A 57,671-nucleotide genomic window follows, 5' to 3' on the forward strand; every position below is an offset into this window, starting at 1 on the left:
TCGACCAGTTCCAGAATCGGCAGACGATGCGTGGCCACCACCAGCGTTCGCCCGTCGCCGAGCCAGTTTTTGAGATGATGGATAAACTGCTTTTCGCTCACTTCATCAAGCCAGGCGGTCGGCTCATCGAGCAGCAGGATATTCGGTGCGGTCAATAATGCGCGCGTCAGCAACAGGGCCTGTCGCTGGCCGCCAGACAACCCGGCCCCGCCTTCGCTGATCACATAGTTCAGCCCCATTTTTTGCTTGCGAACAAACTCCAGCGCCCCGCTAACGGTTAATGCCTGATGAATCTCCTCGTCAGTCGCCAGCGGATTCCCCATCACAATGTTGTCGCGCACGGAGCCAAAAAACAGGCGTGCCTGCTGGCTGAGGAACTGCATATCGCGGCGCAGATCGGCCGTGTCGAGGTGATTCAGCGCCACATCATCGAGCAAAATGGTGCCCTGCTGCGGTTCCTGCATCCCCGCCAGAAGCTGTAACAGCGTGCTTTTACCGGAACCGTTACGCCCCAGAATCGCAATCCGCTCGCCCGCATTGATGGTCAAACGGGGGATGTTCAGAACGTTTTGCTTCTCTTCTTCGTCGTAATAAAAGCCGACCTCCTCCAGCACGTAGTGGCCGCGCAGATGGGCTTTATGCACCTTTTTACCCTGCAGGGGATCGTCAATCGGACGCTGCATCAGGTCGTCCAGCCCCTTGCGGGCCACTTTTGCCGACTGCCAGCGCGACAACACGCCGGAAATTTGCGACAGCGGCGCGATAGTGCGCGAGGCGAGAATCGATGTCCCCACCAGCGCACCGGTGGTCATGTCACCGCTGATCACCAGATAACAGCCAATCAGCAGGACCACAGCATAGACAATCGACTGAACTTCCTGCGTCCACGTCAGAAGCAGGCCGGTGAGCCAGCGCTGTTTCATCCCGACGCTCGCCGCCACGTCGTTCGAGTTGTTCCACTGGTTCTGAAAACGCTGCTCCGCGCGCATCAGTTTGATGTCTTCGATGCCCTGCACCGCCTCGACCAGCGTGGCGTTACGAATGGCCGATTCGCGCATCCCTTCCGTGGAGAGCTTTCCGAGCGGACGCTGGATCAACAGACCCGGAATCAGCAGCAGCGGCACCGCAAGCAGCACCACCAGCACCAGCGGGCCGCCGATCATCCACAGGATGAAAACGAACAGCAGGAAAAACGGCAGATCGGAAATCGCCGCAATCGTCGTGGAGGTGATCAGCTCGCGAACAGACTCCAGCTCGCGGATCTGAGCGATAAAGGAGCCGGTTGATTTTGAGCGGGCGCCGTTTTTAATGCGCAGGGCGTGGGCGAACACCCGCTCCGAAATGCGCAGATCGGCACGCTTCCCGATCACGTCTGAGATATGCACCCGCAGCATACGCATCACAAATTCGAAGGTGATGGCGAGCATCACGCCGCCAAACAGCACCCACAGAGTGGCCTCAGACTGGGAGGGCACCACGCGATCGTAAACCTGCATGGAAAACACCATTCCAGACAGGGCCAGCACGTTCGCCACCAGCGCCACCAGCATGATGTCGCTGTAGCGACGCCAGTCTTTCAGCGCCAGCTGCCAGAACCAGTTCTTTTCATAAGGTTTGATGTAGTCATCGACCCTCGCGTCGGGCGTCGATTCCAGCGGGCGCAGCACGATTAACCCCGTCAAACGGGTACCCAGCGCGTCGCGCGTCAGGCTCGTTTCCAGTCCACCGTCACCGCTGAACTGCAGGCTTACGTTGCCCTCTTTGTCCATCCGGTTGATGACCGCAACCTGCCCGCCATCAAACTCCGCTAACAGCGGCAGACGCCACGGATCAATCAGTGCCGCATCCGCCGGCACAACGCGCAGTCTAAGCCCAAGCTGGCGTGCCATATCGTTGAGCACCTGCTCTCGCGGAGAGTGGCTCTCGTGATGAATCGTGACCCGGACGTGTTCTTGCGAATAGTCCAGCCGGTAATGTTTTGCAACGAGCACCATGGCTTCAAGCCAGGGTTCGTACTGCGGGTGAGTCTTCATTTTGCAACGTCCTGTTCAGGGCGGTGATGTCGCTCTGAAATGATATCCCTGTGGAACGGCCAGAATGTAAACCCTTTCTGAACGTGTCGACAAAAATACCTTAATATTTATGTGGTTAGTCGTATTACTGTAAAGATACGAAAAATGCCGCGAGAATCACTTCTCGCGGCCTGAGGTTTACGCAACTAACAGCTGATGGTTTGCCAGCAAGGTGGCCAGATCCGTCTGTACCCCGTTCAGAGTGACCACCGTGGTCGGATCGAACTGGCTGCCCGTTCCGTCGCGGTCGATCTGAATTTCGGTGTTACTGCCGTTCTGCACCACGCGCAGGTAATCCGTAATATTCCCTGCACTGCTGTCCAGAGTGGCGACACCGTTGACATAGCTCGCCGAGGCGGTGCCGGTATATCCGCTGTCGGATAACAGCTCGCGCAGGTCGATACGGTCGGTATCCGCCGTCCCTTCCCAGGTCCCGACGGTAAAGCCGTTAACCTGATCGCTGCCGTTACCGCCCGTGGCGTCAGCGGCGTTGATGAGCTTGTACAACAGCGTGTCGTGCCCGCCGCTGCCAATATTGAAGGTGTCGTTCCCGCCACGGCCTTCGAACTGGTTATCCCCGCTGTTGCCGGTGATCACGTCGTCGAAGTCTGAGCCAGCAATCCCTTCAATATTCTTCAGGGTGGTGGTGTTAAACCCGGTGTCCTGGGCCGTCGTGACGCTCAGGTCCACCGTGATGCCCGCGCTCGCATTGCGGTAATCGACCACATCCATCCCGCCGGTGTTGCTCCAGGTATCGTGATCCGACGTGGTGCTCCAGCCGCCGGAACCGTTGTAGGTATAACTTCCTTCTTCGGCGATAAAGGTGTCGTTATAGCCGGTCCCGGTCAGCGTTCCGCTGTGACCCCCCGTCGCAGCATCGGCGGTTAGCACGTAGCCTTCTTTGCCGTTGCCTGCTTCCAGTCCGTCCCAGGTCACGTTGGCGGAAGCACCGTTAGTGAACTTCACAATCTCTGCGGAGTAGGTTTCATCCGGATTCAGGCCGTAGAAACTGACCAGCGCCGAGCTGTCATTCACCCCGAAACCGGACTGGGCGTTGATGATTTGCGACGCCACCAGCTCACCGCGCGCGTTGTACAGATTCACGGTGTTGCCGTAATAGCTGTTGATGCCTTCGCTATCGACAATACGCAGGTGCATGGCCGTGCCGTCTGCAATGGTCTGTTTGTTCTGCACATAGACCACTTTGCCGTTTTGCTGAGACACCAGCAGATCCTTCGCGCCATCCCAGTTGTAATCCACCGCCGCAATCCCGGTGACATTCACCAGGCCAGTTGCCAGCTGGCTTGACGTCCACGTCGTTCCGTTATTGTTGTTGGTGAACAACGTCGCGGTTTGCGATCCGCCGTAGGTGCTGAACTTGATCACGTCCATTTGGCCGTCACCGTTCCAGTCCACCGCCGCCGACAGATAACCCGCCGTAGCGTTTGAGGCTTCCACCGCACTCTTCGAGGCCGACAGCTGGCCGTTACCGTCGTTGTAATAGATCACACCGCCGGTATTGCCGTAGCTGCTGCCGAGATAGAGATCCATATACCCGTCGCCGTTGAAATCAGCCCAGGTCATCGACGCCGCCGTGGTGGTGTTTGCCGCGTTCACCACAAACACGTTGGTGATGTTTTGCCCGACAGTGAGCGTGCCATTCCCGCCGTTATTGATGACCGTCATCGAGTACGCACCGCTGCGGTTGGTGTGCTGGACGATATCCACGGTGCCGTCGTTGTTAATGTCCACCCCGGAGATTTCACGTCCTGAGTCAAACTGGCCGTAGAAACCGCCTTCCCCGCCGGTTCCATCCGGTGTCAGCGTCCCGTTGTTGTTGATCAGGTAGGTCAGGGAGTCCATCCCGGCATCGCCGTAGGCCATGTCCAGATAACCATCACCGGTCTTGTCGTAGGCAATCACGCCGCCGTACCAGATAGTGGTGCCCATCGCCAGCTGGCTGGCGGTGTAGCTGGTGCCGTTGTAGGTCCACATCACCTGCGTTGAACCGGCGTAGGTGGTCTCGGTGGCGAAAATATCCGCTGTACCGTTTCGGTCGAAATCTGCCGCCGTCTGGCTCACCACGTTATAGCCACGGGTGTTGGTCAGGGCGGTATTGCTGTAGGTCGACATATCGCTGCTGGAATACGAGCGTCCGTTGGCGATGATATTCCACAACCCGCTGCTGTTCATGCCGAGCGTCATGGTGGAGTTGTCGCTGCTGCCGGTGGTGCTGGCCCAGTCGGTATTCACCGAGTCGGTTCCGATGGTCAGGCTGCCGGTAGTGGTGCCTGTCGTGTTGCCGTTACCCGCGCTGCTCTTCACCTGCGCCGTCACGCTGTAGCTGCTGGCAGCCAGCGCATCACCGTCCGGTATCTGCACATACCAGGTGTTGTGATTCGGGTCGACCACCACCGCACCGCCGGTTTCGGAGGTGTAGGTTTTGCCGTTAACCGTGACCACCAGATACTCGCCGTTGGTCAGATCAGCGGACAAGGTCCCGCTCAGGATCGGCGTGGTGTCCGACGTGGTCTGCCCGGTGATCGCCGCCGTAGTGGTCGGAATGCTGGTATCGACGCGCAGCACGAAATCATCGGAATCCGTGGTGTTCCCCGCCGTGTCGGTGACACGCAGCACGTAGGTGTGGTTGCCGTCGATCAGACCGCTGTCCTGGAAGTACCAGCTGGTCGCCCCGTTCATCGTGACCTGACCCAGCTTCACGCCGTCGCGGTACAGTTCGGCAATTTCCCCCGCCGCCAGGGCCTGATTCAGCGTCCCGTTGATCTGTGGCGTGGTGTCATCGGTGGCGACAGACGACCCGAAATCGCTCTGGCGCTCGCCTTCGTTGTCCGTGTAGCTCACCACGGTACCCTGCGTGACAGGCGGTGTGGTATCAACCGTCACCACCTGCTGCGCGGTCGAGCCGACGTTGCCCGCCTCATCGATAATGCGCACCTGGTAGGTGTGGTCACCTTCCGGGAGCACGCGAGGATCGGTGTAGCTCCACTGCGTCTGCGTCACCGTGGCATCGGTCCAGGTGGCACCGCCATCCATACTAATCTGCACGCGCTCGTCGCTGGCAAGCGCTCTGCCAAGCGATCCGCTGACCGTCAGGGTGGTATCGTTGGTGATAAAATCACTCGCGGATTGCCCGGTGTCATCGCTGATGGCATCAACCGTAATGCCGTATTGCGGTGCCTGGGTATCGACAGTCACCACCTGCGAGGTGGTCGCGCCCACGTTGCCAGCCTGATCCACCACGCGAACCTGATAGCTATGGTCGCCATCGCCCAGCGTACGCGTGTCGGCATACTGCCATTGGGTGCCGTTGACCGTGGCATAGACCCAGGTCTGCCCACCGTCGAGACTCACCTGGACAAACTCATTCGCCCCGAGCGTTGCCCCCAGCGTGCCATGCAGCGTGTAAGAGGTTTCGCTGGTCAGGAAGTCATTGTTATCAAAGCCAGTATCGACGGTGATGTTATCCACCGTAACGGTAATCGCCGCATCAGGCGCAATCGTATCGACGGTCACCTGCTGATGAGCGGAATCCCCCACGTTACCCGCCGTATCAATGACGCGTACCCAGTAGTCATAAGTCTGGTTTTGCAGCGTGCGGCCGTCCGCGTAGTACCAGCTATTGCCTACCACGGTGACGTTCTGCCAGGTATTGCCGCCATCCAGGCTAATCTGCACGTATTCGCCGTCCGACAGCGTCGCGCCCAGCGAGCCGTGCAGGGTCAGGGAGGTATCCTGGGTGACAAAGTCACTGTTGCTCAGCCCGGTGTCGTCGCTGATGCTGTCGATGGTGACGGTTTTACTCGCGTCCGGCACCACCGTATCAATGGTCACCACCTGGCTGGTGGTGGCGCTGATGTTGCCTGCGTCGTCAATCACGCGCAGCTGATAGTTGTAATCGCCGTCGGCCAGCGTGCGGCCATCGACCCAGGTCCAGCCCAGGCCGCTCACGCTCACGTTGGTCCAGGTGACGCCACCATCAGTGCTGATTTGCGCGTGTTCGCCGTTGCCCAACGCCGCGCCCAGCGTCCCTTTCAGGGTGATCTGGTTATCGCTGGTAATAAAGTCGCTGCCGGACAGCCCCGTATCCTGGGTCACGGAATCCACGGTAATGGTGGTCGAGGCCGGTGCAGTGAGATCGACCACCACGTTCTGGCTGTCGGTCGCACCCACGTTACCCGCGTTATCCACCACCCGGACCTGATACGTGTAAGTCCCGTCCGTCAGCGTGCGGCCATCGGTATAGCGCCATTGCGTGCCGGTGACCGTCAGATCGCTCCAGGTCACGCCGCCATCAAGGCTGATCTGCGCCTTCTCGTTATTGCCGAGCTGTGCGGTCAAGGAGCCGTTGACGATAACCTGATTATCGTTAGTGATGAAATCGCTGCTACTCAGGCCGGTGTCGTTGTGCAGAGAATCAATGCTGATCCCCATCGACGGCGCGGTCAGATCCACCGTCACGTTATGGCTATCGCTGGCGCTGTTGCCGATGGTGTTGCTGACCTCGGCTTGAATGACATATGCGCCACCGTCGGCCAGAGCGGTCACATCCGCGCTGCCCAGGGTGTATTCCCAGCTGCCGTCGTTTTGAACGGTTGTGGTGTAAGTTTTGCCGTTCAGCGTGAGGGTGACCGTCCGGCCCGCAGGCGCGTCGGTGGTGCCGCTGATCACCAGCGGGGTGCCGTGCTCTGCGGCGTTGACAATGTCATCGTCGGCAAAGGTGTTGATGCTGATGGTCGGCACGTCACCGTTCAGGGTCACGTCATGCGTGGTGCTGCCAGGGTTTCCGGCTTTATCGCTGACGGAGGCGGTAATGGTGTAATCACCGTCGCTCAGGCCGAGGAAATCGCGCCCGGAGACAAACACCGACCATTTACCGTCAGCGTCAACCATCGCCTGATAGCTGTGGCCGTTGAAGGTTACCGTCACCCTCTGGCCCTGTTCGGCGGTCGTTGTGCCGCTGAGGGTTTGCCCCGCCAGCTGTTCGCTATTGTTCACGATATCGTCGCCCGCCACGGTATCAATAGTAATGACCGGCGCAACGGTATCCACCGTCAGGGTATGGGTGGTCTGCCCGCTGTTACCGGCTTTATCGCTTACCGACGCAGTGACGGTTAACGCCCCTTCGTTCAGCGCCGCGAGATCCGTTGCCGGAACATTCAGCGTCCAGGTTCCGTCGCTGGCGATCTGGGCGGTATAGGTCTTGCTGCCCAGCGTGACGGTGACCATTTGCCCCGCTTCCGCGCTGGACGAACCGTGGATCGTCAGCGGCTGCTGCTGTTCGACAGCATTCAGAACATCGTCGCCCGCGAGCGTGGCGACACTGACCACCGGCGGCGTGGTATCGACGCTCACCGTGTGGGTGGCTGACGCACTGTTACCCGCGCTGTCCTGGGCGGAGACGGAGACCTGATAGTGTGCGCCATCTGCCAGCCCCGCGACGTCTGCCGCAGGAACAGTGGTTGTCCAGGAGCCATCGCTCTGGATGTTCGCCGTATAGTTTTTACCATTCAGCGTAACGGTCACCTGCGTCCCGCTGGCGAACTGGGTGCTTGAGCCGCTGATGGTCAGCGCGCTGCCCGCTTCCGCCGCGTTAATCACATCATCGCCGCTGATGGTCGCCACCGTCAGCGAGACAGAAGCGGTGTTCACCACCACGTCGTGCGTCTGGGTGCTGCTGTTACCCGCGCTGTCCGTCACGGTGGCGCTGATGGTCACCGTACCGTCCTGCAACGCTGAAATCACGCTGGCTGGCACACCGACGCTCCACTTGCCGCTGGCATCCACCGTGGTGGTGTACTGCTGGCCGCCGATCGTGATAATGAGCTTATCGCCCACCGCCGCGCCCGTCGCCGTACCGCTGACAATCTGCGCCTGTCCGTGCTCAACGCTGTTGATGACGTTATCGCCAGCCACCGTATTGAAGCTGATAACGGGCGGCGTGGTATCGAGAGTGATCGCCTTGCTGGCGCTGCCTGGGTTTCCGGCGTTATCGCTCACACTGACCTGCACCGAATAGCCGTTATCCGCCATCGCTGCCAGATCGCCCGCCGGAACAGAGAGGTTCCAGCTACCGCCAGCCTCTACCTGGGCGGTGTACGTTTTACCGCCCAGCATGACGGTCACCGTCTGGCCCACTTCTGCGGTAGTGGTACCGGAAATCACAATCCCTGCAGCGGCTTCGCTACCGTTAATGACGTTATCCCCGGCGACCGTATCAATCGTGACGGTCGGCGCAGTGCTGTCGACGCTGTATTCGCGACCCGCCGAGGCGCTGTTGCCGTTGACGTTGGTGACGCTCACCTGCACGCTGGCGTCGCCCTCTTTCAGCCCGTTCAGATCCGCCGATGGCACCGTGACGGTCCATTTCCCGTCCGCATCCACCTGCGCGGTATAGGATTTCCCGCCAAAGGTAATGTTGACCGTCTGATTCGCTTCGACGTTCGTGGTGCTGCCAGAGAGCACCAGGTCCGCCCCTTTTTCCGCCGCATTGATCACATCGTCGGTCGTAATGGCATCGATACTGATCGCCACGTCCGCCAGATCGACTTTCACGTCGTGGTTGATGGAGACCGGATTTCCGGCGCTGCTCTGGCCAGCCACCGTAATAGTGATGTTGCCTGCCGCCAGCGCACCGACGTCTGCCGCAGGAACGGCGGCGCTCCAGGTGCCGTCCGCCAGCACTGTCGCCGGATAGGTTTTGCCGTTGACGGTGACGGTCAGGGCGCTGCCCGCCGGGAGGCCGTCGCTGTCGCCTGTGATAATCAGGTTCTGCCCGTGTTCGATGCGGTTGATCACGTCATCGCCCGCCACGGTATCCACGCGCAGACCCGGCAGGCTGGCGTCGATGGTGATGTCGCGCTCGCCGGAACCGCTGTTACCCACGCCATTGGTGACGGAGGCGGTGACGGTCAGATCGCCGTTGCCCAGCGCCGTCAGCACGTCCGCCGGGACATTCACCGACCAGCTCAGATCGTTCTGCACCGTGGTGGTGTAGGTGTTACCACCAATGGTGACGGTCACGGTGTTGCCCTGCTGGGCGTTCACCACCGTGCCGCTGATGGTCTGGCCCGCCGCCACTTCGTCGGCATTAATCACGTTATCCGTAGCAATGGCGTTGATGGTGACGCCTGGCAGCGCCGTATCCACCTGCAGGTTTGCACTGCCGCTGATACTGTTGCCCACGCCGTTGGTGGCGCTGGCGTTAAGGGTGTAGTTTGCTTCGCCGAGACCCGCGAGGTCGGCTGCCGGTATTGTCAGGCTCCAGCGGCCATCTGCGGCCGTTGTGGCGGTGTACTGCTTACCGTTCAGCGTGACCGTCACCCGTGTGCCTTCGGCCAGGTTTGCGCTGATCCCGTCGACGCTCAGGTCTTGACCTTTTTCTACGGCGTTCAGCACGTTATCGCCGGAAATGGCATTGAAGCCCAGAGACGGCAAACCGGTATCGACAGTTACGTTATGGCTGCCGCTGCCGGTGTTGCCTGCTGCATCGGTGACGTTCACGGAGACCGTCACCGAGCCATCGCTGAGCGCCGAAATCACGCTGGCTGGCACGCCAACACTCCAGTTGCCGCTGGCATCCAGCACCGTGGTGTACGTCTGGCCGCCGATGGTCACAGTCACGCTATCGCCTGCCGCCGCGCCGGTTGCTGAACCACTGATGATTTGCGCCTGAGCATGCTCGGCCACGTTAATGACGTCATCGCCCGCGATGGTATTGATAGTGATCACCGGAACGGTGACATCCACCGTCAGGTTGCGATCGACCGACGCCGGGTTACCGGCTTTGTCAGCCACCGAGGCGTGGATCGTGGTAACGCCGTCCGCCAGGTTCGCCACATCCGCCGCCGGAACGTCCAGCGTCCAGCTACCGTCTGCGCCCACCGTGGTGGTGTAAGTTTTATTGTTCAGCGTCACGACGACCGGCTGGCCCGCTTCCGCCGTGCTGGTGCCGCCGATCGTCAGATCAGCTTGCGCTTCTGCCGCGTTGAGAATGTCGTCTGCCGCAACAGTGTTGATCGTCACGCCCGGCGCAGTGCTGTCGACGCTGTATTCGCGACCCGCCGAGGCGCTGTTACCGTTAACGTTGGTGACGCTCACCTGCACGCTGGCATCACCCTCTTTCAGCCCGTTAAGATCTGCCGATGGCACCGTGACGGTCCATTTCCCGTCCGCATCCACCTGTGCGGTATAGGCTTTCCCGCCAAAGGTAATGTCGACCGTCTGGTTCGCTTCGACGTTCGTGGTGCTGCCGGAGAGCACCAGGTCCACCCCTTTTTCCGCGGCGTTGATCACATCGTCGGTCGTAATGGCATCAATGCTGATCGCCACGTCCGCCAGATCGACTTTCACATCGTGGTTGATGGAGACCGGATTTCCGGCGCTGCTCTGGCCGGCCACCGTAATGGTGATGTTGCCTGCCGCCAGCGCACCGACGTCTGCCGCAGGGACTGCGGCGCTCCAGGTGCCGTCCGCCAGCACCGTCGCCGGATAGGTTTTACCGTTGACGGTCACGGTCAGGGCGCTGCCCGCCGGGAGACCGTCGCTGTCGCCGGTGATAATCAGGTTCTGCCCGTGTTCGATGCGGTTGATCACGTCATCGCCCGCCACGGTATCCACGCGCAGGCCCGGCAGGCTGGCGTCGATGGTGATGTCGCGCTCGCCGGAACCGCTGTTACCCACGCCGTTAGTGACGGAGGCGGTGACGGTCAGATCGCCGTTGCCCAGCGCCGTCAGCACGTCCGCCGGGACGTTCACCGACCAGCTCAGATCGTTTTGTACTGTGGTGGTGTAGGTGTTGCCGCCGATGGTGACGGTCACGGTGTTGCCCTGCTGGGCGTTCACCACCGTGCCGCTGATGGTCTGGCCCGCTGCCACTTCATCGGCGTTGATCACGTTATCCGTAGCAATGGCGTTGATGGTGACGCCTGGCAGTACGGATTCCACGTTAACCGTATGCACCGCGCTCCCGCTGTTGCCTGCGCTGTCGGTTGCCGACGCGCTAATGTCATACAGCGCTTCGCCCAGCGCCCCGACCTGATCCGCCGGAACGGTGGTGGTCCATTTGCCCTCGCCATTAACGATGGCGCTGTAGGCTTTGCCATTGAGCATCACCGTCACCATCGCGCCAGCCGCCAGGCCCGTCGCGGTACCGCTGATCGTCAGCTCCTGGGCTTTTTCGGCGTTGTTGATAACGTCGTCACCGGAGACCGTATCAATGGTTAAGACCGGCGCAGTGAGGTTGACCGCCACGTCATGGGTGGTGGTGTCGCTGTTACCTGCTTTGTCCGTCAGCGTTGCCGTGAGGGTATGATCGCCCGCGATCAAGGCTCCCACGTCTGCGGCCGGAACGCCCACGATCCAGTTGCCAGAGGCATCCAGCGTGGCGGTGTAAGATTTGTTGTTGAGGGTGACGGTCACGACATCGCCCGCTTCAGCGCCCGTCACGTGGCCCGTGACGATCAACGCCTGGCCGTGCTCGGTGCTGTTGATGATGTCATCGCCGGAAAGGATATCGATGGTGAGCTGCGGCACCGTGGCGTCCACCAGCACGTCACGATCGGCGCTCGCCGGGTTGCCCGCTTTGTCGGCCACGGATGCGGTCACGGTGTACTGGCCGTCGCTGATTCCGGCCATATCGGCCGCCGGAACGGTGACGCTCCAGTTGCCCCCCGCCAGAACCGTGGTGGTGTACTCTTTTCCGTTCAGCGTGACGGTTACGGGTTGACCCGCTTCAGCGTTGGTCGTCCCGTTCACCACCAGATCCTGCTGCGCTTCCGCCGCATTGACGATGTTGTTATCGCTGATAATCTCGATAGAAAGTGACGGCGCGGTAGCATCGACGCTGTACTCGCGGCCCGCCGAGGCGCTGTTGCCGTTGACGTTGGTGACGCTCACCTGCACGCTGGCATCGCCGTCTTTGAGACCCACCAGATCCGCCGATGGCACGGTGTACGTCCAGTTGCCGTTGGCATCAACGGTCGTGGTATAGGTTTTGCCCCCAAAGGTCAGGGTGACCGTCTGGTTCGCTTCGACGTTTGCCGTGGTGCCGGAGAGGACCAGATCGGTCCCTTTCTCCGCCGCGTTGATCACATCGTTGCTGGCAATCGCGTCAATGCTGATCGCCACATCCGCCAGATCGACCTTCACGTCATGGCTGATAGAGACCGGATTTCCGGCGCTGCTCTGGCCTGCCACCGTGATGGTGACGCTGCCTGCCGCCAGCGCACCGACGTCAGCCGCAGGGACTGCGGCGCTCCAGGAGCCGTCCGCGAGGACCGTCGCCGGATAGGTTTTGCCGTTGACCGTTACAGTCAGCGCGGAGCCTGCCGACAGGCCGGTGCTGGTGCCCGTCACCATCAAGTGCTGGCCGTGTTCAACGATGTTAATCACATCGTCGCCCGCCACCGTGTCCACGCGCAGCCCCGGCAGATTGGCGTCGATAGTGATATCGCGCTCACCCGTACCGGTATTGCCGTGACCATTCGTGACCGACGCTTCTACGGTCAGATCGCCGTTGCCGATTGCGCTCAGCACATCTGCCGGGACATCCACCGACCAGCTGAGATCGCCTTTAACGGTTGTGGTGTAGGTGTTGCCGCCGATAGTCACCGTAACGGTATCGCCGTTCGCCGCGCCGCTGACTTTACCGCTGAGGGTCTGACCGGTCGCCACTTCCGAGGCGTTGATAATATCGTCGCTGGCGATGGCATTGAGGGTGATCACCGGCAGGGCGCTGTCGACCAGCACGTCGTGCGTGCTGCTGCTGTTATTGCCCGCACTGTCCGTGACGCTGGCCGTCACGGTGTAATTCGCCTCACCCAGCGCGCTGACCGCCGAGGCCGGAACGGTTACCGTCCAGTTCCCGCTGTCATCGGCGATGGCGGTGTATTGGATGCCGTTGAGCGTGACGGTGATCACCGTGCCCTGCGGCTGGTCGCTGGTGCCAGAAAGTGCCAGATCTGCGCCTTTTTCAGCCGCATTGATCACGTCGTCATCGGCAAGCGTGTTGATCGCAATCACCGGTTTTGCGGTGTTCACCACCACGTCCACCGAGTTACTGCCCGTATTCCCGGCACTGTCAGTCACGGAGACGTCGATAGTCCAGGTTCCGTCTGCCAGCCCCTGAATCACGGAGGCAGGCAGGCCCAGGCTCCAGTTGCCCGCCGCATCCACTGCGGTGGTGTAATTCACGCCGTCAATGGTGACGGTCACCAGATTGCCTGCGGCCGCGCCCGTCACCGAGCCACTTAAAATCTGCGCCTGCGAGTGGGCGGTGTAGTTCACGGTGTTGGTGTCGGTGACAAAATCATTAATCGTCACCTGCGGAACCGTAGCGTCGACCAGGCCGATTCGATCGGTGCTGGCGCTGTTTCCGGCCACATCGCTGACGCTCGCATTGATCGTCACGTTGCCGTCGGCGAGGGCACCCACATCGGCGGCAGGAACGCTCAGCTGCCAGCTGCCGTCATTCTGCACAATCGCCTGATAGGTTTTGCCGTTCAGGGTGAGGGTCACGGTCTGGCCCGCTTGCGCGCTGGTGCTGCCGCTTAAAATCAGATCCTGCTGCGCTTCTGCAGCGTTGATGATGTTGTCGTCGGTCAGGTTGTCGATAGCAATCGTCGGCGGCTGAGTGTCCACCGTGATCACGCGTGACGCATCGGCGCTGTTGCCGCTGGTGTTGGCTACGCTCACGCTAACCTGCGCGCGCCCGTCGCTCAGCCCGTCCATCGCACTGGAAGGGACCGTCAGGCTCCAGGAGCCGTCCTGCTGTACCTGGGCCGTGAAGGTCTGATCGGCAAATTTCACTACCACCGTCTGGCCCGCTTCGACGCCCTGCGTCTGGCCGGAAAGGGTGAGATCCGCCGCTTTTTCGGCGGCATTCAACATGTCATCAAGGGTCACCGTATCGATGGACACGGCGACAGGAGAGAGATTCAGTTCAATGGGATGTTCAGCAGAAACGGTATTGCCCCACTGATCCTGCGCGCTGGCCACAACCAGAATATCGCCCGCGGTCCAGTTTTGCAGGTCAGCCGCCGGGACACCGATCTGCCAGCTGCCGTTGGCGGCAATGACCGCCGGATAATCGATATTGTTGATGGTGACGGTCATCTGTGAGCCTGGCGCCAGATGGCTGCTTGAGCCGGTGACAGTCAGATCCTGATGCTGCTCGATGGCGTTAATAACGTCGTCGCCAGAGATGGTGTTGACGCGCAGGCCCGGCAACGCGGCGTTGATATTAATATCGCGCTCGCCGGTGCCCGTATTGCCGTGGGCGTTGGTCACCGATGCCGTGAAGGTCAGATCGCCGTCGCCAAACGCGTTCAGATCGGCGGACGGAATCAGTACTTTCCAGCTCAGATCGTTGCCGACGATGGCGGTGTAGCTTTTGCCGCCGACGGTAATGGAGACGGTGTCGCCCGCAGCCGCACCAACGACGCGGCCACTGAGCGTCTGGTCAACGGCGACTTCCGCATTGTTGACCAGATTATCGCCCGCAAAGGTATTGATGATCACCTGCGGCAGCGCCGTATCCACCAGCAGCATGGCGTCCGCGCTGCCGACGTTGCCCACGCTGTCCGTTCCGCTCACGCTCACGGTGTAGAGGGTATTCGCCAGATTCAGCACGTCAGTCACCGGCACCTGCACCGACCAGACGCCGTTCTCCACGGTGGCCTGGTAGCTGATGTTATTCAGGGTTACGGTTACCGCGCTGCCGTTCGGCAGATTACTGGTGCCGCTGAGATCGAGTGGCAACATCGCTTCCTGAGCGTTCAGCACGTTGTCCTGGCTGATAGGGTCGATCGTCAAGTCAGGTGCTGCACCGCTCAGGGTAAAATCGTGAGTGGCATTCCCGGTGTTACCGGCCGCATCCGTCACCGCGACGGAGAGCGTAAAGTGACCTTCGCCGAGCGCACGGATGTCGTTCGCCGGAACGCCCACGCTCCAGCTGCCATCGGCTTGTACGACGCCCGTATAGTGCTTACCGCCCAGCGTCACGGTAACCACGTCACCTTCGGCTGCGCCGCTCGCGCGACCGGAAATAATCTGCGCCTGCCCCTGCTCATCGGCATTGATCACGTCATCGCCCGCGACGGCGTTCACCGTCACGACAGGGGCTACGGTATCGACGCTGAAATCAGCGGTGGTGGAGGTGGGATTTCCGGCTTTGTCGTTGACGTTTACCGTGACCGTATGGGAACCCTCAGCGAGTGCGTTGACGTCGCTGTTATTCAGGGTCAGGGACCATGTGCCGTCACTGCCGACGGTGGTGGTGTAGTTTTTGCCGTTGAGGGAGACCGTGACAATTTGCCCGGCCTCGGCGTTGGTTTTACCGCTCAGCGTTAATGGCTGGCCGTGCTCGGCGGCGTTGAGAATGTTGTCCTGCGAAATGGCATCCACGGAGAGCGTCGGCGCGTGGGCATCCACGTTCAGCGTCTGATTTCCGGTGATGGTATTGCCCACCGCGTCTTTGCCGGTCACGGTGACCGTCCAGGTGCCGTCCGCCAATGCCTTCGCATCAGCCGCCGGAACTTTGACGCTCCATGCGCCGTTCGCGCCCACTTCAGTGGTGTAGGTCTTACCGTTTAGCGTGACGGTCAGGTCGGTGCCCTGCGCGAGATGTTTGCTGCTGCCGGACAGGGCAAATCCTGCGGACTGCTCGCTGGCATTGATGACGTTATCTCCGGCAGTGGTGCTCAGCGTTACGCTGGCATCGGCGGTGACCACATTCACGGTGATGCTGCCCGCAGAAGTCGTTTTGCTGCCGTCGATTTGCACTACCGACCAGGTGTGTTCGCCGTCGGCTTGCGTCGGCAGTTTTACCGTCCAGGTGCCATTGGTGCCGACCATCGCGCTGGCGATGGTGTTGCCGCTGCTGTCCTTGATCTGAATGGTCGCGCCCGGCTGGCCGGTGCCGCTAAAGGTCGGGGTGTTATCATCCGTGACCTCTTTTGCGCTCAGCACACCCTGCTTGTCACCCTGTTTATCCGTCACGAGGAAGGTCGGCGTCGCGCTTTCGACCTCTTTGGTGTTGTCGATGACTTTGGTTTTGGTGTCGCCATCACCGCCGTGCGCCAGCAGCGCGCCAATCGCCCCGCCGCCTAACGCGGCCCCTGCGATCCAGCCCCACGGGGCATCGCTTAAGCTACTGGCCTGCTCCAGGAACGGCTCGATGGTGGAAATCGGCGTGGCCTGCGCGCTTAACTCCACCGCCGCCATCCCCGCGGCCTCTTCCGTCTCTGCAAAGGTGATATGAGTCAGTTCCTGCTGGTCGTTAAACACCAGTTCGGAATGGTTTTTACCCTCTGGATCGTCGAGAAAATAGTTATTGCATCGAATCACGCTGCCATCTTTCATGTAAATCAGCAGATCCTTACCCTGGCGCATATAACGTGCGACATCCTGGGCGGATCCGTGGATTTCAATGACACTGGGTGCAGAAACAGATACCGAGAGATTTCCCTCTCCGGTCAATACTGTTTTCTCAGCGGTTTTGCGAATAATGACATCGACAATCTTAGCGTTACTCATATTTCTCTCCTTGCAGGTACACGGGTGCCTGTGAGTATTTCTATCCTGAGGATGTGACTATCCCCGGGAATGAAAATCTCCCATTCTTCTTGAACTTATATCCGCAGCGTCAGCCGCGTTTCTCTAACTTAAATCAGGTAATTTGGCCGCAGCGTTTTTTTCAATTCCAATACGTTGCATGAGATTATCAACGGCTGACGCATAATTAACTGCACTCGCCCAGCTATCATATTCTGCTGATATTTTGGAGGAGGTTGCCTGCCAGACATCTTGTTCGACGCTCAGGAGATCGTTAATACTTCGCTTACCGAGGGTATATTCATTTTTATAAACTTCCCGGGCGCGTAACGCATTTTCCAGCTGGACATTTCCGGCCTCCATTCGGCCACGCGCCCCGCTCCAGTCTGCCATTGCGACTGAGGCCTTTTGCAGGACATCAAAACGAGCCTGATCCACCTGCGAAGCGGCCATAGCACGCGCCCCTTCAGCCTGGCGAACCCTGGCGGACACCGCCCCGCCCTGGTAGAGAGGGGCATCAATATTCAGCTGGATCTGGTCGTCCCAATAGGAGCGGTTATCCGATTCATAGCGCGTTCTTCCCCCTTTCAGGCTCAGGGTCGGCCAGTGCTGGGATTTCGCCCGTTCAATGCCGTACTGGGCAGAACTCTCCATGGTTCTCGCCGCCAGAACGGAGGGGATCAGCGTGTAGTCAATGCTATCAAGGGAATCCTGCTGCACCTCAAGCGTGGCCGGTAACGGGGAGAGCTGTTGTGCATCAATCCCCGTCAGAACCGACAGCCTGGCGCGGGCACTTTTCAGCGCCGCGTTGTATTGCTCAAGGGTTGCCTGCATTCCCGCCACGCGGGTTTGCGTTTGCAGCTCATCAGAGGTGGAGCTAAGGCCCGCGCTAGAGCGTAATTTCGCCAGCTGTTGCACATTTTTCAGGGCCAGGATGTTCTCCTGCGCGGCTTGGGTCAGGTCTGTATAGCGTTTCACATCCACATAGCTCAGCGCGGTTTTCTCTGCGACCGACGATAACGTCGCCATCAGCTGATACCGATAGCTGTCATGCTGGGCGGAAGACTGGCTGATCGCGCTATTGGTTTTGCCAAAGTCGTACACGAGCTGCGTCAGGCTCAAGCCCCACGCCGCCGAATTTTTCAGCGAACCGCTGGAGTCCGTCGTCTGGCTATGGCCCGTATTGCCGTTCAGTGAAATTTGCGGCATCCACCCGCTTCGGGCTTCATCAATCTGGGCCTGACCAATCCCCATCTGAGCGGCTTGCTGGCTCACGGAGGGATCGCGATCGAAAGCAAAAAGAATGCTCTCTTTTAATGACGTGCGTGCGACGGGAGCGCTGCCAATCGTCCCGTTATTTGCCATCGATGAGGACATCGTGGCCGCAAATAAAACAAGGGCGGCAGGTATCTGGGTATATTTAAACGCTCTCAAGATAGATCTCCCTTACTATTCCACCCCTGAGGATGGTGTATATCGTTTTCTTCGCCTCCCCCACTTAGCCAGTGGTAAAAATCTTACACGTAAGAATTTTTCAACGTTTAATGAATGTGCGAAAAAGCCTAAGCACCAATTTTCACTAACGGAAATCAGTAGCAGATAATCGTTTTTAAGAATTTACTTATTCAACATTTCTTAACGGCGAGCATAACAAAATGTCTTAAGTGGAACTATACCCACAATGTTAACAAGGTGTTAATGCTAAGAGAAAAAATGCGGTTTCCAGACAAACCGTGAAAATAGGGCCTAAATCGGCCTGGAATAAACGCATTGTTATTTAAGAAATTATTTAAAATACCTACCTGTACATTTTTGCGTTTATTTCTCAATGAATATGACACAAAGATTTTCAAAGAAATGTCAGTTTTAGTGCCGTGGTTATTATTTAAACAACAAAGAAAAAATAATCCCTTAAGAAACAGGATACTGCGCCATCAATTGTTAATAATCGGCATTTAACACCAGTAATTTCTTTATAAGCAGTCATTCAATCTAAATGTGAAAAAATAAACAGAACAATAACAATATAACAGGTGAATTATTAGCACATTCTGGATAACTCATTACGTTTATTCATCAATCGATGGCATCAGCCCCAAAAAGGCAATAAAAAACCCGCAGGGGAATCTGCGGGTTTTACCGTTTCGACGCGCGTTGTGCCGGATTAGCTCTCCTTATCCTTCTCCACAATCAACGGCTCGATATCGCTCTCTTTCTTGATCACCAGCGAATCATCCCCGCGCAGGCAGGTGCCGCCGTAGTTGCCGCCGACGGTAAAGGTGCAGACCTGGATGTATTTCCCGTCCACTTTCGGCAGGCACCACAGCTGCTGGTAGATATTTTTACGATCCGTGAATTTACCGCTGGATTTATCCAGCAGCTCCTCTTCGGCGCTGATCAGATCGATATTGCTGCCGCAGCGACCGGCGATAGGTTTCACCGCATAGCCGGTTTTGGTGAGCAATTCGTTGACCTCGAAATCCGTATCCAGCAGATAACGGTGATTCGGGAACAGCTGCCACAGCACCGGCAGAATAGCTTTGTTGCCGGGGATCACGGTCCACAGCGGTTCAAATACCAGCACTTCCGGGCGCAACAGCACGTCAATTAAACGCACCTCTTGCTGGGGATGACCGGTGCGAATCGGCACAGCGGCGTATTCGGTTTCGCTCACTTCACGCACCTGCTCGATCGCCGTTTCCCACGCCCAGGTTTTCCAGACACAGTTCACCGCGCGACCTTCGTTATCGATAAGCTGCCCTGCCGCATCCCAGCTCAGCGCTTCCAGACCGTGCAGAATTTTGGTGTCAAAACCCGCCTGCATCAGCGAGCGCTGGATAAAGAGCGCGTGATAATCCTCTTCGATATCGTTGTCCTGCATGATATGCACGAACGGACGCGCGTGGCTGTGTTTCCACGCGCCGGTCAGCTCTTCGAGCAAGCCTTCCGCCGGGTTATGCCCGGTGCCGCGATAGCCATTTTTCACCCACTCTTCGAGGATCAAACCGCCTTCCGTATGGCAGGAGGCGGAATCGGCGTTGTACTCGTACACCTTCAGCCCGCGCTCATCCATACAAAAATCCATACGACCGGTGATCATATGGTGACGACGCCACTGCCAAGAGAGGCGCAGGCGCGGCCAGAGGATTTTCGGGATGTCGAAAAGCGCGAGTAAGTTGTCGTCTTTCAGCACTTTATCGGTGGCGTGGAGATACATCAGATGCAGCTCGTTGGTGGCTTTGATCAGCTCCTGCTCGGCACTTTCGGTGATGGTGAAATACTGGCAGGGATCTTTATTGATCACATGTCCGTTGGCGCGAACGTAAGCCTGCTGCAGAGCATCCTTTTCGTTGAGCCATTTCCCGTCGAACTGGCGTTTGTTGGGCAGTCGCGCCCCGCTGATTTTCAGCTGTTCACCGCCGATTTCCGGCTGCGGCAGGCTGTGCTCTGTGTCGTCGGTCTGGATCATCCAGCCCAGAATAGTGGTATCCGTGAAGGTGTCGTGCAGGGTGTAGCAGCCTTTTTCGACGGACAGGCGCAGCTCGCGCGTCCACTGCTGCCCGACCGGCAGCGGCGAATGGAGGACGTTCTGCTCGGCAATGCGCACTTTATCGCCCATCAGCTGAGTGATAACGGCCACATGGCCGGTCTCATGAAACTCCCCGCCCTTTTGCCAGATGAGCAGCGAACCGGCTTTTGGCGCGCGTTTCGAACCGTTGGCAAACGCCTGCAGCGGCAGGATGGTGTCGTTCACCACGGCGCGCAGGAAGCGCAGGGAGAAGATCTCCCACGCCATGCCGACGTCGGTAAATACCATGCCGTAGTTGAGGAACAGGAAGCGGCGCGCGAACTCTACGCACTGCCATTTGTGGCCCATGTATTCGTTGCCGATATAGCTACGAAACTCCGCGTCTTCGGGGTACTGGCGCGGGTCAAGACTGCTGTAGTTCGAGGAGTAAATTGCCACGCCACCCGGCGCATAACCTAACAACGTCCCAAACGGAGCGTCACTGCTTTGCTTTCCATTATTTCGCATGAATCCAACCTAAAAAGGCAGGCGGCAAGATGATGAGGGTTGTCGTCTGCGTGTTGACATGAATCAGACAGAAGAGGATTTATCATACACCTGATAAAGGGACAATTCACAGTGCGAGCCGGGCGCGCCTTCGCGCCGCCCGGCGTTGTTCGAGGTACCTTAGACCTTAAATAACCAACAGGCCGCAAAATGCCCCGGCGAGATCTCCTGCATGGCGGGCTCCTGCGAGCGGCAAACCGGCATGACGTGCGGGCAACGGCTGCAAAATTTACAGCCAGGAAGTACCGACGTGGGACCGGGGATCTCCCCGCGCAGGGTTGCCTGCTCAAGATGGCGGATGCGCGGATCGGGCAGCGGAACGGCGGCCAGCAGCGCGCGCGTATAGGGGTGCGCCGGATGGGAATACAGCTCGCCCGCCGGGGCCACTTCCACCAGCTTTCCGAGGTACATTACCCCGATACGGCTGGAGATATGGCGCACCATCGACAGATCGTGGGCGATAAACAGATAGGTCAGCCCCAGCTCCTGCTGCAGGTCCTGCAAAATATTCACCACCTGCGCCTGCACCGACACATCCAGCGCCGAGAGCGGTTCATCGCACAGCACAAACTCCGGGCGTACCGACAGAGCACGCGCAATGCTGATGCGCTGGCGCTGACCGCCGCTGAATTCATGGGGGAAGCGCTGCAGATGTTCCTGTTTAAGCCCCACTTTATAGAGCAGGGTTTCCGTACGTTCCCGCTGCTCCTCGCGGCTGTAGCCGTGGATCTGCATCGGTTCGGCCACCAGCTGCTGCACCGTCATACCCGGATTGAGCGACGAGTACGGGTCCTGGAAAATGGCCTGCATTCTTTTACGCAGCGGCTTGAGCTGCTTTTCGCTGGCCTGCGCAATCTCCTGTCCGGCAAAGTGAATTTCGCCGGAGGTGATATCAAACAGGCGCAGCATTGCGCGCCCAAGCGTCGATTTTCCGCAGCCTGATTCGCCCACCAGACCAAAGGTTTCTCCGCCATGAATATCAAAACTCACGCCGTCGACCGCTTTCACCGCCACGCCTTTGCGCAGCAGCCCACCCTGAACCGGATAGTGTTTACGCAGTTCACGGACGCTCACTAAAGGGGCATTTTGCTCGCTCATGCCTGAACCTCCTTATCAGCCCATAACCAGCAGGCCGCACGGTGGCCCTCGCCTACGGAATAAAATGCGGGTTGGCGCTCGCACTGCGCCATTCGTTTCGGACAGCGCTCGGCAAACGGGCAGCCCGGCGGCGGATTGAGCAGGCCAGGCGGCGTTCCTTCAATAGGTGACAGGCGGTGATTTGCCTCGTCCGCGCGCGGCAGGGAGGCCAGTAACCCCTGGGTGTACGGGTGCGCCGGACGATAAAAAATATCCTCCACACTCCCCTCTTCCATCACCTGCCCGCCGTACATCACCACGACACGGCTGCACACCTGCGCCACCACGCCGAGATCGTGGGTGATCAGCAGAATGGCTGTCTGAGTCTGCTGTTGCAGGCTTTTCAGCAGGCGCAGGATCTGCGCCTGAATGGTCACATCCAGCGCGGTTGTCGGTTCGTCGGCGATCAGCAGTTTCGGGTTGCAGGAGAGCGCGATGGCGATCATCACGCGCTGGCGCATCCCGCCGCTAAACTCGTGGGGAAACTGATCGTAACGGCGCTCCGCTTCGGCAATCCCCACCTGATCGAGCATGGCAATGGCCGCCGCTTTTGCCGCCTTTTTGGACAGCCCTTTGTTGCGAATGAGGATCTCCGACATCTGCCTGCCGATGGTCACCACCGGGTTCAGGGCGGTCATCGGGTCCTGGAAGATCATCGCAATGTCGTTGCCACGGATCTTGCGCATTTGCTCAGGGGTCTTCTTCGCCAGATCGTCATTCTGAAAGCGAATACTGCCGCCGGAGATGTGCCCGTTGCTGCCGAGCAGCTGAATGATCGATTTGCAGGTGACGCTTTTCCCGCACCCGGATTCCCCGACGATGCCGACCAGCTCCCCGGCCTGCACATGAAAACTCACGCCGCGCACCGCCTGTACGTTGCCGTCGCGGGTGCGAAACGAAGTGTGCAGATTATCGAGTTCTAATAAGTTATTCATCGCGGTTCGCTCCCGGCTCAAAGGCGGTGCGGAATACGTCGCCGAGCACGTTAAAACTAAACACCGTCAGCAAAATCAAAATGCCCGGGAACATCGCCAGCCAGGAGGCTTCGCCGATGTACGACTGCGCATTGTTGAGCATACTCCCCCACGATGCAGCGGGCGCCTGCACGCCCAGCCCCAGGAAACTGAGGGTCGATTCCATCAGAATGGCCGATGCGATATTCAGCGTCGCCGCCACAATAATTGTCGGCAGCACGCCGGGAATAATATGGCGCAGAATGATGCGCAGCGGATGCTCGCCCGACGCGCGGGCATACAGAACATATTCGCGCTCTTTGACGCTGAGCGTTTCGGCACGCACCAGGCGCGACATGCTCATCCAGGTCAACAGGCTGATAATCAGGATGATGTTATCCACGCCCGGCTTGAGGTAGGCGTTCACCACCAGCAGCAGGAAAAACGCCGGAATGGCCATCAGAATATCGACGACGCGCATCATCAGGTTATCGAGCCAGCCGCCAAAATAGCCGCTGATGGTGCCGACAAGCGTGCCAATCAGCGTGGAAAAAAGCATCGCCAGAAAACCGACCATCAGGGAGATCTGCCCGCCGTACAGGGCGCGGGTGAAGTAATCGCGCCCGTATTCGTCGGTGCCAAACCAGTGCGCCGCGTCAGGCGGCAGGGTGCGCGCGCCAAGGGACATCTGATCCGGATCGTAAGGGCTTAGCCCCGCGCACAGGGCAGCGACGATGAAAATAAAGAGAACAAAGAGTGAAAACTGCGCCGGACGGTTGCGGCGCAGCTGGTGGCGAACTTGTTGCCAGCGTCTGCTCATCCGGGGTTACCTCAGGGTACGAATGCGGGGATCGGCGAAGCGATAGAGCAGATCGGCGATCAGATTGCCGACGATCAGCATCATCGACGACAGCATGATGATCGCCATGATCAGCGGGTAGTCCAGCGAGGTGATCGACTGAATGCCCAGCAGCCCCATCCCCGGCCACGAAAAGACGCTTTCGGTTACGTAAGCCCCTACGACCAGCTCGCCAAACGACAGGCCAAACAGGGTGATCACCGGCAACAGCACGTTTTTCAGCACATGGCGGAAAAGGATACTGGTGCGCGTGGCGCCATACGCCAGCTGGGTTTGCACATAGTCGGCGGAGAGCTGCGAAATGGTGTTCGAGCGGATATAGCGCACGTAGCTGGAGAGGTTATAGAAGGTCAGCGCAATGCACGGCAGCACGCCGTGACGCACCACGTCCAGCCAGTTGTCCTCCATACCGATAGTGCGCATCCCCATACTGGGGAACCAGTTCAGCTGCACGGCAAAAATGGTGATCAGCAGAATACCGAACCAGAAAATGGGTACGGAAATACCGATATAGGCGAATAAGTTCAGGATGTGATCCAGCCAGCGATGTTTGAACGCGCCCGCGAGCAGCCCCAGCGGAATGGCGAGGAGGATCGCCATCACCAGCGACGCGCCCATCAGCCCAAGCGTGGCCGGAATGCGTTCGCCGATCATCTCCAGCACCGGGCGATGGTAAATCAGCGAATAGCCAAGGTCGCCCTGCAAAACGTTTTTCAGCCACAGAACGTATTGCGTCACCAGGGGCTTATCCAGCCCCATGCTCTGCCGGATACGTTCGATATCGTCCGGGGCCATTCTCGGCGTGATGTACGCCGCCACCGGATCGCCGGGCGCGAGTTTGACCAGCAGAAACGCCACCAGCGAAATAAAGAAAAGCATCGGCAGCAGTTGCAGCAGCCGACGCGTCAGTAATGTGTTCACGACATGCCCTTAAAAAAACACCCCGACCAGTTGGCCGGGGCAACGACTTATTTTTGATAGATTTTTGAAAGGTCCTGGAACATATAAACCGGTTTCGGTTCGGCTTCCTGCGTCCCGCCATAGCGTTTGTCCACGGCAACTGTCGCGTTGGTGTAGGCGATGGGGTAGTAGGTCATGTCGTTGGCGACGGTCTGCTGAATTTGCTTGTAGATTTCAGCACGTTTGCCGCTGTCAGTTTCCACTGCGCCTTTGTCCCACAGGGCGTCGAACTGCGGGTTTTTATAGTGCGCATAGTTGTAGGCTTCGTTGCTCATGAACAGGGATTTGTAGCCATCCGGCTCCGCGCCCATGATGTAACCGCCGAGGTTCAGCTCCCACGCGGTGTTGTTCATATCCAGGCTGCGCTGAGACATGGCGTTGGAGTCGAGCGGCATCAGTTCCACATTCACGCCAATGCCTTTCAGCTGCTGCTGAATGTAGAGCGCCATGCTCTCCTGGGTTTTGTTGGTGTTCACATAGGCCAGGCGCAGCTTGAGATCGGCTGGCGCGCCGGACGCTTTCAGCAGTTCTTTGGCTTTTTGCTGATCGAACGTGTACTGCTCAACGTCGTTGGTCTGATAAAGCGTGTCCGGCGTCAGGAACGAGCTGGCCGGTTTAGCATAATCCAGCGAGGTGAACGCGGTTTGGGTCAGTTCGTCTTTGTTGATGGCATAAGCAATCGCCTGGCGAAGCGGTTTGCTTTTCATCACCGGCACATTCTGGTTGAAGGTCATGTACGCCAGACGGCCTTCCGGATAGACCACAAAATCAAATTTGCCGGTATTCTTCAGGCGGCTGACGTCCTGCGGGTCGACCATCTTCAGATTGATTTCGCCGTTTTGCAGCGCAAGGTTTGCGGAGTTGCTGTCTTTGGCAAAGCGATAGGTCACGGAGTCGAGCTTCGCTTTGCCGTTCCAGTAATCGTCAAAACGGGTCAGGGCGTAATATTGCCCCGCGCGGTACTCTTTAAACTTGAACGGACCGGAACCTACCGGCGCATCGTTTTTGGTGCTCTTTTCCAGATCCGCTTCTTTTGCGAACACGTGTTCCGGAATCGGGTAGATTTGCACCAGCGTTCCGGTAAAGGCGGCGCTGACCTGCGGCAACGTGAACTTCACGGTGCGATCGTCGACTTTACTCACTTCGACAGGCTTACCGCCGTAGGTGAACATGCTGCGGAAGAAGCTGTGCTGTTTGGCTTCGAGGAGCTTATTAAAGGTGAAGACCACGTCGGAGGCGGTCAGCGGCTGGCCGTCCTGCCATTTCAGATTCGGTTTTAAGGTCAGGGTATAGCTAAGATTATCGGCGGACGGCGTCAGGCTTTCGGCCAGGCCCCATTCGATTTTGCCGTCGTTAAAACTGTAGAGCGGCGCGTACAGCGCCTGCATGATGGTCAGCGTGGTACGGTCGCTGGCGTAGAGTGGGTTTACGGCCAGCGGGTCGCCGGACGTGATACCGATAATGAGCGAGCCACCCTCTTTTGGCGCATCACTTTTTGCTGCTGGCGCGTTCGCCGTTTCATTCTTTTTAGCATCGTCACAGCCCGCTGCGGCTAATGCCATGGACACCAGAACAGCAGATAACAGTAGCTTGCGCATATCTCACTCACTCCTTGCCTCAATAATATTAAATACTGAAAAGTTCTTTTTATTCAGGAGCATCATATTCAGCTTTGTCATATTGCGCATTAACAATGAAAATGCGATTTTCGATTAAGCTTATAACCAATTTGATATATATAAGCGCCAGAAGGAATAGGGCCTAATCAATTGCGCTCGCAACGTTAAAGGGTTCACGAATCTCCTGCTACACTGCCTCAACACATCACTAAAAAGGCAGATCAACATGTCAGACAACACCTACCAGCCACCGAAAGTGTGGGAATGGAAACAGAACAGTAACGGCGGCGCGTTCGCCAATATCAACCGCCCGGTTTCTGGCGCGACGCATGAGAAAACGCTGCCAGTGGGCGCGCATCCCCTGCAGCTCTACTCCCTCGGCACGCCAAACGGCCAGAAAGTGACGATCATGCTGGAAGAGTTGCTGGCACTTGGTGTGACAGGCGCGGAGTATGACGCGTGGCTGATCCGCATCGGCGAAGGCGATCAGTTCTCCAGCGGGTTTGTGGACGTGAACCCAAACTCGAAAATTCCGGCACTGCGTGACCACTCTGTGAACCCGCCACTGCGCGTATTTGAATCCGGGAATATCCTGCTTTATCTGGCAGAAAAATTCGGTCACTTCCTGCCAAAAGATCCGGCGGGACGCACCGAAACCCTGAACTGGCTGTTCTGGCTGCAAGGCTCTGCCCCGTTCCTTGGCGGCGGTTTCGGCCATTTCTTTAACTATGCGCCAGTGAAAATTGAGTACGCGATTGACCGTTTCACCATGGAATCAAAACGCCTGCTCGACGTTCTGGATAAGCAGCTGGGGCGCGGTCGTTTTGTCGCGGGAGATGAGTACAGCATCGCCGATATCGCCATCTGGCCATGGTTCGGCAACGTGGTGCTTGGCAACGTGTACAACGCCGCCGAGTTCCTGGATGCAGGCAGTTACAAGAACGTTCAGCGCTGGGCGAAAGAAGTTGCCGAGCGCCCGGCGGTGAAACGCGGTCGCATCGTCAACCGTACCTTTGGCGAGCCGAGCGAACAGCTGCATGAGCGCCATGCCGCCAGCGACTTCGACACCCAGACCGAAGACAAACGTCAGGCGTAATGCGCTGACAGATTGCCCGGTGGCGCTGCGCTTACCGGGCAAAATTACACGCCGAAACCGCCCTGCTGCAATATCGCTTTTGCCTGATCCGACTGTAAATAATCCGCCAGTACCTGCCCCTGTGGCGTCATCACCGCGCTTGCATATTCCGCTCGCGGGTTAAAAGGCGCAGGTATGTTCAGCACGCTCAGGCCGGCAATCTGACGAAGCGCGGGCGCATAGCTGGCGTAGCCGATAAACAGATCCGCCTGATCACTTTCAATGATCCACTCTGCCGCCCGTTTACCCTGCGGAATGGGCGCAGACGCGCGCCCACCGACCAGCGCCATCGCCCGCTCCCGCATAGGGATGCCCGCCTCGCCCATACGTGTGAACAGCTCCTGGGTGTAGTCGCCGGAGGGATCGCACCCCGCCGTGGAGGTGCCGAGGCGCAAATCGGGACGCGTAAGCAGCGAGAACCAGTCTTCGTGGTCGCGAAGTACCTCGCTGCGCGCTGTCAGGCAGAGCTGATTGCGCGCAAATATCGCCACGGAAGATGCCAGCCCCTTTATGAGCAACGCCTGAGGATGGGCGACATTTGCTGACGCAAACAGGTCACACGGCTCCCCGGCTTCAATCCGTTCCCGCAGCAATCCGGCCGGACCAAACTGCGTCTCAACCGGGTGCGGAAAATGGGCCAGTAATTGCGGCCATATACCGCGCAGGCTGCCCGCTGCCAGCACGCGCATCAGTCGATCCCCTGGTAATGGGTGCGGTAGAAACGCTGATACCATTCGTCGGCGATTTTGCGCATATCAACGTCTTTAAACTTCTCAGGATAGAGTTTTTTCGCCATCCACAGTTCGCCAATGCCCATCGCTTCCGGCATCGGGTAGCCCCAGGCTTTGGCGTAGTCCGGCATCAGGTAGACGCGATGATTTTTCACGGCGTCGATCACCTGCCACTGGGCCGAACCCTTGATTTCATCGACCACCGATGGATAGCGATCCTGCACAAAGATGACCTGCGGATCCCAGGCGATAACCTGCTCCATCGCCACGGTTTTAAAACCCTGAATGGTCGCCGCCGCCACGTTGACTGCGCCCGCATGGGCCATCATCAGACCGGTGTATTTCCCCGAACCGTAGGTGGTCAGTTCCGGATTGGCCATATAGGCGCGAATACGTTTCTCTGCAGGGATATCCTTCAGACGGTCGCTGACCATCTTGCGCCCTTTATCGGTGGCGGCGATCAGATCTTTGGCCTCCTGCGGTTTGTTGACGATCTCACCGATCAGCGTGATCCCCTCGCGCAGACCCAGATCGTAGGCTTTTTCTTCGTCGGTGAGGGTTGGGTTCAGCTTCGCTTTTTCGCCCGGCGCGTCGTGGCGCAGGGAGATGGCGATCACCGGGATACCCAGGCTGCTGATTTTGTCGATCATCTCCTGCGGCGCGTAGTTGGTGACAAACACCACCTGCGGATGCAGAGCGATCAGTTTTTCCGGGTCCACATGGGTGAGATCGCCGAGCGTCGCTTTCTGGTTCAGCTCCGGTGCCAGGCGGGCGTAGCCCTCGCCAAGCTGCTGTTTCCAGTTCGCCATCACACCGACAATTTTGTCGGTCGCGTTCATTTGCACCAGTAAGTTCAGCGTCTGATGCTGAAGCACTACCACGCGGTCGACCTTATCGGGAACGGTGGCGGTGCGGCCAATTTGATCGGTTATCTGGCGGGATGCCTCAGAAGATAACGGGAGTAAAATCAGTAAACTAAAGGTAACTGCCTGCCAAAATCGATTGTTCATAATGCCCTCGCACTTTCGTTATGCACAGGATTATATAACGATTTGTGACGCAGATCTTCGCCTGCTTTGTGGGTAGGCATTATTGCCATGAAAAAAATGAACACCCCGGCATTAAATAATTCCCGGACCGGTTTTGTCTTTTGCAAATAAAATGCAAAGGGCGAGAGTGAGAAAATAATCCGCTGCGAAAAATTATCCCCCCCTATTTTCTTAAAAGAAAACCGATGTACTTATTGCAAATCACGCTCTTTTTTCAACAGCATATTTACAACCAACGCTAAACTGGCAAGAATAATTTTTATTTCCCCTAAGAAACGTCCCATGTCAGAACAGGCGCTACGACAGCAGATTCAGAATCTGAAAAAGCATAACGCCCGGCTTGCCAGGCTGGCGCGTGACGCCCGCAGCAAGCTCAGCGCTGCGCTGGACGGCACGGGTCTGTGTCTGTGGCAGCTCGACGTGCCCAGCGGGAAGTTAATTATCTACAATCGCCGCTGGGGCTCGATGCTCGGGTACCAGCCGAAAGAGCTGAATGCGCAGTTCGACGTCTGGCGCGAGCACCTTCATGCCGATGATAAACAGATGGTGTTGGATGCGTTTTATGACCATCTCCACGGCAAAACCCCGTTCTACGAAGCGCTGCACCGCATGCAGCATAAAAATGGCACCGTCAGTTGGGTGCTCGATCGCGGGCGTGTCAGCGAATGGGATGAGCACGGGAATCCGCTCAAGGTCACCGGCACCCACATTGATATGACGAAGGAAAAGCAGTACGAGGAGCAACTCGCGCTGCTGGCGAACCACGATCCGCTGACCGGCCTTGCCAATCGTCATGCGCTAATCAAACAGTTCCGCGCCCTGAAAGAGCAGGGTCCACTCTGCGTGGCTTTTATCGATCTGGATGATTTCAAAACCGTTAACGACACCTTTGGCCATCGCAGCGGCGATGAACTGCTGATTCAACTGAGCCAGCGCCTGCGCGAAACCTGCCCGCAGGGTTCTGTCGTCGGGCGTCTGGGTGGCGATGAGTTTGTTCTGCTGTTGCCCTTCCCGCTCTCCAGTCTGTGGGTGAACAGCACCGCGCACAGCTGTTTGCACGCGGCGCTGACCCCTTTCGAGCTGGATAATGGCCAGGCGCAGGTGGGGGCGTCGATTGGGATAGATGAGGTTCAGCCGCAGGATGATTTCGTTAACGCCCTGCGCCGCGCCGATCAGTCGATGTACCAGATCAAACACACCGGAAAGAACGGCGTGGCGATCGGCTCCACGCTTATCTCGATTTCCCGTACCGGAACGGACGCGTGAAGGCCAGCCGCCAGCAGAGCATTATCCAGCTACTGAGCGACTGCGACGGGCTGACCACCGACGCGCTGGCAGAGCAGCTGGCGGTCAGCAAAGAGACTATTCGCCGCGATTTGAAAGGGCTGCAGCAGCAGGGAAAAATTGTGCGTCACCATGGCCGCGCGCGGGCCATTCACCCGGACAGCCGCGACGGCGGTGAGCCGTTTGGCGCACGCCTAAAGAGCCATTACGCCGATAAAGTGGATATCGCCCACCGCGCGCTGGACTGGGTCAGCAGCGGAATGACTCTTGCCCTCGACGCCAGCTCGACCTGTTTTCATCTGGCGCGCCAGCTTCCGGACATCGACCTGACGGTGTTCACTAATAGCCTGCCTATCTGTCACGAAATGGCGAAACGCGAGCGCATCACCCTGATCTGCACCGGCGGCACACTGGACCGTAAGTATCGTTGTTACGTCAATCCGGCGCTGATCTCCCTGCTAAAAGGCGTGGAGATCGACCTGTTTATCTTTTCCTGTGAGGGGGTGGACGAACAGGGTGATATGTGGGACCCGGCCGAGCACAGTGCGCTCTTTAAAACGCAGCTGTTACGCCGCGCCAGCCAGTCGCTGCTGTTGATTGATAAGAGTAAGTTTCAGCGTGCGAGCGAAGTCAAAATCGGCTCGCTGTCGCAGGTGACGCAGATGATTACCGATGCTCACCCTTCCAGACGGTAGCCCGCCATAAAGTAGCGCAGCGTGGTACTCGACTGATTTTCTTTGAAAAAACCCATCACCATATCGCGGTCCAGCCCGTAGCGGCGTGTCAGAATTCCGGCTTCCCACGCGCTGAGCTGGCGATCGCCGGTTTTCTCAAACATCCGGTGCGAAAATCCCAGCACAAATCCCCGTTTATAGTCAGAGCAGAAATGCGCGACGTTCTTTGCGGTATCCGCCTGCGCCGCGCGCATCCCCGCCATCAACCCTTTGCCAAAATGGTTTTCCATTGATTTACCCTCAATCGCTATATATTAAATTATATAGCGGTATTTTGAGCGATGGCTAGTGGAAATTAAGGCCGCACGGGGCGGCCTTTAGGGATGAATCAGAACGAAACCCACTCATCGGGCGTACCCGATGCGTTAGGCCGCATGGGCGCTTTCGGCGACGCGGCAGGCGCACCGTTTTGCGGTTCCTGCGCAGACAGGCGGAATTTCTGCACTGAGCGTTGTAACTCTTCCGTCTGACGTTCCAGCGCCGAGGCGGCGGCGGAAACCTGCTCCACCAGCGAGGCGTTCTGCTGCGTTACGCCGTCCATCTGGGTGATCGCCACACCGACCTGGGAAATGCCTTTGCTCTGCTCTTCCGACGCCGACGCGATCTGCTTCATGATGGTGGTCACTTCGGTCACGGCGCGCAGGATCGCTTCCATGGTGGTCCCGGTATCGCTGACGATTTTCGAACCCTGCTCGACGCGTGAAACGGAATCGGCGATCAGGCCTTCGATCTCCTTCGCCGCATTTGCGCTTCGGCTGGCCAGGTTACGCACTTCGCCTGCCACCACGGCAAATCCACGGCCCTGTTCACCGGCACGCGCCGCTTCAACCGCCGCGTTGAGTGCCAGAATATTGGTCTGGAAAGCGATGCTGTTGATGACGGTAGTGATCTCGGCAATCTTCTTCGAGCTGGCGGAAATTCCGCTCATGGTGGTAACCACGTCATCCACCAGCGAACCGCCACGGCTTGCGGTAGTGGAGGCAACATCGGCCAGCTGGCTCGCCTGACGCGCATTTTCGGCGTTGAGTTTCACCGTGGCGGTGAGCTGTTCCATGCTCGCGGCGGTCTCTTCCAGTGCGGCGGCCTGCTCTTCGGTGCGTGAAGAGAGATCGTTATTTCCGCTGGAAATTTCAGTGGCTCCGCGCCAGATATTCTCGCTGCCGGAGCGGATCGAGCTGACCGCTTCGCGCAGGCTGTCCTGCATCGCGGTTAACAGAGGCACCAGTCGGCCCACGCAGTTACGCCCAAATGGCGTAATGGGCTGGCTGAGATCGCCCTGCGCAATCTGGCGGAAATGCTCGCGAATGCGATCCAGCGGTTTCACCAGCATCGCCACCAGGTAGCGGTCGGTGAAGAGGAGGATCAGCAGACCGATAATCGTCGCGGCGATAATCACAACGCGCGTCATGCTCGTCAGGCTGTCCACCACGTCACGCGTACTGTCGAGCGTGCTGGCGGCGGAAGTGTTGAATTTATCCGCCGCTGCACCGAAAGCGCGGCTCAGCGGTGGCGTGACGTTGTTGGCCTGCTGACGATATCCCTCGATCGTCCCTTGCTGAGCCTGCTGCATTTGCAGGGCAATCCCCTGATCCAGTAACGCCTGCCAGCTGCTAATCACTTCAGCAGAGACGCTTTCGTCCATCGGGCCTGGCGAGATGGCCTTCATCTCGTTCAGCTTCTTGCTCATATTCTCCAGCGCCTGCTGCGCGGGGGCTAAATCGGGATTTCCACCCGCGACTTTGGCTTCCATTGCGCGGCTGAGGCGCGTGACAAAGCGGAAATATTGATCGTTACCCTGACTCAAAATAGTCATTTGTTTCACGATCTGGCGATCGATGTCATTACCGTCTGAGACCCTGGAAAGTGACCAGGTGCTGTAAAGCCCAACCCCTGCCCACATCAAACAAAAAATACCCAGAATCGTCAGCATGACGAACCGGATAGTAAAATTACGAAGCATTTGCATAAGAGTATCCTTGCCGTTAGGGAAAACTCGCTTGAGACGAGTCTTATCTTCGTTATCGGCAATGCCTACACTTTAAGGAGTATTTTTATAAAAACTTGCACATCTTAACTTTTAAAAAAATAGTATTGCCTAATACCCTTATAATTAGCACGCAAATATAATAGAAAAAGACCGGAATTTTCCGGCCTTTTTTTGAAACATTAAATTCATATTACTTCAAATATTTCTCAAACCATCCCAGAGTCCGTTTCCATGCCAGCTCCGCTGCGGGCTCGTCATAACGTGGGGTTGAGTCATTATGGAAACCATGATTTACGCCGGGGTAAATATAGGCTTCATAGACTTTATTATTCGCTTTCAGGGCGGCTTCGTACGCTGGCCAGCCTTCGTTGATGTTTTTATCCAGCTCGGCATAGTGCAGCAGCAGCGGCGCGTTGATTTTCGGGACATCAGACGCGGCAGGCTGGCGGCCATAAAACGGCACCGCGCACTCCAGCTCCGGATAGGCCACCGCGGCGGCATTCGAGACGCCGCCGCCGTAGCAAAATCCGGTAATCCCCACGTTGCCCGTCGCATCGGGATGTTTTTTCATAAACTCCACGGCGGCAAAGAAATCGTTCATTAATTTGGTGGGGTCCACTTTCTGCTGCAGCACTTTCCCCTCTTCATCATTCCCTGGATATCCGCCGACGGAACTTAATCCGTCCGGTGCCAGCGCAATATATCCCGCTTTCGCTACCCGGCGGGCAACGTCTTCGATATACGGATTTAAACCGCGGTTTTCATGGACCACGACCACCGCCGGCACTTTTCCCGTCGTCTTTGCAGGCTTCACCAGATAACCCCGCACTTCACCATGACCGTTGGGTGAAGGGTAGTGGATGTATTCCGGCAAAATATCGGGATCGGTAAATTTCACCTGTTCGGCAAGGGCGTAATTTGGTTTGAGCATATTGAATAACGCCAGCGCCGTGACACCGCCTGCCGCGTAGCGCGCCGCAAGATTGAGAAACTCGCGTTTGGTTATTTTGCCGTGGGCGTAATAGTCATAGTAATCGAGCAATTCTTGCGGAAAATCTTTCGCGGTCAGCCGGGTCATCGAATATCTCCAGGAATTGTGATTTTATAAGGATAGAATGAAAACGCTGTTTCGAAAATTCATCACTAAAAAAGGAGATATCATGTCCTGGACCCCTACTTCAAGCCGCTACGACACCATGCAGTACCGTTACTGCGGGAAGAGCGGCCTGCGTTTGCCCGCGCTATCACTTGGATTGTGGCACAGCTTTGGTCACGTTCAGGCGCTGGACAGTCAGCGCGCACTGCTTCGCAAAGCCTTTGATTCAGGTATTACCCATTTTGATCTCGCGAATAACTATGGCCCGCCTCCAGGCAGCGCGGAAGAGAATTTTGGTCGTCTGCTGCGCGAGGATTTTGCCGCGTATCGCGATGAACTGATTATCTCCACCAAAGCCGGGTACGACATGTGGCCTGGCCCGTACGGGTCTGGCGGTTCGCGGAAGTATTTGCTCGCCAGTCTCGACCAGAGCCTGAAACGCATGGGCGTAGAGTATGTCGATATTTTCTATTCCCACCGCGTTGACGAAAACACGCCGATGGAAGAGACCGCCGCCGCGCTGGCACAGGCTGTTCAGAGCGGAAAAGCGCTCTACGTGGGGATTTCCTCTTACTCGCCGGAACGCACGCAGAAAATGACTGAGCTGCTGCGCGAGTGGAAAATTCCACTGCTGATCCATCAGCCGTCCTACAACCTGTTAAACCGTTGGGTGGATAAAAGCGGCCTGCTGGATACCCTCGTGGCAAACGGCACCGGCTGTATTGCTTTTACGCCGCTGGCGCAGGGGCTGCTGACGGGCAAATACCTGAACGGTATTCCGGATGGTTCGCGTATGCAGCGTGAAGGCAAAAAGGTGCGCGGGTTGACGGAAAAGATGCTGACCGACGCGAACCTGAACAGCCTGCGACTGCTCAATGAAATGGCGCAGGCGCGCGGGCAGTCAATGGCGCAGATGGCCCTGAGCTGGCTGCTAAAAGATGAGCGCGTGACGTCTGTGCTCATCGGTGCCAGCCGCCCTGAGCAGATCGAAGAGAACATTCAGGCGCTGCAAAATCTGCACTTTAGCGACGATGAGTTGAAGAGGATTGATCAGCATGTCGCGGATGGAGAGTTGAATTTGTGGCAGGCATCGTCAGATAAATAGTGAATGCGGCCTGATGTCCTCTGTCGCCTCTCATGGCCCGGTAAGCGTCGCGCCACCGGGCCTGCAAAGCCTACACTGTCGCGGGATCCACCACCGGGCGCTCGTACTCCGGCCAGACCAGCACCACCAGCTCCGGATAGGCTTCCAGACTGAATTCGCGGAAACACTGACGTAAATTCAGCACGTCCAGATCGGAGTGCGAGACCTTCTCACCATTCAGGCAGCGCTTTTTGATATTGTCATAATATTTATAGACCGCCGAGTTCAGATCGCTGCAACGGCGCTGGGCTTCAAAAAGACCGGGTCTGTCGTTTATTTCCGTCATCTTCATCCGCTTAATTGTGGCATGAAGAAAGTCGATATATTCATGATTGACGCGCCAGTACCATACCGGCGTTATCGCATTCATCAGCAGTGAGAAATGGTCCTCACCCTCTTCTTTGGTCATCGGAATCGGCTGGGATGACTCGCCAGTTTGCTGTAAGTCTTTCGTTTTATTGAACTCACGCATCAATAAAAGAACACCAGCGGTAAGCAATAGCAATGTAATGACAGAATAAAAAATGCTGTTCATGGGATGGCTCCATTTTTTTTGATTTTAAATTTGCCTCATGTTATTGTCAACGAATCTCACGCCCTATTTGAACCTACCCTGTTGAAATTAAAGGATATTAAAATGCTGCCCGACAATCTTGTGCCGGTCCGGTACCACATCGCCTCTGTGGTCCCTAAATCGGCGGAAGCAGAAAGCAATGCTAATTTCACTCAGGGAAAAAGAAAACTATCCGATTTTGAGGCTGACATATTAATTGGTGTTACCCGTACCGGTAAATCACGTAATATGCTGTTAGAAGAGCATGACCGCCATATAAAAGATCGGCTATTTCGCGTGGTGAAGATTGAAGCCTTTGCCCACCTGCTTAACGACCTGCAGGCCGAGGGAGAAATAGACGCTCAAACATTAAGTCAAATAATGGCTGAAAAAACCGAAGAAATAAACGAAGCTGGCAACGAAATTTGGCTTAATCTAATTACCCGAGAAAAAAACAACCCTATTTTTTATAAACTAGAGGATGATTAACGTGAAAGAAGTTGAAGATAATAACGTTTATTTGACTTTAGATAACCATAAAAGCGATGAGTTTATCTTAAAGCAAAATCTCGACGCATTAATAAAACATAAAAATGACGAGATGACCCGCATTGCGCAAGACATGGTATCGATCCCGGCCGCGCTGGTTCGCCTGAAGTGGGAAAATCGCCGCGAGATCTACTCGTTGCAGGTGAAAGAAGAGATTTATGGCGCGATGATTAACGCGGTCATCTCCCTCAAGCCCGAATTGAAAGATAAAATCATGGGCCGCATTGAGAGTAACTACCAGCATCTGCTCTCCAGAGAGGCCTCCACGCTGCGTTTGACGCGTAAACTGGCTGACGGTGGCTATCACACCTCGAACGTCACGACCGTCGCTCTCGACGAAGATGCGCTGGCGGCAAAAGTGGACGCCCCTTCCCACGCGCCTGCTGAGCCAAAATAGCCTCACCAGTCAGATTCCCCCGAATACGACAACCTCCTCCTCTCGCTCTTCTACACTTAATGGCCTAACTCACCCAACAGGAGAGGCCTTATGTCAAAACATCAGACACATATCCAGGACCCAACCACCCAGTACTACACCGGCGACTACCCTAAGCAAAAGCAGCCAGCGCCTGGCGTGCAAGCGAAGATGACGCCCGTGCCCGACTGCGGCGAGAAGAGCTACAAAGGTAGCGGCAGGCTCCAGGATCGTAAGGCACTGGTGACTGGGGGTGATTCCGGTATCGGGCGCGCCGCCGCCATTGCTTACGCGCGTGAAGGCGCTGACGTGGCGATTAACTATCTGCCAGCGGAAGAAGAGGACGCCCAGGAGGTCAAACAGCTGATCGAAGAGGCGGGCCGTAAAGCGGTGCTGATTCCAGGCGATCTGAGCGATGAGTCCTTTGCCCGCTCGCTGGTGCATAAAGCCCGCGAAGCGCTGGGCGGGCTGGATACGCTGGCGCTGGTTGCCGGTAAACAGGTCGCTGTCGAGAAGATTGCCGATTTGACCACCGAACAGTTTACGCAAACCTACGCGGTGAACGTGCTGGCACTTTTCTGGATCACACAGGAGGCAATTCCCGTCCTGCCAGCCGGTTCCAGCATCGTGACTACCTCGTCCATTCAGGCCTATCAGCCAAGCCCGCATCTGCTCGATTACGCCTCGACTAAAGCGGCGATACTGAACTACAGCCGTGGGCTGGCAAAACAGGTGGCAGAGAAAGGCATTCGCGTTAACGTGGTTGCCCCTGGCCCGATCTGGACGGCACTGCAAATTTCTGGCGGCCAGACGCAGGAGAAAATTCCGCAGTTTGGTCAGAAGACGCCGATGAAACGTGCGGGGCAGCCAGCAGAACTGGCTGGAGTGTATGTCTATCTGGCGAGTCAGGAGTCGAGCTACGTTACGGCAGAAGTGCACGGGGTGTGCGGTGGGGAACATTTAGGCTAGTGCTGTCAGTCTGCCCGGGGGCGCTACGAATATCGCGCCTGCGGGTTTGTCCCGCCTGAGACTTTCTCTTACGCGTTACTCACGAAAGAGAGAAAACAAAACGGCAACTTGCGTTGCCGTTTTTACGTTTATTTCGCCGCCGTTTTCTCTTCGCCGACCAGTCCGATTTTGAGATAGCCCGCCTGGTGCAGCGTATCCATCACTCTCATCATGGTCTCGTAGTCGACGGTTTTATCCGCGCGGAAGAAGACGGTAGTATCTTTTTTGCCCTGGGTCAGCGCATCCAGTGCCGGAATAACGGATTGATCGGTGACCGGGTCGTTGCCCAGGAACATCGATTTATCAGCTTTCACGGACAGGTAAATCGGCTTTTCCGGACGCGGCTGCGGCTGGCTGGAAGAGGCCGGCAGATTGACCTTCACGTCTACCGTCGCCAGAGGCGCGGCCACCATGAAGATAATCAGCAGAACCAGCATAACGTCGATAAACGGCGTTACGTTGATTTCGTGCATTTCGCCGTTATCGTCCAGATTTTCATTAAGACGCATTGCCATAACGTATCAACCTACACGCAGTTTCGAAGCAGAATGTACCGGCTTAACGGAGCTGGCGCTGAGGTCGAGATCGCGGCTTTGCAGCAGCAGAACCTGTGCGGCAACATCACCGAGCGTGGCTTTGTAGCTGCCAATCATACGCGCGAAGATGTTATAGATAACCACCGCCGGAATAGCAGCGATAAGGCCGATCGCCGTTGCCAGCAGCGCTTCCGCGATGCCTGGTGCCACTACGGCGAGGTTGGTGGTTTGCGTCTGAGCAATACCGATGAAGCTGTTCATGATGCCCCACACGGTACCAAACAGACCCACGAACGGGGAGATCGCACCGATAGTTGCCAGATAACCATTTCCGCGGCCCATGTGACGGCCCACGGCGGCAACGCGACGTTCCAGGCGGAAGCCCGTACGCTCTTTAATGCCTTCGTTATCTTCACTGCCTGCGGAGAGTTCCAGTTCGTTCTGAGCTTCGTTGACTAATTGGGTGGTCAGGCTTTTCGCATGGAACGCTGAGGTGATATCAAATGCCTGATTCAGCGAGCGTGCTTCAGCCAGCTGCTGTTGCTCGCGCTTGAGGCGGCGCTTTTGAGAAATCAGCTCAACGCTTTTGCTGAAGAAAATTGCCCAGGTGATCACGGACGCCAGAATCAGGCCGATCATCACAATCTTAACCACGATGTCAGCATGTTGATACATGCCCCAAACGGAGAGATCCGTCTGCATCAAATTATTACCCACTCTGTATCTCCAGGACGCAAATCACAAATTCTGAGCATAATAATATCAAAACCACGTCGAATTGATAGTAGTTCTCATTAGTATTTGCATAGTGCCGTAATTTTCGCTCATTTTCCTTGCGCTTACGCAGTAAAAATTTCTTATGCGTATTTTTCATAAAATATTGTGCTTATTCGCTAAGCATCCGGGTGCAGATTTTCGCAATCGTGGTAGTCTGGACGTCCAGACGGATAAAAACAGGTTTAGCGAACATGACAGAGAAGCATCTTGATACCACGCTTGTGCAGGCAGGACGCAGTAAAAAGTACACTCAGGGTTCGGTAAATAGCGTGATTCAACGCGCCTCCTCGCTGGTCTTCGATACTGTTGAGGCCAAGAAACACGCCACCCGCAACCGCGCGAAAGGCGAGCTGTTTTACGGGCGTCGCGGCACCTTGACCCATTTCTCATTGCAGGAAGCGATGTGCGAGCTGGAAGGTGGCGTCGGCTGTGCCCTGTTCCCGTGCGGTGCCGCTGCGGTAGCGAATACGATTCTGGCGTTCGTTGAACAGGGCGATCATATCCTGATGACCAACACCGCCTACGAGCCAAGCCAGGATTTCTGCACCAAAATTCTGACCCGTCTGGGTGTCACCACCGGCTGGTTCGATCCGCTGATCGGCGAAGGCATTGCGGAGCTTATCCAGCCGAATACGCGCATTGTTTTCCTGGAATCTCCCGGCTCTATCACCATGGAAGTGCATGACGTTCCGGCGATTGTCCGCGCGGTGCGTCGCGTGGCGCCAGACGCTATCATCATGATCGATAACACCTGGGCGGCGGGCGTGCTGTTTAAAGCCCTTGAGTTTGACATCGATATCTCGATTCAGGCGGCAACGAAATACCTGATTGGCCACTCAGACGGCATGATTGGCACGGCGGTGTCTAACGCCCGCTGCTGGGATCAGCTGCGCGAAAACGCCTACCTGATGGGGCAGATGGTGGATGCCGATACCGCTTATATGACCAGTCGCGGGCTTCGTACGCTGGGCGTGCGTCTGCGTCAGCATCACGAAAGCAGTCTGAAAGTGGCCGAATGGCTGGCGCAACATCCGCAAGTCGCTCGCGTGAATCACCCTGCACTACCGGGCAGCAAAGGCCACGAATTCTGGAAACGTGACTTTACGGGCAGCAGCGGTCTGTTCTCATTTGTTCTCAATAAGCGACTGAGTAACGACGAGCTGGCCGCCTACCTGGATAACTTCTCGCTCTTTAGCATGGCTTACTCCTGGGGCGGCTTTGAATCGCTCATTCTGCCGAATCAGCCTGAACAACTTGCCGGTTTGCGGCCGGGCGGAGAAATCGACTTTACCGGCACGCTGATCCGACTGCACATCGGTTTAGAAAATGTTGATGATCTGATCGCGGATTTATCGGCAGGTTTCGAACGCATCGTGTAGAGTGCGGGCTGTAAATGTACTCCCGGACCGTTTTACAGACACGTGCAGCAGAAAAGACTGCATTTGTTGGGTCCCCGATCAACCCCACTGGGCGAAATCAGGAGTACAATAGCCACATATCAGTTGTTCCACAGGAAAGTCCATGGCTGTCATTCAAGATATTATCGCTGCGCTCTGGCAACACGACTTTGCAGCGCTGGCGGACCCGCACGTTGTAGGTGTTGTTTATTTCGTTATGTTCGCCACGCTTTTTCTGGAAAACGGTCTGCTGCCGGCCTCGTTTCTTCCGGGCGACAGCCTGCTGTTATTAGCCGGGGCGTTAATCGGTAAAGGCGTTATGGACTTCGCCCCCACGATCGTGATTTTAACGTCGGCCGCCAGCCTCGGCTGCTGGTTGAGCTATGTGCAGGGCCGCTGGCTCGGCAATACGCGCGTGGTGAAAGGCTGGCTGGCGCAACTGCCCGTGAAATACCACGAGCGCGCCACCTGCATGTTTGACCGCCACGGCCTGCTGGCTCTGCTCGCCGGACGTTTTCTGGCGTTTATTCGCACCCTGCTGCCAACGATGGCCGGGATTTCTGGCCTGTCGAACCGCCGCTTCCAGTTCTTCAACTGGCTGAGCGCCCTGCTGTGGGTCGGCGTTGTGACCTCTTTGGGTTATGCCCTGAGCATGATCCCGTTTGTGAAGCACCATGAAGATCAGGTGATGACCTTCCTGATGATCCTGCCGATTTTCCTGCTGGTTGCAGGCCTCGTCGGGACGCTGTTTGTGGTGATCAAGAAGAAATGCTGTAACGTCTAATCTTGTCCGTCCTCTCCCTCCCCGGGAGAGGACGCTTTACATTCCCTGCATCGTTCTGATACGCGCCGCATCTTCCCCCGGCGTCACGCCAAAATAGCGTTTAAACTCACGGCTGAACTGCGACGCACTTTCATACCCAACGCGCATCGCCGCAGCGCTGGCTTTCATCCCGTCGTGAATCATCAGCATCCGCGCTTTGTGCAGGCGATAGCTTTTCAGGTACTGCAACGGCGACGTGCTGGTGACGGATTTAAAGTTATGGTGGAACGCCGAGACGCTCATATTGGCCTCTGACGCCAGCTCATCCACGCTCAGGTTTTCCGTGTACTGGCTCTCAATACGTTTTAATACGCGGCTGATGAGGCTGAAATGGGTCTGACGGCTCACCAGCGCCAGCAGCGCTCCGCCGCCCGGTCCCATCAGGACGTGATAGAGGATCTCGCGGATTATCTGCTTGCCAAGAATACGCGCGTCGAGCGGGCGTTCCATAACGTCCAGCAGGCGCTCAATGGCGCACAAAATCTCATCGGAGAGCGTCGCGGAGTTAATGCCGCTCGCCGCCATCGCGGGCTGGAACAGTTCGTCTTCACCGATATCCATCAGCAGTTCCTGAAGCTGGAGAATATCTACGTTGACGCGAATGCCCGCCAGCGGAACGGCCTCAGTCGCATAGGTTTCACATTCAAAGGGTAAAGGTACTGTGAGGAGTAAATATTCGTTGGTGTCGTAACGGAACACGCGCTCATTGATATAGCCAATTTTATGGCCTGAAAAGAGAAATACGATGCCGGGCTGGTACATCACCGGCGTGCGCGTGCCGGGCTGTGTGCCGTATAAAAGACGGATATCCGGCAACAGCTCAGTGAGCGTATTTTCTTTATCTTTCAGTCTGTTAATTTGCCCCGTCAATTGCAGGCAAATCTCATCGCGGTTCATTCAGGTTTACTCCCGATACGGTTTCCATTGTTGCCAGTTTGCGCACCTTTTCGCATTTTCTCCAGCCCTCTGTAGAAATGGGCAAGACAACGGCAGGAATGTGCATTGAGAGGCGTGCCTTCGATGGCCACAATGGGCACCATCAGGCAGCCATCGACGCCGCCACGTTTTTCACCCACATAAGGGAACGAGCAATGAATAATTTTAATCTGCATACCCCAACTCGCATTCTGTTTGGTAAAGACGCCATCGCCGATCTGCGCGACCAGATCCCAGCCGGGGCGCGCGTTCTGATCACTTACGGTGGTGGCAGCGTCAAAAAAACCGGCGTGCTGGACCAGGTGTACAGCGCGCTGGAAGGCGTGGACGTACGTGAATTCGGCGGCATCGAGCCAAACCCGTCCTACGAAACGCTGATGAACGCAGTTAACATCGCCCGTGAAGAGAACATCACCTTCCTGCTGGCAGTCGGCGGCGGGTCGGTTCTCGACGGCACCAAGTTCATCGCGGCTGCGGCCCATTACGCCGACGGCGTGGACCCGTGGGAAATCCTGCAAACCGGCGGCAGCAAAATCACCAGCGCCATCCCAATGGGCTCTGTACTGACTCTGCCTGCGACCGGTTCTGAATCCAACAAAGGCGCGGTCATCTCCCGTAAAACCACCGGTGACAAACAGGCCTTCATGAACGAACACGTTCAGCCTGTGTTTGCGGTACTGGACCCGGTTTACACCTACACCCTGCCGCCGCGCCAGGTGGCTAACGGCGTCGTGGATGCCTTCGTTCACACGGTTGAGCAGTACGTCACTTATCCGGTCAACGGCAAAATTCAGGATCGCTTCGCGGAAGGCATTCTGCTGACGCTGGTAGAAGACGGCCCGAAAGCGCTGCAAGAGCCAGAAAACTACGATGTGCGCGCAAACGTGATGTGGGCGGCGACTCAGGCGTTGAACGGCCTGATTGGCGCAGGCGTGCCACAGGACTGGGCGACCCACATGCTGGGCCACGAACTGACCGCGATGCACGGCCTGGATCACGCCCAGACGCTGGCGGTGGTTCTGCCTGCCCTGTGGAATGAAAAACGCGACACCAAACGTGCCAAACTGCTGCAGTATGCAGAGCGCGTATGGAACATCACTTCCGGTTCTGAAGACGAGCGTATCGACGCGGCAATCGCGGCGACGCGTAACTTCTTCGAGCAGTTGGGCGTGCCGACTCGCCTCTCCGGTTACGGCCTGGATGGCAGCTCTATCCCTGCCCTGCTGGCTAAACTCGAAGAGCACGGCATGACGCAACTGGGCGAGAATCACGACATTACGCTGGACGTCAGCCGTCGCATTTACGAAGCGGCCCGCTAAGCGTTTTTGTTCTCCCGCCTTTCGTTTTTTGACATTTCGTCCAGACTTAATGCACACCACATCACCGGGGACACCCCCGGTGATGAGCAAATGGAGGAGGAAAAATGGCAAACCAAACCGTAATTAAGCTTCAGGACGGCAACGTCATGCCCCAGCTGGGACTGGGCGTATGGAAAGCCGGTAATGACGAGGTCGTGTCCGCCATTCACAAAGCACTGGAAGTCGGCTATCGGTCTATCGATACCGCCGCCGCGTACAAAAATGAAGACGGCGTCGGCAAAGCGTTGGCCAGCGCCAGCATCCCGCGCGATGAATTATTCATCACCACTAAACTGTGGAACGACGACCAGAAACGCCCTCGCGAAGCCCTGCTGGAAAGCCTGGAAAAACTCCAGCTCGATTTCGTCGATCTCTATCTGATGCACTGGCCAGTTCCGGCAATCGATCACTACGTTGAGGCCTGGAAAGGTCTGATCGATCTGCAAAAAGAGGGGCTGGTGAAGAGTATTGGCGTCTGTAATTTCCAGATCCATCATCTGCAGCGGCTGATTGATGAAACGGGCGTCGCGCCGGTGATCAACCAGATTGAGCTGCATCCGCTCATGCAGCAGCGTCAGCTGCACTCCTGGAACGCCACGCACAAAATTCAGACCGAATCCTGGAGCCCGCTGGCTCAGGGCGGCGAAGGCGTGTTCGATCAGAAAATTATTCGCGACCTGGCCGAGAAGTACGGCAAAACCGCCGCGCAGATCGTCATTCGCTGGCATCTGGACAGCGGTCTGGTGGTGATCCCGAAATCGGTCACCCCGGCGCGTATCGCCGAGAACTTCGACGTCTGGGATTTCCGCCTGGATAAAGAGGAGTTAAGCGAGATAGCGAAGCTGGATCAGGGCAAGCGTTTAGGGCCAGATCCGGATCAGTTTGGGGGGTAATACCCTCGTTCAAAAGCCCGACAAACGTCGGGCTTTTTTATTGCCGGGCGACAGGCTTAGCGCCCTGCCACTTTCCCGCGTTTTTTGTTCGCCGCCGGCGTCTGGCGCTGATGCGCAACAGGCGTGTGTTTGGTCAGTGCCGGACGGGTATTGCGGTTCTGGCGACGCGCTTCGCGCATCTCATCGAGCGTCGGCGCGGGCACCAGGCATTCGCGGCGCGAGCCAATCAGATGCTTTTTACCCATATCTTCCAGCGCCTGACGGATCAGCGGCCAGTTGGCCGGATCGTGATAGCGCAGCAGTGCTTTATGCAGTCGACGCTGTTTGTCACCTTTCGGCACCACCACATCTTCACTCTTGTAACCAATTTTACTCAGCGGGTTCTTGCCGGTGTAATACATGGTCGTCGAGTTAGCGAGCGGCGACGGATAGAAGTTCTGCACCTGATCGAGACGGAAACGACGCTGCTTCAGCCACAGAGCCAGATTCACCATATCCTCATCGCGCGTACCAGGGTGCGCAGAGATGAAATACGGAATCAGGTACTGCTCTTTACCCGCCTGTTTGGAATAGGTGTCAAACAGCTCTTTAAAGCGATCGTAGCTGCCCATGCCCGGCTTCATCATCTTCGACAGCGGGCCTTCTTCCGTATGCTCAGGGGCGATCTTCAGATAGCCGCCAACGTGATGGGTCGCCAGCTCTTTGATGTAGCGCGGATCTTCCACGGCGATGTCGTAACGCACGCCGGAGGCGATCAGGATCTTTTTGACGCCTTTCAGATCGCGGGCGCGACGGTACAGGTTGATCGTCGGCTGGTGGTTGGTGTCCATGTGCTGACAAATATCCGGATAGACGCACGACAGACGGCGGCAGGTCTGCTCCGCGCGCGGTGATTTGCAGCGCAGCATATACATGTTGGCGGTCGGGCCGCCCAGATCGGAGATCACGCCGGTAAAGCCCGGAACCGTGTCGCGAATGGCTTCGATCTCGTTAACGATCGAATCCTCAGAGCGGCTCTGAATAATGCGCCCTTCGTGCTCGGTGATCGAACAGAACGAGCAGCCGCCGAAGCAACCGCGCATGATGTTGATCGAGAAGCGGATCATCTCGTAGGCAGGAATTCGGCTATTGCCATAGGAAGGATGCGGCACGCGTTTGTACGGCAGTGCAAACACGCTGTCCATCTCTTCGGTTGAGAGCGGAATGGCTGGCGGGTTAACCCAGATATAGCGCTCGCCGTGCTTTTGCATCAGCGCACGTGCGCAGCCTGGGTTAGTTTCATGATGCAGAATGCGTGACGCGTGCGCGTAAAGCACCTTGTCGCCTTTCACTTTTTCAAAGGACGGCAGCAGAACGTAGGTTTTTTCCCACGGTTTTGGGCGCGGCGGCTGCACGACCACGGCTTTGGCTTCGGCTTTCTTCGGTTCAACCGGTTTGTTGTCCGCACACGGCAAATCTTCGCCATACGGGTGCGGGATCGGGTCGATTTTGCCCGGCATGTCGATGATACGGGAATCCACCCCGCTCCAGCCCGGCAGCGCTTCTTTCACCATGATCGCCGTGTTACGCACGTCGCGGATGTTACCGACAGGTTCGCCCTGCGCCAGACGGTGCGCCACTTCTACCAGCGGACGCTCGCCGTTGCCGAAGATCAGCATATCGGCTTTGGAATCCACCAGCACCGAACGGCGCACAGTATCAGACCAGTAATCGTAGTGCGCGGTACGGCGCAGGCTCGCTTCGATTCCCCCCAGGATGACCGGCACATCTTTCCATGCTTCTTTGCAGCGCTGGGTATATACCAGCGTGGCGCGATCCGGACGCTTACCGGCGACGTTATCGGCGGTGTAGGCATCGTCGTGGCGCAGTTTGCGATCGGCGGTGTAGCGGTTGATCATCGAGTCCATGTTCCCGGCGGTAACGCCGAAGAACAGGTTGGGTTTGCCGAGGCTCATGAACGCGTCTTTGCTGTTCCAGTCTGGCTGGGAGATGATCCCTACGCGGAAGCCTTGCGCCTCCAGCATACGGCCACAAATGGCCATGCCGAAGCTCGGGTGATCGACGTATGCATCGCCCGTCACCAGAATAATATCGCAGCTGTCCCAGCCCAATTGGTCCATCTCTTCGCGGGACATCGGCAGGAATGGCGCCGGTCCGAAGCAGGCTGCCCAATACTGGGGCCAGGAGAAGAGGTCTCGATCCGGCTGGATCAGGGATATTGCGCTCATAATGCTTCCGAAGAAAAAATAGACAAAGGGCGGGGATTATACGCTGGATTTATACATGAAATGAAGGGGTATTATGCGGGCATTTTCGCCGCTCGCCCGGTAGCGCTGCGCTTAGCGTGCCTGGGTTCGCGGAATCTGTAAGCCGGGTAAGGCGAAGCCACCGCCCGGCCTGTAAAAGCGTGCTAGGCCAGCGGATTCACCAGCAGCTGCCCTACGGAACCGCGATCCGACATCTCCAGCGTCTGGCTGTGGAACAGGAACGGGAAGTGCGGCCACGAAGGCTGTCCGTAGTAGACCAGCAGCTCTACCTGCCCATCGACCCAGACCGTATCTTTCCAGCCGCGATCTTCCGGGAACGGCATCGCGCCGTTGACGTTACGGATCAGGAAACTCACCCCTTCGATATGGAACGCCTGCGGCATCTCTGCACGCACCGTCCAGCGCTCCCAGGTGCCCTGCTGCGCTGTAATATCGATACGATTGACGTCCCACAGCGCACCGTTGATACCCGGATCGTCGCCGAGGCTGATATCACGACTGCGCACCGGCGTCCCGCTCAGGATCTCCTCCGGCAACAAACGCATCGGCAGACTGTCCGTCACCAGCGGTAACAGACCCGTCGGACGCAGGGTCAACACCAGCGTAGACACCAGAATGCTCGACGGCTCGAAGAAGCCGCGAATACGATCCACGATGCTCGCCGCCTCGCCGCAGGTAATCGACACTTCATCCCCGTTGGTCATATCGACGAGGATTTCACGCCGTTCACCCGGCGCCAACGCCAGCTGTTTAACGGAAACTGGCGCAGGTAAAAAGCCCTGATCGCCGGAGATCACATGCAGCGCGCGACCATCGCTCATCTGCAGCTGATAGCGCCGGGAGTTGGACGCATTCAGCAGACGCAGACGGACCCAGCCGCGAGACACTTCGACATACGGGCTTTGCGCGCCGTTCACCATCAGCGTATCGCCGACAAAACCGCCGCTGCCCGGCTCGCTGTACTCCGGCGAGCCAAAGTTATCGAGGCGTTTGTCCTGAATGATGACCGGGAAATCATCGACACCGTAGTGATTCGGGATCGGCAGCGATTTACTCACGTCGTCTTCCACCAGCCACATTCCGGCCAGACCGTTGTAGACCTGCTGCGCCGTGCGGTTTGGCGTGTTCGCGTGATACCACAGGGTCGCGGCACTCTGGCGAATCGGCAGTACGGGTGCCCAGTCAGCGCTCGGCGTCATCATGCGCGCCGCGCCGCCCATCAGTGGGCCGGGGACCTGCAATCCGCTGATGGTCATGGCGACGTTTTCCGCCAGGCGGTTGCTGTAAATGAGCTTTACGTCATCCCCGCTCCAGACGCGGATCGTCGGCCCGAGATAACGGCCATTCACCCCCCAGACCGATGCGCGCGTGCCCTGGGTAAAGGACCAGTGTGTGCGCTGCATGGTGAGGAAAAGCGGTTGCCCACGACGAGATTCCAGTAACGGCGGAATGGGCAGCGGCTGTTGCTGCCCGGCGGCGTTGGCTGTCAGCGGAACCGCGCCAGCACAAAGGGCGATTCCCGAAGCCTGAATAAACTGACGCCGACTGAGTGACATATTTGCTCCATGTGAAACGACGATAAAACGCGGGAATTCATTTCCCTGAAACTCCGGTTAAATCTTGCCGGAGGCTTCTCTCTCTGCGACTTCTTTGTCGAGCACTTCGATTTGACGCGCCATTAGCTCACGGCAATGGGCAGCCAGTTCACGCACCTGGTCTTTACCGTATTTGCTGGTGTCCACGGGTGGCAGCATCTCAACAATTACCAGCCCGTTTTTCAGGCGGTTAAGGTTAATTTTATTCGAAGTATTGGAAACACACACAGGAATAATTGGCACACCTGCAGCAATTGCGGCGTGAAACGCGCCAGTTTTAAATGGCAGCAGGCCGCGACCACGGCTGCGCGTCCCTTCCGGGAACATCCAGATAGAGATTTTGCGTTTCTTAAAGTGATTGACCACTTCGGCAATGGTGCTGTGCGCTTTGGCGCGGTTATTACGATCGATCAGCAAGTTACCCGTGAGCCAGTACAGCAGGCCGAAGAACGGCACCCACAGTAGGCTCTTTTTACCCACCGTGACCGTTGGCGGCAGCACGATGTTCGCGGCGGTGACCATATCGTAGTTATTCTGATGATTACCGATATAGATGGCGTTGCCGAAATTTTCTGCGCCTTCCGGCAAGCGGGTTTCGACCTTCAGGCCATACAGCGGCGCCAGTCGACCAAACATGCGGCCAAAGGTGGAGACATGCTTCGGGTTACGCGGGCTGAACAGGCAGTAAATGCAGCCGAACACGCAGACCAGAATGCAATAGATAACGGTGAGAATTGCACGAACAATGAATAGCATAGCGACCTCAGAAGCCCTAACAGCTGACAATTATATACTCCAATGCCAGCCAGGTAAGGACTTTGTGTAAAGACAGATAATTTTAGCGAGAACCCCCTCCCGAACGGAGGGGGAGAGGCACATTACTCTTCGCTATCGCCCGATTTCGCACGCAGTGGAGAGTCAATCTCCACGCGGTCGATACGCTGCAGCCCGCGCATCAGCGAGCCGCGACGCCCGCGCTCGCCCACCACTTTCTGCAACTCTTCCGGACGCAGTTTGATCTTACGCTTGCCGACATGAATGGTCAGCGTACTTTGCGGCGGCAGAATGAAGAGGTGCGCCAGACCGTCTTCGCCTTTCGCGGCTTCCGCCGCCGGGATATTAATGATCTTGTTGCCCTTGCCTTTCGACAGCTGCGGCAGGTCGCTGACCGGGAACATCAGCATCCGTCCAGCCTGGGTGATCGCCAGCAGCATATCGCTGTCGTTCTCAATCACCAGCGGCGGCATAACGTGGGCGTTATCCGGCAGGCTGATCATCGCTTTACCCGCGCGGTTACGGGCAATCAGATCGTTGAAGGTACAGATGAAACCGTAGCCGGCGTCGGAGGCCATCAGCAGTTTCTGCTCTTCGCCTTCCATCAGCATATGGTCAACGGTCGCACCCGGTGGCAGCGTCAGCTTGCCGGTGATCGGCTCGCCCTGCCCGCGCGCCGACGGCAACGTGATCGGGTCGATGGCGTAGCTGCGCCCGGTGGAATCAAGGAACACCACCGGCTGGTTACTCTTGCCTTTCACCGCCGATTTGAAGCTATCGCCGGATTTGTAGCTCAGCCCCGGCGCGTCGATATCGTGGCCTTTCGCGCTACGCACCCAGCCGCTCTGGGACAGCACGATAGTCACCGGCTCAGACGGCTGCATGTCGTGCTCGTTCATCGCTTTCGCTTCTTCGCGCTCCTGCAGCGGTGAACGACGGTCGTCGCCGAAGGCTTCCGCATCCGCCTGCAGCTCTTTCTTCAGCAAATTGCTCATCTTGCGTTCGGACGCCAGAATCGCCTGCAGCTGATCGCGCTCTTTCGCCAGCTCGCTCTGTTCGCCGCGAATTTTCACCTCTTCCAGTTTGGCGAGGTGGCGCAATTTCAGTTCGAGAATGGCTTCAGCCTGGGTTTCGCTAATGCCAAAACGCGACATCAGCGCGGGCTTCGGCTCGTCCTCGGTGCGGATGATCTCAATCACTTCATCGATATTGAGGAACGCCACCAGCAAACCTTCAAGGATATGCAGGCGCTTAAGGACTTTTTCCAGACGATAGTTCAGACGACGGCGCACCGTATCGCGACGGAACGCCAGCCACTCAGTCAGGATCTCCAGCAGGTTTTTCACCGACGGACGACCATCCAGACCGATCATGTTCAGGTTGATGCGGTAGCTTTTTTCCAGATCGGTAGTGGCGAACAGGTGGTTCATCACCTGGTCCATATCGACGCGGTTAGAGCGTGGGACAATCACCAGACGCGTCGGATTTTCGTGGTCCGATTCGTCGCGCAGGTCATCGACCATCGGCAGCTTTTTATTGCGCATCTGGGCGGCGATCTGCTCCAGCACTTTCGCGCCGGACACCTGGTGCGGCAGCGCGGTAATGACCACGGCGCCGTCTTCTTTATTCCACACCGCGCGCATGCGCACAGATCCGCGACCGTTCTGGTAGATTTTGCGGATTTCAGCGCGGGAGGTGATGATCTCCGCTTCGGTCGGATAGTCCGGCCCTTGCACGATATCCAGCAGTTCATCCAGCGTGGTTTTCGGCTGTTCAATCAGGGTAATGGCGGCTTTCGCCACTTCACGCAGGTTGTGCGGCGGAATATCCGTCGCCATGCCAACCGCGATGCCGGTGGTGCCGTTCAGCAGGATATTCGGCAGACGGGCAGGCAGCATTTTCGGCTCCTGCATCGTGCCGTCGAAGTTTGGCACCCAGTCCACCGTGCCCTGGCCGAGTTCGCCGAGCAGCAGTTCTGCATATTTTGATAAGCGCGATTCGGTGTAACGCATCGCGGCGAAGGATTTCGGATCGTCCGGTGCCCCCCAGTTTCCCTGGCCATCGACCAGCGGATAACGGTAGGAGAACGGCTGCGCCATCAACACCATCGCTTCGTAACAGGCGCTGTCGCCGTGCGGATGGTATTTACCCAGCACGTCACCCACGGTACGGGCGGATTTTTTGAATTTGGCGCTGGCGTTCAGGCCCAGCTCAGACATCGCGTAAACGATGCGACGCTGAACGGGTTTCAGGCCATCGCCGATAAACGGCAGTGCCCTGTCCATGATGACGTACATGGAATAGTTCAGATAGGCGTTTTCAGTGAATTCATGTAGCGCGAGGCGCTCTGCCATATCGCTCATTAAATGTCATTCCTCAACTCAGAAACCTGTGGGTTTCAGGCAATATTGCCGCAGATACTACCCTATCTGACGAGTTGAGTCACAAAGAAAAAGGGCCGCAGAATCGGCCCTTTTCGTCATTATTTGTTCAGTTTGATAACTTGTTTGACGTCGATTTCAAACTCATTCCACTCTTTATCGACCTTACCCTGAATCTCGACCTGATCCTGCGGGGTGATGGTCTGCCCGTTCCAGCGTTTGTGGTCAATTTCCACATTTACCGTACCGGTGGTGTCGCGGAACAGGTAGCGGTCGTCGGACAGGCGCTCGGTAATGTTACCGCGCAGTTTGACCCAGCTGTCGTCCTTCTGATCTTTGACTTTGGCCGCGGTGGTCAGGTTAGCGTTATTGTCCACAAATCCGCCCTGCTGGGTTTGGGTTTGCGCAGGCGTTGCAGATGGACCGTTAAAGCCGCCTTCTGCAGCAAATACCGGAGCCGTGGTCATCATCATGATTGCCGTAATAGCTGCGAATTTTTTCATCGTTATCTCTCCCTTTAATGTTGTTTAGAACGCCATTAAACAGGGTAAACCTTAACAACTTCTTAAGGGGAAAATTTAAATTTTTTTGCTGTACAGCATGATGTCACAGGGGGTTTACTGCACATAAACCGCAGCATCAAGGAGGGGAACATGCGCATCTTACTGGTAGAAGACGACAGGCTGATTGGCGACGGCATCAAAGCGGGCTTAAGCAAAATGGGCTTTAGCGTTGACTGGTTTACCGACGGCAGCACAGGCAAGGCCGCGCTCTATACCGCCCCTTTCGATGCGGTGGTACTCGACCTGACGCTACCTGGCATGGACGGCCTCGACATCCTGCGCGACTGGCGCGAAAACGGACGCAGCGAGCCGGTGCTGATCCTCACCGCGCGCGATGCCCTCGATCAGCGCGTCGAAGGTCTGCGTCTCGGCGCGGACGACTATCTGTGCAAACCCTTTGCCCTGGTCGAAGTGGCGGCGCGGCTTGAAGCACTGCTGCGCCGCAGCCACGGCAAATCCCGCAGCGAACTGCGCCACGGCAACGTGACGCTGGACCCCACAAGCCTGGTCGCTACGCTTAACGCCGAAACGCTGGCCCTTAAACCGAAAGAGTTCGCCCTTCTGGAGCTGCTGATGCGTAACGCCGGGCGCGTGCTGCCGCGCAAGCTTATCGAAGAAAAGCTCTATACCTGGGACGACGACGTCTCCAGCAACGCCGTCGAAGTCCACGTTCACCATTTACGCCGCAAGCTCGGCAGCCATTTTATCCGCACCGTTCACGGCATCGGCTATACCCTGGGTGACGCATGAAACTGACACAACGCTTAAGCCTGAAACTGCGCCTGACGCTACTTTTTCTCGTGCTGTCCCTCGGCGCATGGCTGGCGGCAAGCGTGGTGGCCTGGCAGCAGACCACCCACAAGCTCGATAAACTGTTCGATACCCAGCAGATGCTGTTTGCCAAACGGCTGATGACCATGGATCTCGACGAGCTTAACGCGCCGGTGCGAATGAGCGACGTGCCCAAAAAAGCCAAACACGGCCATCTTGATGACGACGCGCTGGCGTTTGCCATCTACGCCAGCGACGGGAAAATGCTGCTGAACGACGGCGAAAATGGCCGGGATATTCCTTATCACTACCGTCGCGACGGTTTTACCGACGGGCAGCTGAAGGATGACAACGACGCGTGGCGTTTCCTGTGGCTGACCGCGCCGAACGGGAAATACCGGATTGTCGTCGGGCAAGAGTGGGAGTATCGCCAGGAGATGGCGCTGGATATTGTCACTTCGCAGCTGACCCCCTGGCTGGTGGCGCTGCCGCTGATGCTGCTTTTGCTGATTGTTCTACTCGCGCGCGAACTGCGCCCTCTGAAAAACCTCGCCCTGACCTTGCGCCGTCGTTCGCCCGACGCCACCGACCGGCTGGCAACCGATGGGCTGCCGACGGAGGTGCGCCCGCTGCTCGACGCCCTGAACCATCTTTTTGCCCGCACGCAGGAGATGATGACCCGAGAGCGGCGCTTTACCTCCGATGCCGCCCACGAACTGCGCAGCCCGCTCACCGCTCTGAAGGTGCAAACCGAAGTGGCGCAACTGTCGCTGGACGATCCCGAGGCGCAGGCGAAAGCGCTCAACCAGCTTCACGCAGGCATCGACCGTGCCTCGCGGCTGGTGGATCAGCTCCTCACACTGTCGCGCCTCGACTCACTGGAAAACCTCGATGATGTCCAGACGATCGCGATGGCCGATTTGCTGCAATCGGCGGTGATGGACAGTTACCATTCGGCGCTGCAGGCGGGCATCGAATTGCGCCTCAACATTCACGCGCCTCAGGTGGCGCGCGCCGGCCAGCCGCTACTGCTGAGCCTGCTGGTGCGCAATCTGCTGGATAACGCCGTACGCTACAGCCCGCGTGGAAGCGTGGTCGATGTCACGCTGGATGCGCAGAGTTTTACCGTGCGCGACAACGGGCCGGGGATTTCACCGGACGCTCTGGCGCGCATCGGCGAGCGTTTTTATCGTCCTCCGGGCCAGGAGCAGACCGGCAGCGGGCTGGGATTATCCATCGTCAAACGCATTGCGACGCTGCACGGCATGCGGGTAACGCTCGCCAACGCGCGCGAAGGCGGGTTTGAAGTGACAATAGGCTGGTAGTTGGATTATTGCGCTATAAGCAAAAGACTTTGCACATTTTGCTCATTTTTCCGCACCGTTATTACGGGTAACATGACTGCCAAACTTGCCAGTCTGAGGACAAATTATGAGCAACATTCTGATTATCAACGGTGCGAAAAAATTCGCCCACTCTAACGGCCAACTGAATGACACCCTGACCGAGGTCGCGGATGGTTTCCTGCGCGACGCCGGGCATGATGTTAAAGTGGTTCGCGCCGACAGCGATTACGACGTCAAAACCGAAGTGCAGAATTTCCTGTGGGCCGACGTGATTGTCTGGCAGATGCCAGGCTGGTGGATGGGCGCGCCGTGGACCGTCAAAAAGTACATGGACGATGTCTTCACCGAAGGTCACGGTTCCCTGTACGCCAGCGATGGCCGTACCCGCTCCGACGCCTCTAAAAAATACGGTTCCGGTGGTCTGCTGCATGGTAAAAAATACATGCTGTCCCTGACCTGGAACGCGCCGCTGGATGCCTTCACCGATGAAGATCAGTTCTTCCACGGCGTTGGCGTGGACGGGGCTTACCTGCCGTTCCATAAAGCCAACCAGTTCCTGGCGCTGGAGCCACTGCCGACCTTTATCGTCAACGACGTGATTAAAATGCCGGACGTGCCGCGCTATATCGCAGAATATCGCAAGCATCTGGCTGAGATTTTTGCTTAACTGGTTATTCAATTAAGACCCAATTAATTCGAGTTGCAGCCAACGCAGCTGCAACTTGAAGTATGCCGGGTAGAGAAGGAGTTAACCATGCTTACCGTTATTGCTGAAATTCGCACTCGTCCAGGTCAACATCACCGTCAGGCGGTGCTGGATGAATTCGTGAAAATTATCCCGACCGTTCTGAAAGAAGAAGGCTGCCACGGCTACGCGCCGATGGTGGACGCTGCCGCAGGCGTAAGCTTCCAGACCACCGCGCCCGATTCGATCATCATGGTTGAACTGTGGGAAACCGTGGCACACCTGGAAGCGCATCTGCAAACCGCGCACATGAAAGCGTGGAGCGAAGCGGTGAAAGGGAACGTTCTGGAAACGCATATCCGTATTCTGGAGCAAGGGGTTTAAGTTTTTGTATTTTGCCGGGCGACACCGCGTTTACCCGGCATTCAAAACCTGAGCCAGAGGCCCGGTAAGCTTAGCGCCACCGGGCTTTTTTATTACCAGTACAACTTCCAGCTCTGAGTAAAACGCACCAGCGCCTCCACGTAGAAGTAATCCCCCCAGCTCGCGCACTCATCCACGCCTTTATTGCTCGCCAGATGGTAAACCGAGTGCTTCAGCAGCCCGTTACCCTTCTCGTCTTTACCCATCAGATAGTGACGGGTCAACGATGACATCATCCCTTTCGCCCACTCCAGATAGCGCTCGCGATCCGGGTCCGTCACCGGCAGGTGCTTCACCAGCTCAAGCAGGCCACACACCGCAATCGCCGCCGACGATGAATCGCGCAGGGCATCAGTGCCCACCAGCGCCAGATCCCAGTGACAAACGTAATCCTCCGGCAGGCGGTTCAGGAAATAGTTCGCCAGCCGTTTCGACAGGGCGATCATCGTCTCGTCGCCGGTATAGATGTAGCTCAGCAGGAAACCGTAAATGCCCCACGCCTGGCCGCGCGACCAGCAGGAGTCATCCGCGTAGCCCTGCTGCGTATTGCCGTAGCGCGGCGCACCGGTTTTGACGTCCATGTAATAGGTGTGGAACGTCGACGCGTCCTCACGGATCAGGTAGGTCGCCGCCTGCATCACGTGCGCTTTCGCCGCGTCGGCAAAGCGCGGATCGCCGGTCTGCTCCGTCGCCCAGTAGAGCAACGGCAGGTTCATGTTGCAGTCGATGATCATTCGTCCGGCCTGCTCCGGGTCGGACAGATCGCCCCACGCCTGGATGATCTTCGCCTTCTCGTGGAAGCGCTCAAGCAGCGCTTCGGCGGCCAGCAGCGAGAAACCACGCGCCTCGCGATTGCCCGTCAGACGCCAGGCCGCCACGCACGACAGGGTATAGAGGAAGCCTAAATCGTGGGTATTGGTATCATTTCGCCCGGCGATGCGCAGGCCAAACGAGCGGACGTTTTTCTCGGCCAGCGCACGGAATTTCTCGTCACCGCTCATCTCCCACGCCAGCCAAAGCTGCCCGGTCCAGAAACTGGTGGTCCACTCCACGTTTTCCGTCAGGGGATAAAAGCCCTCTACACAGGTTTCAGCCGGGAATTTTTCACCGAACTCCGTTAAATGACGGCTAATCAGTTCGAGGACGTGATTCCGCGCCGAGCTTAATTCATCACTGAACACGCGCGCATCAACGGGTGCAGGAATATCGGACAGGCGTTCCTCTGCGATACGATTTAACATATTTCGGTTCCTTCTTTGACAGCAAAAATTAGCGTGATGGATTTTGTTCTGCGATGTTGATGGCCTGCGCGCCGCGCCATTTGCTCTGGCAGGCGGATAAGGTAAAGGCAGAAATAAGGGTAAATGTCAGCGCCGTGGCACCCATGATGATATAAGTCTGCTCAAAGCCGATACGGTCATACATATATCCGGCAGGCGATGACACCACCACGTTTCCGACATACAGCATCGCCTGATAGCCTAATAAATACATGGTGGCGTTGACGCGTTTGTCGAAATGCTCGGCGATATATTTAAATACCGATACCAGCAGCAGACAGATTTCCAGACCGTATAACGGTTTCAGAATCGAAATTAACAGGTGGGAATCGCACATGCCGGAAATAATCAGGCGCGCGCCCACTACTAATCCCACAATTAATAATCCGCGTTTGGCACCAATAAAGTTGACGAACAGCGGGATCACCATATACATCAGGAATTCCATCCCCGACTGTACCGTGCCCAGATAGCCAAAGACCGCGTTGCCCTGATGCACATCGTCGAAGAAGGTGACGAAGTAGCGCGAGAACTGCTGCTCAGCAATAAACATCATCCACGCCACGCCAGCCACATACAGGCAGAAGGCCCAAAACTTGCGGTTACGCAGCAGCGCGTAGACGTCCGACGGCGCGATTTTCTCTTTGGTCAGCACCTCCCCGGCATGAACGGAGTTAGTGTTCACTTTCAGGTTTAGCAGGACAATCAGCATGATGACCGACGCGACGCTGCCCATAATAAAGTTATACGCCGGAGAGAGGTTAAACAGCAGGCCGGAGAAGGATGATGCCACCGCCCAGCCGAGGGAACCCCACATACGAATCTGACCAAACTCCATGCCGTTCAACCGGCTAAAGCGATCGGAATAGGATTCGCACGCCGCCACGCCCGCATACCAGGCAAAGCTTAAATAGAGCGCACCGATAATAATCCCG

At 57.1% G+C, this 57,671-nt stretch carries 41 protein-coding genes (2 of these 41 cut by a window edge); 15 read left to right on the top strand and 26 right to left on the bottom strand.

What is annotated here, in order from left to right:
• The 9 genes from ABIE11_RS13185 to ABIE11_RS13225 all read right to left on the bottom strand — a co-directional run.
• On the bottom strand, positions 1–2,033 hold the 5' portion of the coding sequence (locus tag ABIE11_RS13185) for a type I secretion system permease/ATPase (protein ID WP_102104759.1). It extends 160 nt beyond the left edge of the window; the window shows 2,033 of its 2,193 coding nt (coding positions 1–2,033); its start codon is at positions 2,031–2,033; its stop codon lies off the left edge, out of view.
• A gap of 177 nt (positions 2,034–2,210) precedes the next feature.
• Complete coding sequence (locus ABIE11_RS13190; protein WP_429184662.1) at positions 2,211–16,625, bottom strand: Ig-like domain-containing protein; 14,415 nt, start codon at positions 16,623–16,625, stop codon at positions 2,211–2,213.
• Positions 16,626–16,748: 123 nt separating this feature from the next.
• Complete coding sequence (locus tag ABIE11_RS13195; protein ID WP_228483243.1) at positions 16,749–18,008, bottom strand: TolC family outer membrane protein; 1,260 nt, start codon at positions 18,006–18,008, stop codon at positions 16,749–16,751.
• Between the two features lie 799 nt (positions 18,009–18,807).
• The gene (gss, locus tag ABIE11_RS13200; protein WP_429184663.1) at positions 18,808–20,679 is read right to left on the bottom strand and encodes a bifunctional glutathionylspermidine amidase/synthase; all 1,872 of its coding nucleotides are present in this window, start codon (positions 20,677–20,679) and stop codon (positions 18,808–18,810) included.
• A gap of 159 nt (positions 20,680–20,838) precedes the next feature.
• Positions 20,839–21,816 (bottom strand): ABC transporter ATP-binding protein, encoded by a 978-nt coding sequence (locus ABIE11_RS13205; protein WP_248859171.1) that lies wholly within the window; start codon positions 21,814–21,816, stop codon positions 20,839–20,841.
• Entirely contained in the window at positions 21,813–22,790 is a 978-nt protein-coding gene (locus ABIE11_RS13210) for an ABC transporter ATP-binding protein (RefSeq protein ID WP_231275997.1), read from the bottom strand. Before ABIE11_RS13210 ends, ABIE11_RS13205 begins: the two co-directional genes overlap by 4 nt.
• Positions 22,783–23,628: an ABC transporter permease gene (locus ABIE11_RS13215; protein ID WP_100778937.1), complete on the bottom strand. Its 846-nt coding sequence runs from the start codon at positions 23,626–23,628 to the stop codon at positions 22,783–22,785. Before ABIE11_RS13215 ends, ABIE11_RS13210 begins: the two co-directional genes overlap by 8 nt.
• Positions 23,629–23,634: 6 nt before the next feature.
• Positions 23,635–24,588: an ABC transporter permease gene (locus tag ABIE11_RS13220; protein WP_100778936.1), complete on the bottom strand. Its 954-nt coding sequence runs from the start codon at positions 24,586–24,588 to the stop codon at positions 23,635–23,637.
• A gap of 47 nt (positions 24,589–24,635) precedes the next feature.
• Positions 24,636–26,225, bottom strand: coding sequence for an ABC transporter substrate-binding protein (locus ABIE11_RS13225; RefSeq protein ID WP_429184664.1), 1,590 nt, complete (start codon positions 26,223–26,225; stop codon positions 24,636–24,638).
• Between the two features lie 247 nt (positions 26,226–26,472).
• On the opposite strand from ABIE11_RS13225, the gene yghU reads away from it, so the two are divergent.
• Positions 26,473–27,342 (top strand): glutathione-dependent disulfide-bond oxidoreductase, encoded by an 870-nt coding sequence (gene yghU, locus ABIE11_RS13230; protein ID WP_107702839.1) that lies wholly within the window; start codon positions 26,473–26,475, stop codon positions 27,340–27,342.
• A gap of 44 nt (positions 27,343–27,386) precedes the next feature.
• Here yghU and ABIE11_RS13235 read toward each other — a convergent pair whose 3' ends face one another.
• Together ABIE11_RS13235 and ABIE11_RS13240 are read right to left on the bottom strand one after the other, a co-directional pair.
• On the bottom strand, positions 27,387–28,070 hold the full coding sequence (locus tag ABIE11_RS13235; RefSeq protein WP_429184665.1) for a molybdate ABC transporter substrate-binding protein: 684 nt from the start codon (positions 28,068–28,070) through the stop codon (positions 27,387–27,389).
• Positions 28,070–29,122 carry an ABC transporter substrate-binding protein gene (locus tag ABIE11_RS13240; RefSeq protein ID WP_429184666.1) on the bottom strand — a complete coding sequence of 351 codons (1,053 nt, stop codon included), beginning with the start codon at positions 29,120–29,122 and terminating at the stop codon, positions 28,070–28,072. The genes ABIE11_RS13235 and ABIE11_RS13240 overlap by 1 nt, the downstream gene beginning before the upstream one ends.
• Positions 29,123–29,443: 321 nt before the next feature.
• On the opposite strand from ABIE11_RS13240, the gene ABIE11_RS13245 reads away from it, so the two are divergent.
• Positions 29,444–30,427: a diguanylate cyclase domain-containing protein gene (locus ABIE11_RS13245; RefSeq protein ID WP_429184667.1), complete on the top strand. Its 984-nt coding sequence runs from the start codon at positions 29,444–29,446 to the stop codon at positions 30,425–30,427.
• On the top strand, positions 30,424–31,140 hold the full coding sequence (gene fucR / locus ABIE11_RS13250; RefSeq protein ID WP_100778930.1) for an L-fucose operon activator: 717 nt from the start codon (positions 30,424–30,426) through the stop codon (positions 31,138–31,140). The genes ABIE11_RS13245 and fucR overlap by 4 nt, the downstream gene beginning before the upstream one ends.
• Here the strand turns inward: fucR and ABIE11_RS13255 are convergent.
• From ABIE11_RS13255 to yghX, 3 genes are all read right to left on the bottom strand, one after another.
• Positions 31,122–31,409, bottom strand: coding sequence for a DUF2623 family protein (locus ABIE11_RS13255; RefSeq protein WP_429184668.1), 288 nt, complete (start codon positions 31,407–31,409; stop codon positions 31,122–31,124). The two genes, fucR and ABIE11_RS13255, sit on opposite strands and share 19 nt — an antisense overlap.
• A 98-nt stretch (positions 31,410–31,507) precedes the next feature.
• Positions 31,508–33,145 carry a methyl-accepting chemotaxis protein gene (locus tag ABIE11_RS13260; protein ID WP_100778929.1) on the bottom strand — a complete coding sequence of 546 codons (1,638 nt, stop codon included), beginning with the start codon at positions 33,143–33,145 and terminating at the stop codon, positions 31,508–31,510.
• A gap of 211 nt (positions 33,146–33,356) precedes the next feature.
• The gene (gene yghX / locus ABIE11_RS13265) at positions 33,357–34,244 is read right to left on the bottom strand and encodes a YghX family hydrolase (RefSeq protein ID WP_129035158.1); all 888 of its coding nucleotides are present in this window, start codon (positions 34,242–34,244) and stop codon (positions 33,357–33,359) included.
• Positions 34,245–34,326: 82 nt separating this feature from the next.
• On the opposite strand from yghX, the gene ABIE11_RS13270 reads away from it, so the two are divergent.
• Positions 34,327–35,367, top strand: a complete 1,041-nt coding sequence (locus tag ABIE11_RS13270) for an aldo/keto reductase (protein WP_102104854.1) — start codon at positions 34,327–34,329, stop codon at positions 35,365–35,367.
• A 70-nt stretch (positions 35,368–35,437) separates the two neighbouring features.
• Here ABIE11_RS13270 and ABIE11_RS13275 read toward each other — a convergent pair whose 3' ends face one another.
• The gene (locus tag ABIE11_RS13275) at positions 35,438–35,941 is read right to left on the bottom strand and encodes an ESA_00282 family adhesion-associated protein (protein WP_100778927.1); all 504 of its coding nucleotides are present in this window, start codon (positions 35,939–35,941) and stop codon (positions 35,438–35,440) included.
• 102 nt (positions 35,942–36,043) lie between these two features.
• Here ABIE11_RS13275 and ABIE11_RS13280 point away from each other — a divergent pair, with 102 nt between their 5' ends.
• From ABIE11_RS13280 to ABIE11_RS13290, 3 genes are all read left to right on the top strand, one after another.
• Positions 36,044–36,448: a hypothetical protein gene (locus ABIE11_RS13280; RefSeq protein WP_095283367.1), complete on the top strand. Its 405-nt coding sequence runs from the start codon at positions 36,044–36,046 to the stop codon at positions 36,446–36,448.
• Positions 36,441–36,905, top strand: coding sequence for a cytoplasmic protein (locus ABIE11_RS13285; RefSeq protein WP_100778926.1), 465 nt, complete (start codon positions 36,441–36,443; stop codon positions 36,903–36,905). Before ABIE11_RS13280 ends, ABIE11_RS13285 begins: the two co-directional genes overlap by 8 nt.
• Positions 36,906–36,995: 90 nt before the next feature.
• On the top strand, positions 36,996–37,892 hold the full coding sequence (locus ABIE11_RS13290) for an SDR family oxidoreductase (protein WP_100778925.1): 897 nt from the start codon (positions 36,996–36,998) through the stop codon (positions 37,890–37,892).
• A 128-nt stretch (positions 37,893–38,020) separates the two neighbouring features.
• Here the strand turns inward: ABIE11_RS13290 and exbD are convergent, their stop codons facing one another.
• The gene (exbD, locus tag ABIE11_RS13295; RefSeq protein WP_129035160.1) at positions 38,021–38,446 is read right to left on the bottom strand and encodes a TonB system transport protein ExbD; all 426 of its coding nucleotides are present in this window, start codon (positions 38,444–38,446) and stop codon (positions 38,021–38,023) included.
• Positions 38,447–38,452: 6 nt separating this feature from the next.
• Positions 38,453–39,184, bottom strand: a complete 732-nt coding sequence (gene exbB / locus ABIE11_RS13300; protein WP_100778923.1) for a tol-pal system-associated acyl-CoA thioesterase — start codon at positions 39,182–39,184, stop codon at positions 38,453–38,455.
• A gap of 251 nt (positions 39,185–39,435) precedes the next feature.
• Between exbB and metC the strand changes: the two genes are divergently transcribed.
• Positions 39,436–40,623, top strand: coding sequence for a cystathionine beta-lyase (metC, locus tag ABIE11_RS13305; protein ID WP_100778922.1), 1,188 nt, complete (start codon positions 39,436–39,438; stop codon positions 40,621–40,623).
• Positions 40,624–40,765: 142 nt separating this feature from the next.
• Positions 40,766–41,425 carry a DedA family general envelope maintenance protein YghB gene (gene yghB / locus ABIE11_RS13310; RefSeq protein WP_100778921.1) on the top strand — a complete coding sequence of 220 codons (660 nt, stop codon included), beginning with the start codon at positions 40,766–40,768 and terminating at the stop codon, positions 41,423–41,425.
• 36 nt (positions 41,426–41,461) lie between these two features.
• Here yghB and ABIE11_RS13315 read toward each other — a convergent pair whose 3' ends face one another.
• Together ABIE11_RS13315 and ABIE11_RS13320 are read right to left on the bottom strand one after the other, a co-directional pair.
• Positions 41,462–42,361, bottom strand: coding sequence for an AraC family transcriptional regulator (locus tag ABIE11_RS13315; RefSeq protein ID WP_100778920.1), 900 nt, complete (start codon positions 42,359–42,361; stop codon positions 41,462–41,464).
• A complete protein-coding gene (locus tag ABIE11_RS13320; RefSeq protein ID WP_102104772.1) occupies positions 42,358–42,576 on the bottom strand; it encodes a hypothetical protein in 219 nt (72 codons plus the stop codon). Before ABIE11_RS13320 ends, ABIE11_RS13315 begins: the two co-directional genes overlap by 4 nt.
• On the opposite strand from ABIE11_RS13320, the gene yqhD reads away from it, so the two are divergent.
• Complete coding sequence (yqhD, locus tag ABIE11_RS13325) at positions 42,556–43,719, top strand: alcohol dehydrogenase (protein WP_100778918.1); 1,164 nt, start codon at positions 42,556–42,558, stop codon at positions 43,717–43,719. The genes ABIE11_RS13320 and yqhD overlap by 21 nt on opposite strands.
• Before the next feature lie 104 nt (positions 43,720–43,823).
• Positions 43,824–44,651 carry a 2,5-didehydrogluconate reductase DkgA gene (dkgA, locus tag ABIE11_RS13330; RefSeq protein ID WP_100778917.1) on the top strand — a complete coding sequence of 276 codons (828 nt, stop codon included), beginning with the start codon at positions 43,824–43,826 and terminating at the stop codon, positions 44,649–44,651.
• A gap of 56 nt (positions 44,652–44,707) precedes the next feature.
• Here the strand turns inward: dkgA and ABIE11_RS13335 are convergent, their stop codons facing one another.
• The 5 genes from ABIE11_RS13335 to ABIE11_RS13355 all read right to left on the bottom strand — a co-directional run bounded on the left by ABIE11_RS13335 (position 44,708) and on the right by ABIE11_RS13355 (position 52,171).
• Positions 44,708–46,879, bottom strand: coding sequence for a YgiQ family radical SAM protein (locus tag ABIE11_RS13335; protein WP_102104773.1), 2,172 nt, complete (start codon positions 46,877–46,879; stop codon positions 44,708–44,710).
• A 182-nt stretch (positions 46,880–47,061) separates the two neighbouring features.
• On the bottom strand, positions 47,062–48,474 hold the full coding sequence (ftsP, locus tag ABIE11_RS13340) for a cell division protein FtsP (RefSeq protein WP_123428434.1): 1,413 nt from the start codon (positions 48,472–48,474) through the stop codon (positions 47,062–47,064).
• A 57-nt stretch (positions 48,475–48,531) separates the two neighbouring features.
• On the bottom strand, positions 48,532–49,269 hold the full coding sequence (gene plsC, locus ABIE11_RS13345) for a 1-acylglycerol-3-phosphate O-acyltransferase (protein ID WP_100778914.1): 738 nt from the start codon (positions 49,267–49,269) through the stop codon (positions 48,532–48,534).
• Positions 49,270–49,391: 122 nt separating this feature from the next.
• Positions 49,392–51,650 carry a DNA topoisomerase IV subunit A gene (parC, locus tag ABIE11_RS13350; protein ID WP_100778913.1) on the bottom strand — a complete coding sequence of 753 codons (2,259 nt, stop codon included), beginning with the start codon at positions 51,648–51,650 and terminating at the stop codon, positions 49,392–49,394.
• A gap of 119 nt (positions 51,651–51,769) precedes the next feature.
• The gene (locus ABIE11_RS13355; RefSeq protein ID WP_100778912.1) at positions 51,770–52,171 is read right to left on the bottom strand and encodes a YgiW/YdeI family stress tolerance OB fold protein; all 402 of its coding nucleotides are present in this window, start codon (positions 52,169–52,171) and stop codon (positions 51,770–51,772) included.
• A 150-nt stretch (positions 52,172–52,321) separates the two neighbouring features.
• Here ABIE11_RS13355 and qseB point away from each other — a divergent pair, with 150 nt between their 5' ends.
• The 4 genes from qseB to ABIE11_RS13375 all read left to right on the top strand — a co-directional run bounded on the left by qseB (position 52,322) and on the right by ABIE11_RS13375 (position 55,417).
• Positions 52,322–52,981, top strand: coding sequence for a quorum sensing response regulator transcription factor QseB (gene qseB / locus ABIE11_RS13360; protein WP_429184669.1), 660 nt, complete (start codon positions 52,322–52,324; stop codon positions 52,979–52,981).
• A complete protein-coding gene (gene qseC, locus ABIE11_RS13365) occupies positions 52,978–54,327 on the top strand; it encodes a quorum sensing histidine kinase QseC (protein WP_429184670.1) in 1,350 nt (449 codons plus the stop codon). The genes qseB and qseC overlap by 4 nt, the downstream gene beginning before the upstream one ends.
• Before the next feature lie 106 nt (positions 54,328–54,433).
• On the top strand, positions 54,434–55,015 hold the full coding sequence (locus ABIE11_RS13370; protein WP_100778909.1) for an NAD(P)H-dependent oxidoreductase: 582 nt from the start codon (positions 54,434–54,436) through the stop codon (positions 55,013–55,015).
• A gap of 87 nt (positions 55,016–55,102) precedes the next feature.
• A complete protein-coding gene (locus ABIE11_RS13375) occupies positions 55,103–55,417 on the top strand; it encodes a putative quinol monooxygenase (RefSeq protein WP_100778908.1) in 315 nt (104 codons plus the stop codon).
• Between the two features lie 92 nt (positions 55,418–55,509).
• Here ABIE11_RS13375 and ABIE11_RS13380 read toward each other — a convergent pair whose 3' ends face one another.
• Entirely contained in the window at positions 55,510–56,697 is a 1,188-nt protein-coding gene (locus ABIE11_RS13380) for a glycoside hydrolase family 88 protein (RefSeq protein ID WP_371973251.1), read from the bottom strand.
• A gap of 28 nt (positions 56,698–56,725) precedes the next feature.
• Positions 56,726–57,671: the 3' portion of an oligosaccharide MFS transporter gene (locus ABIE11_RS13385; RefSeq protein WP_100778906.1), read on the bottom strand. Its footprint extends 320 nt past the window's final position; 946 of the gene's 1,266 nt are visible here — the last part of the coding sequence; the start codon falls outside the window, past its right edge; it ends in the stop codon at positions 56,726–56,728.

Origin of the sequence: Lelliottia sp. 489 (genome assembly GCF_050435885.1) — a bacterium.
GTDB classification, from domain to species: Bacteria; Pseudomonadota; Gammaproteobacteria; order Enterobacterales; family Enterobacteriaceae; genus Enterobacter; species Enterobacter nimipressuralis.

What these genes read in the sequence shown, in the direction of transcription:
- ABIE11_RS13280 (WP_095283367.1), top strand. Translation starts at nt 36,044, where the DNA reads ATGCTGCCCGACAATCTTGTGCCGGTCCGGTACCACATCGCCTCTGTG.
- gss (WP_429184663.1), bottom strand. Translation starts at nt 20,679, where the DNA reads ATGCGAAATAATGGAAAGCAAAGCAGTGACGCTCCGTTTGGGACGTTG.
- ABIE11_RS13355 (WP_100778912.1), bottom strand. Translation starts at nt 52,171, where the DNA reads ATGAAAAAATTCGCAGCTATTACGGCAATCATGATGATGACCACGGCT.
- ABIE11_RS13320 (WP_102104772.1), bottom strand. Translation starts at nt 42,576, where the DNA reads ATGCAGATTAAAATTATTCATTGCTCGTTCCCTTATGTGGGTGAAAAA.
- ABIE11_RS13205 (WP_248859171.1), bottom strand. Translation starts at nt 21,816, where the DNA reads ATGAGCGAGCAAAATGCCCCTTTAGTGAGCGTCCGTGAACTGCGTAAA.
- ABIE11_RS13195 (WP_228483243.1), bottom strand. Translation starts at nt 18,008, where the DNA reads ATGGCAAATAACGGGACGATTGGCAGCGCTCCCGTCGCACGCACGTCA.
- ABIE11_RS13235 (WP_429184665.1), bottom strand. Translation starts at nt 28,070, where the DNA reads ATGCGCGTGCTGGCAGCGGGCAGCCTGCGCGGTATATGGCCGCAATTA.
- ABIE11_RS13285 (WP_100778926.1), top strand. Translation starts at nt 36,441, where the DNA reads ATGATTAACGTGAAAGAAGTTGAAGATAATAACGTTTATTTGACTTTA.
- plsC (WP_100778914.1), bottom strand. Translation starts at nt 49,269, where the DNA reads ATGCTATTCATTGTTCGTGCAATTCTCACCGTTATCTATTGCATTCTG.
- ftsP (WP_123428434.1), bottom strand. Translation starts at nt 48,474, where the DNA reads ATGTCACTCAGTCGGCGTCAGTTTATTCAGGCTTCGGGAATCGCCCTT.
- ABIE11_RS13210 (WP_231275997.1), bottom strand. Translation starts at nt 22,790, where the DNA reads ATGAATAACTTATTAGAACTCGATAATCTGCACACTTCGTTTCGCACC.
- ABIE11_RS13240 (WP_429184666.1), bottom strand. Translation starts at nt 29,122, where the DNA reads ATGAACAATCGATTTTGGCAGGCAGTTACCTTTAGTTTACTGATTTTA.
- ABIE11_RS13215 (WP_100778937.1), bottom strand. Translation starts at nt 23,628, where the DNA reads ATGAGCAGACGCTGGCAACAAGTTCGCCACCAGCTGCGCCGCAACCGT.
- ABIE11_RS13315 (WP_100778920.1), bottom strand. Translation starts at nt 42,361, where the DNA reads ATGAACCGCGATGAGATTTGCCTGCAATTGACGGGGCAAATTAACAGA.
- ABIE11_RS13370 (WP_100778909.1), top strand. Translation starts at nt 54,434, where the DNA reads ATGAGCAACATTCTGATTATCAACGGTGCGAAAAAATTCGCCCACTCT.
- yghX (WP_129035158.1), bottom strand. Translation starts at nt 34,244, where the DNA reads ATGACCCGGCTGACCGCGAAAGATTTTCCGCAAGAATTGCTCGATTAC.
- metC (WP_100778922.1), top strand. Translation starts at nt 39,436, where the DNA reads ATGACAGAGAAGCATCTTGATACCACGCTTGTGCAGGCAGGACGCAGT.
- ABIE11_RS13375 (WP_100778908.1), top strand. Translation starts at nt 55,103, where the DNA reads ATGCTTACCGTTATTGCTGAAATTCGCACTCGTCCAGGTCAACATCAC.
- exbD (WP_129035160.1), bottom strand. Translation starts at nt 38,446, where the DNA reads ATGGCAATGCGTCTTAATGAAAATCTGGACGATAACGGCGAAATGCAC.
- yqhD (WP_100778918.1), top strand. Translation starts at nt 42,556, where the DNA reads ATGAATAATTTTAATCTGCATACCCCAACTCGCATTCTGTTTGGTAAA.
- ABIE11_RS13290 (WP_100778925.1), top strand. Translation starts at nt 36,996, where the DNA reads ATGTCAAAACATCAGACACATATCCAGGACCCAACCACCCAGTACTAC.
- qseB (WP_429184669.1), top strand. Translation starts at nt 52,322, where the DNA reads ATGCGCATCTTACTGGTAGAAGACGACAGGCTGATTGGCGACGGCATC.
- ABIE11_RS13225 (WP_429184664.1), bottom strand. Translation starts at nt 26,225, where the DNA reads ATGCGCAAGCTACTGTTATCTGCTGTTCTGGTGTCCATGGCATTAGCC.
- ABIE11_RS13270 (WP_102104854.1), top strand. Translation starts at nt 34,327, where the DNA reads ATGTCCTGGACCCCTACTTCAAGCCGCTACGACACCATGCAGTACCGT.
- ABIE11_RS13335 (WP_102104773.1), bottom strand. Translation starts at nt 46,879, where the DNA reads ATGAGCGCAATATCCCTGATCCAGCCGGATCGAGACCTCTTCTCCTGG.
- ABIE11_RS13380 (WP_371973251.1), bottom strand. Translation starts at nt 56,697, where the DNA reads ATGTTAAATCGTATCGCAGAGGAACGCCTGTCCGATATTCCTGCACCC.
- ABIE11_RS13255 (WP_429184668.1), bottom strand. Translation starts at nt 31,409, where the DNA reads ATGGAAAACCATTTTGGCAAAGGGTTGATGGCGGGGATGCGCGCGGCG.
- ABIE11_RS13190 (WP_429184662.1), bottom strand. Translation starts at nt 16,625, where the DNA reads ATGAGTAACGCTAAGATTGTCGATGTCATTATTCGCAAAACCGCTGAG.
- yghB (WP_100778921.1), top strand. Translation starts at nt 40,766, where the DNA reads ATGGCTGTCATTCAAGATATTATCGCTGCGCTCTGGCAACACGACTTT.
- yghU (WP_107702839.1), top strand. Translation starts at nt 26,473, where the DNA reads ATGTCAGACAACACCTACCAGCCACCGAAAGTGTGGGAATGGAAACAG.
- ABIE11_RS13245 (WP_429184667.1), top strand. Translation starts at nt 29,444, where the DNA reads ATGTCAGAACAGGCGCTACGACAGCAGATTCAGAATCTGAAAAAGCAT.
- qseC (WP_429184670.1), top strand. Translation starts at nt 52,978, where the DNA reads ATGAAACTGACACAACGCTTAAGCCTGAAACTGCGCCTGACGCTACTT.
- dkgA (WP_100778917.1), top strand. Translation starts at nt 43,824, where the DNA reads ATGGCAAACCAAACCGTAATTAAGCTTCAGGACGGCAACGTCATGCCC.
- ABIE11_RS13275 (WP_100778927.1), bottom strand. Translation starts at nt 35,941, where the DNA reads ATGAACAGCATTTTTTATTCTGTCATTACATTGCTATTGCTTACCGCT.
- ABIE11_RS13260 (WP_100778929.1), bottom strand. Translation starts at nt 33,145, where the DNA reads ATGCAAATGCTTCGTAATTTTACTATCCGGTTCGTCATGCTGACGATT.
- parC (WP_100778913.1), bottom strand. Translation starts at nt 51,650, where the DNA reads ATGAGCGATATGGCAGAGCGCCTCGCGCTACATGAATTCACTGAAAAC.